Below are 56,508 nucleotides of genomic sequence, written 5' to 3' on the forward strand. Positions count from 1 at the left end.
CTATCGTACGGACCACAAAGACTTATCAGCAAACGATTGTCAGGAAATTCAACGTGAATTCTAGTGACTGCGTCACCGGCTATCGGGCGTTGCGAGGATTTTGTTCCCAAAAAGGACTCCCTAGGACTGTGTTCCATTCAATGTTGCCAACTTGCGGCCTAGGGTGCAAGGGGTCAGAAACAAGTTTCACGATTCTGATACAAAAACGGCCACCGTGTTTACACGATGGCCATTAAATTCGCTAAACGATTTATCTAAATTGGGTCGGAGCGACCACCATTATGGCCCGCAGCCTCGCCAACCGGCAATACGCCCGAGCAAACGCGTGCGCCGGTACGTGGTTCCAATCGCGCAACCGCGTACCCTTCGATTCCGTCATCGGCGATCCAAGTGTCGCACCCATCTGGATCTACATAGACACCCCATTTAACTTTACTTGCAAGGGAACCGGAATCAATAAAGCGGTCGACCGATTGATCAGTCTTTGGCGTACAAGCCGAAACGGCGACAGCTACTGCCGCAACAAGAGTAAAACCTTTAAGTGCCATCAGATTAATACCCCCCGATGTTTCGGTGACAGAAAATTTCCACCCTGCGATTTTGTTGCATCCCTGCGGATGTATTATTTGCCGCACGCGGATATTGTTCACCAAGTGCTCGAATGGCCGTTACCTTTGCACCAGCCGCTTGGGCAACCTCAGCAACAGTTTTCGCCCGCCAGCCAGAAAGTTTGATGTTGGACTCATAAGATCCGCGCGAGTCTGTGTAACCGTTGATTGCGTATGAATACACGCCCTCTTGTTTGAAAAACTTGGTCAAACGCTCGCGCTGACCTGGGCGCAAATTACCACTCGCGGTTGTGAATAGATTATCGGAAGGCTCACTAAAACAAACGGCAGTTTCGCCACAAATTGGCTTTCCGTCGCGGTCTGTCCGGTTCCAAGCATAGCCTTCCCAGCCGTCATCGATCATCCAAACCTGACAACCATCCGGCGTAACACCCAACGCAGGCTTATAGCGATCCGTTTTGATCGTGTTTTGAGCCGACGCGCCATTAGGTACGGTAACGCTCACTCCGAAAATCGCAATCCCGACGACCACTACGCGCAAAGCGCTTATAAAAATTCTACTTATCATTCCCGTCCCTTTTTGTGAAACGCAGCACAGAAGAATACTGTGATACCACTTTAGGTGCTTATAAAACCTAAAGGAACTTTATCAATATTTAGGTTTTTTGAAAGCAGACAATGGGAATACTGTGGAGACACAAGAAACAGTTGCGAGCAAATTCCAAGACTAGCCCTGTCCGAGAAACGGTTTCCGCTATTCCTCTCAACCCAACGTTGAAAGCACGGCAACGCCGCCCTAGTCGAGCAATTTTCCGCCGAGGGAGTTGCGCTCTGTGTTGATGATTCTCACCCGCGCGATATCCCCACGTTTGGCGTTCGGAGCCGTCACGTGAACGGCATGCAAATACTCGGATTTTCCAACCATTTGCCCCTCCATACGCCCTTCCCGTTCAAACAAAACGCTGACGTCCCGCCCGACCATCTCATCCTGAATCGCGTATTGTTGCGAACTCAACAACGCTTGCAAACGTTGCAAACGATCATTGGCTTCAGCGACGTCAACAAGGGGGCGTTCCGCCGCTGGCGTTCCGGGCCGCGAGGAGTATTTGAACGAATAGGCTTGGCCATAACGCACTTGCCGTACAAGCTCCATCGTTGCCTCAAAATCGGCTTCGGTCTCCTCAGGGAAGCCCACGATAAAATCACCCGAAAGAAGAATATCCGGACGCGCCGCCCGAATGCGTTCGATCACCTTAAGGTAACTCTCGGCCGTGTGATTGCGATTCATCCGTTTGAGGATTTTGTCACTGCCACTTTGCACAGGAAGATGCAGATACGGCATCAGTTTTTCGCATTCGCCGTGGGCGGCAATCAGGGCATCCGTCATGTCGTTTGGGTGGCTCGTGGTGAAGCGAATACGCTCCAAACCATCGACATCGTTCAACGCCCAAATCAGCTTATCGAGCGTCGTGTCACCATCCGGCCCAATGCCATGATAAGCATTCACATTTTGCCCCAATAGGGTGATTTCACGCACCCCACGTTCGACCAAATCACGCGCTTCCGTCAGGATACGATCCACAGGGCGGCTCACTTCTGCGCCGCGTGTATAAGGCACTACGCAAAATGCGCAGAACTTGTCACAGCCCTCTTGGACGGTCAGAAACGCCGTAGGACCACGTGCTGCTTTCGGGCGATTGGGCAGTTTCTCGAATTTATCTTCTTCGGGAAAATCCGTATCAAGCGCGCGCTTGCCTTGGCGAATAAGCGCCTCCATTTCGGGCAGGCGGTGATAGCTTTGTGGTCCAACAACAAGATCCACAGCTGGCTGACGACGGACGATTTCTGCGCCCTCGGCCTGCGCCACACATCCAGCAACCGCGATTTTGAGGTTCGGATTGTTTTCCTTATGAACCTTCAAGCGCCCAAGTTCCGAATAGACCTTCTCGGCAGCTTTTTCGCGAATGTGACAGGTGTTGAGCATAATCATATCGGCAGAGGCCGCATCATCGGTCGTTTCATAGCCAACGCCACTCAAACTCTCCGCCATGCGCTCACTGTCATAGACGTTCATCTGGCAACCATATGTTTTGATAAACAGCTTCTTTGGAACAGACATAACAGGCCTCATGGATTCATCGGGGAGTAACTCTGTGTCCCTACACAACTATGAGCGCACCTGCAACGCTTGCAATAACAAGAGAATTCGCAGAAATTGAGGAAAACAATACGGGCAGCGTCATGCAATATTCTAACCTTCAGGAATTCCTACAAAATAATGGCGATGCTTTGACCAAAGGGCCGATCGCAATTCTTCTTATGGAAGACCTTGTTGAAGTTGATACGACGATTCGCCATCACCTTGCCCTTGGTTTTAAAACGGTCTTGCTGTTCGCGCCTCGCGGATTGGAACTTCCCGTCGAATTCAAAGAAAAAGTCCATTGCATCACCGCCAATTTGTTCGAAAAAAACGCAACCCAGACAATTGTAAATCGCGTCAATGACGCGGCCATCGGGCAATGGATTTACTACTGCTATAACGCTGAGTACCTCTTTTTTCCCTTTTCAGAAAACCGCACGATTGGCGAAATGCTCGCCTATCATACAGAAGAGCGGCGCGATTCCATGCTGACCTATGTTGTCGATTTATACGCCCTTGATTTGGAAAAATTCCCCAATGCCGTCACCCTCGAAGGGGCGCATATCGATAAATCGGGCTATTACGCCCTCGCCCGTGCGGACGCCGCCACTCACAACCACCCAAAAGAACGCCAACTCGATTTCTTTGGCGGCTTAAGATGGCGGTTCGAAGAACACATTCCCGTGAAAAACCGCAAAATAGACCGAATTTCAATCTTTCGGGCAAAAGCAGGACTCAAACTCCGCGAGGATCACACCTTCTCTGATGAAGAATACAACACCTATGCTTGCCCATGGCATCACAATCTTACGGCGGCTGTTTGCAGTTTTCGGGTCGCGAAGGCGTTGAAACTCAACCCTGGCTCATCAATCGAAATTGACACCTTTAAATGGCACAATTCCATACCCTTTAAATGGCATGGCCAACAACTTATGGATCTAGGCCTGATGGAACCCGGTCAGTGGTTCTAGCAACCGCTATTTTCTGCGCAACCGAATAACCACATCAACTTTGGAGATTTCGGCCCCCGCTGGCGCATCGGGAATTTGCGCCAAAACCAGTTGCTCTTTGGGGGCATCCGTCAAAATAGCTTCATCTTCCCAGAAGAAATGCGGGTGATCACTCATGTTGGTGTCAAAATAGCTTTTTGAACCATCCACGATGATTTCGCGTAACAGCCCCGCTTCACAAAACGCTTTCAACGTATTGTAGACCGTCGCAAGAGACACTTTTTCGCCCGCCTCACTCGCGGATTCATACAGGCTCTCTGCGGTTACATGGCGATCATTGCCATCGCCAACCAAGAGTTCTGCCAACGAGAGGCGCTGGCGCGTTGGACGCAAGCCAGCACAGGACAACCACAAAGAACTTATCTCTTTTGAGTCCGGTGTAAGAAGAGGTGCCGCGGTTTCCATAGGTGCCTTTGACTAAGTTCCCCACCATATAAGGGGTTTTTACAGTAATTTTCAAACAGGTTTTTTTTATGCGGACATAAACACGTATATTGTGCGAACCCTTGCCAGCCTAAGTAGCGGGATGGTAAAGAAGAAGTGTACAATTGGCACACAATATATGGGGGCAAGGCCGAATGGCTAATTTTCCGAGCAGCTTCGACAAAGAAGATCTTATAAAATGCGCAGAGGGCGAGCTTTTTGGCCCCGGTAACGCACAATTACCAATGCCGCCAATGTTGATGATGGATCGCATCACAGACATCAGCGCGGACGGCGGACTTCACGGCAAAGGCCATGTGGTTGCCGAATTCGACATCACGCCCGACCTTTGGTTCTTTGAGTGCCACTTCCCTGGCAACCCGATTATGCCCGGATGCCTCGGCCTTGATGGCCTCTGGCAGCTCACAGGGTTTAACCTTGGATGGCGTGGAATGACAGGCCAAGGCATGGCATTGGGTGTAGGTGAAGTAAAGCTAACCGGCAAAGTAACCCCCACCCGCAAATTGCTCACATATAAAGTTGATTTTACCAAGGTTATCGACCGCGCTAAGATCAAAGTTGCCTTGGCTGACGGCGTTCTCTTTGCCGATGGCGAACAAGTTTACGAAGTTAAAAACATGAAGGTTGGTTTGGCTCCGGCCGAATAAGCTTAACAAACCGAACCTTACGAAAGGACACCCATGCGTAGAGTCGTTGTCACAGGGATGGGCATTATTTCCCCCATCGGAAATTCTGTTGCTGAAGTTGAAGCCTCCCTTCGGGCGGGCAAATCGGGTATTATTCGCGAAGAAACCTATGCCGAAAATGGCTTTCGCAGCCAAGTTGCGGGCATTCCGCAAATTGACCTCGCTGAATCCATCGACAAACGCCAGTTGCGGTTCATGGGACCGGGTGCTGCCTATAACTACCTCGCGATGGAACAAGCCATCGCCGACGCGGGCCTAGAGCCAACCGACGTTTCTAACGAGCGCACAGGCCTCGTTATGGGCTCTGGTGGTCCGTCCACGTCAAACTTCTTCTCGGCCTTCACGACCGTCAAAGAAAAAGGCGCGCCCAAGCGTATGGGGCCCTTCATGGTCACCCGCTGCATGAGTTCGACCAACTCTGCCTGCCTTGCGACTCCGTTTAAAATCAAGGGCGTGAACTACTCCATTACGTCCGCCTGCTCCACATCTGCGCATTGTATCGGCAACGGCGTTGAGCAAATTCAACTTGGCAAACAAGACATCGTCTTTGCCGGTGGTGGCGAAGAAGTCGACTGGACTTTGAGCTGTCTGTTTGACGCGATGGGCGCCATGTCGAGCAAATATAACGACACCCCAACAACGGCCTCTCGCCCGTTTGACGCCACACGCGACGGTTTTGTCATCGGCGGCGGCGGCGGCGTTGTCGTCCTCGAAGAGCTTGAACACGCCAAAGCCCGCGGCGCGAAAATCTACGCAGAAGTCACAGGTTATGGCGCAACATCCGACGGCCACGACATGGTGGCTCCGTCTGGTGAAGGCGGCGAACGTTCGATGAAACTGGCGCTCGGCACCCTCGAGAAGGGCCGTTCCGTGGATTACATCAACGCCCACGGCACCTCCACACCTGCGGGCGACGTGACCGAAGTAAACGCGGTGCGCCGTGTATTTGGCGAGGGTTCCACCCCACCAATGGCTTCAACCAAATCGCTCACCGGCCACTCGCTCGGCGCAACTGGCGTGCATGAGGCAATCTACTCGCTGATCATGCAACAAAAGGGTTTCATCGCGGCTTCGGCAAACATCACCGAACTTGACCCCGCAATCAACGAGGGCGAAATCGTCCAAACTCTGCGCGAGAACGTCGAAATCGATACCTTCCTTTCCAACAGCTTTGGATTTGGGGGCACAAACGCCACCCTCGTCATGAGCAAATACCACGGGTAATTGCCACATGGCGAATTTGATGAACGGAAAACGTGGCCTCGTCATGGGGGTCGCCAACGAACGGTCGATTGCTTGGGGCATTGCAAAAGCTTTGTCCGAAGAAGGCGCTGAACTGGCTTTCACCTACCAAGGTGAAGCTTTCGGCAAGCGGGTACTTCCCCTCGCCCAAACCCTCGGCAGCGACTTCATGGTGGATGTTGATGTAACCGACGATGCCTCGCTTGATAGCGCCTTTGCCGAACTCGAAGCAAAATGGGGCAAGATCGATTTCATCGTCCATGCCATTGCCTTCTCGGATAAAAATGAGCTCACGGGACGCTTCGTAAATACCAGCCGCGAGAACTTCAAAAAGACTCTCGACATCAGCTGTTATTCCCTCATCGAAGTGGCCCGCCGCGCAGCCCCTTTGATGACCGACGGCGGCACGATCCTCACCCTGACCTACCAAGGGTCAAATCGCGTCACGCCGTTCTACAATGTGATGGGCGTTGCCAAAGCCGCGCTCGAAGCGGCGGTGCGCTATCTTGCCAACGATCTTGGACCCGACGGAATCCGCGTCAACGCGATTTCTCCCGGTCCAATGAAAACGCTCGCGGGTGCCGCCATTGGCGGCGCGCGCGCGACCTTCCGTCAAACCGAAGCCAACGCCCCAATGCGCGCGAATGCAACTTTGGAGTCCATCGGCGCGACGGCGGTCTATCTGGCATCTGATGGGGGCGCCTGCACAACGGGCGAAATAATTCGGGTCGATGGTGGCTACCATGTGCTCGGCATGCCGCAGCCAGATAATCTTTAAAAAGTTTAAAAAAGCACCCCTTTGAGTGTTTAAAAACTTTAAAAATTGCGCCGCTGAGATCCTCAGCGGCGCTTTTTGTTTACGCAATCGAAACCAGTTCAATCGCGAAGGTAAGGTCCTTACCGGCCAGTGGATGGTTCGCATCCAAAACCACAGAATCGTCACCAACTTCTGCAATCGTCACCATGACAATCCCGCCTTCAGGCGTTTGCATTTGCAATGCCGTTCCAATTTCCATCGGAACATCATCAGGGAATTGATCACGCGGCACAGGTTGGCGTGCGTTGTCTTGCAAGGGGCCATAAGCCTCTTCTGCAACAGCCTTAATTGTCTTTTTGTCGCCTACGTTCATACCGGGCAATTCTTTGTCGAGACCAACAATCACCTCGCCACTTCCGACCGTAAACTCAAGGGGACCGCGCCCCTCCGAAGTATCAAAAACACTCCCGTCGTCCAGCGTACCCGTGTAGTGAAGTGCGATTTTATCGCCCTTTTCAACTATTTTCATCTCGTGCCCTTTCAATATCCATCAGTGCGCGGCTCTAACCGCTATCTGAAAAACGGGCACTCTAGGGATTATGTGCCAACTGTAAACCCTCAGTCTTTTATGAAATTTCGCTTTCCGCGCCTAGGCCCCCGTGCCAAACTCCGGCAAAAGGGAGGGCACCATGACCATCACAACTTGCATCTTTGACGCCTACGGAACACTTTTTGACGTGGCTGCCGCTGCGCGCGAGGCCGCAGCAGAGCCCGGTCGCGAAGACTTCGCCAAGCTTTGGCCCAGGGTCGCAAGCGATTGGCGTCTGAAACAGTTGCAATACACATGGTTACGGGCGGTTGCCGATGCGCATGACGACTTTTGGGAGGTCACCCAGAACGGCCTAGATTGGGCCCTCGAAAACAGCGCCATTGACGATCCAGACCTGCGCGAACGCCTCCTGCAACTCTACTGGGAGCTCTCGGCTTACCCCGAAGTCCCCACTATGCTTGCCGCCCTCAAGACGGCGGGATTAAACACCGCCATTCTCTCAAACGGGTCTCCCGAAATGCTTTCAGGAGCGGTGAACTCCGCGGGGTTGGCGGAACTCTTGGACGACAACCTAACGGTCGAATCCGTCGGCGTATTTAAGCCCCATAAGTCGGTTTATGATCTTGTCGGCAAGCGGTTTGGCTGCGCGAATGAAGACGTTTTATTTGTGTCTTCAAACGGTTGGGACGCCGCGGCTGCCACCGGATATGGCTTTCAAACTGTTTGGGTGAACCGCGCAAACGAGCCAATGGATCGCCTTCCTTGGACGCCTAAAAACACTCTTTCCGACCTCAAAAATATCCCTGAATTGGCAAAATCTCTATGAATCACACCTACAAAAGCGTTGATGGCCTCACGCTAAATTATATGGACCAAGGCGCTGGTCTTCCCGTCATCTGCCTGCCTGGCCTGACAAGAAATGCACAAGATTTCGACTATCTGGTTCCGCATTTCCCGAACATTCGCATCATTCGCCCTGACTATCGTGGTCGGGGAAAATCAGACTGGGCCGATCCGACCACATACACGGTTCCCGTCGAGGCAGGGGATATTCTGGCCTTGATGGACTACCTTGATCTCGAAAAAGCCGCGCTTTTAGGGACCTCCAGAGGGGGCCTCATCGCAATGGGTCTTGCCCGTGCCGCCAAGAACCGCTTGCTTGGGGTTTGCCTAAACGACATCGGCCCCGTGATTGAACAAACGGGACTCGATGATATCGCACAGTATTTGGGACGCCCTCCCGCGCAGAAAAACTACCAAGACGCTGCGGTAGCTAGGGCGAACTATCTCACGGGATTTCGTAATGTCCCGATGTCGCGCTGGCAGGAAGAAGTGCAGAACCAATTCTCGCAAATAGATGACGGCCTCGCGCTGCGATATGACCCCCGATTGAGGGATACCGTGCTGGCCACATTTAATGCCCCTGCGCCCGATTTATGGCCCTATTTCGACGCATTGGATGGCCTTCCAACCGCCCTTTTACGTGGCGAGACTTCCGACCTATTATCGCGGGAAACAGCCGAGGAAATGCTGAGACGTCGCCCCGATATGTTTTTCACGCAAGTCGCGGACCGAGGCCATATTCCATTTCTGGATGAGCCTGAGAGCTTGGAATTGATCCGTTCGTGGTTGGGAAAAATGCAGTGAACTTTGACCGAATCCAAGCCGCTGCAATCCGCTTAAGCGGGCGTGCGCGCGTCACACCGCTCCTCTCCTCTCCCTTTCTGGATAAGATCGCCGGACGACAGGTTTGGGTGAAAGCAGAATGTCTCCAGCACACGGGTTCGTTTAAATTCCGAGGCGGCTGGGCCGCAGTTTCCGCCCTGAGTGCTGAGGAGAAATCGCGCGGAATTTTGGCCTACTCAAGTGGCAACCACGCCCAAGGCGTTGCCTATGCGGCGCAAGAACACGGCGTCGCTGCGACCATTTTAATGCCTTCGGATGCGCCCGAAATTAAAATTCAAAACACGCGGGCATTGGGAGCAGAAGTCATATTGTACGACCGTTCCACCCAAGACCGCGACGCCCTTGGAGAGGCGCTCAGACGCGAGAAAAACCTGTCGCTCATCAAGCCATTCGATGATCCCGAGGTTATCGCAGGCCAAGGGACTGTCGGCCTTGAAATCGCACAACAGGCGCAGGTTGAGGGCATTCTGGAGGCTGATGTTTTGGTCTGCTGCGGCGGCGGTGGTTTAACGTCTGGTGTGGCCCTCGCCCTTGAAAAGACGGCGCCCCTTTTCACCGTGAGACCCGTGGAGCCAGAGGGGTTTGACGATGTGACCCGCTCGCTGGAGATGGGCGTACACCAGACGAACAAAACGGCGTCAGGCTCAATCTGCGACGCAATCTTAACTCCGTCTCCAGGTCAAATCACGTTTCCAATTCTCAAACGACTTTGCGGGCCGGGAATTGTTGTTACCGAACTAGAAGTTTTACAGGCGATGGCACTAGCCTTTCAGCGCCTTCGTATTGTCATTGAACCAGGTGGCGCGGTATCGCTTGCGGCGGCGCTTTTCCATGGAAACGAGCTTTCAGGCGCGCATGTCATTTGCATCGCAACTGGCGGAAACACCGACCCCGCGACTTTCAAAGCTGCCCTCCAAACGCTAGATTGAACCTTCGCGTTTTCAACGAAATGGCATCAATCATGGCGAACCTATCGACTCCTCCCCGATCAACGCTTCATTCCGAATTCGGAAATCCCGATGGCTCGCCCGTCGTGCTCATCCATGGGCTGGGAATGGAGCGGAGCGTCTGGCTGGACGCCATAAACGCCTTAAACAGTCGACAAGATTGCCGCATCATCACTTATGATCTGAGCGGGCATGGGGCAAGTGATGCCCCCAGTGGCCGTGGCTCCATGGGTGCGCTCATTCGCTACGCGGAGCAACTCATGGAGGGGCTAATGCTGCGCGATGCCGTGGTCGTTGGGGTTGGTTTGGGTGGTATGATTGCCCAAGGCTTGGCAGTCAAACGGCTAGACCTCGTGCGTGGCCTTGTCCTTCTAAACTCTGCCGCCAAACTCGGTACCAAAGCCCATTGGGATGCCCAGATTGTTCTCTTAAAACATGGAGGTATACCCAAAATCAGCCAGTCCCTGTGGGAAGGTTGGCTTAGCAAACAGGCTCGCACAACAACCACATATGCGCCGTGGCGGCACATGCTCGATTCCACTAGCCTTGCAGGCTACATCGCAGGAGTCGAAGCGCTTTCTGGTACCGATTTCTATACGCCGATATCCGGCTTAAGCCTGCCGACCCTCGGTATTTCCGCCTATAACGACTTACTTTTCCCGCCAGACCTCATGCGGGAAACGGTGGATATCATTAAGGGCTCAGAGTTCCAAATCATGCCACGTGCTGGGCACCTCGCTATGGTCGAAGCCCCTGAGGATTTTGCGACACGATTGGACACTTTCTTGACGCGCATCGGGCACCGCGTCACTGTTTTGAATTAGGAGAATGCTAAGTCCGCCGATGTAAAACCACTATTTTGCGCGCAACCGGCTGTAGAAAGATGTGTCTATGACCAGGCGTCCACCGTTCAACTCCATCCCGCTAACCCTCGGGATTGATGGGGGGTATTTTCAGAGTTGCCCGAAACTCTCTGAGTAAACGCCTAACTAGGCTTTGCGCTGAAAGGCGATCATTGTGAGGGCAAGCAGAGAAGATCCCAGCATGAGCAACAACGAAACCGCGTTTAGGACGGGCGTAGACCCTTCCCTGAGGCGGTCAAACATGGTGATGGTCAACGGCGAGTCCGAGCCGACGAGCATCAGAGTCGTGTTGAAGTTTTCAAAACTCATTAAGGATGCAACGAGGAGCGCTCCTAAGATTGCGGGGCGCAAATAAGGCAAAGTTATCGTTCTTACCGCCGTCATCCGAGCAGCCCCGAGACTAAGTGCTGCCTCCTCAAGGCTGTGGTCAAACTTCTTGAGTCGTGCTGAAATGACAAGCGTCGCGATCGTTGTAATAAAGGAAAACTGGCCGAGTATCACCAAAGCAAGACCGGGCCGCAACGCCTCAATGTCCATACCCAAGTTGTCTTCAATTCCGTTCGCCAAAGTTGATGAAAACACCAGAATCGAGATACCCAAGACAATCCCGGGTATCACCAGTGGTAAAAGCATCAAGATATAGAGAGCGCTTTTGAAGCGAAACTCATAGCGGTTAAAAAGGAACGCATTACACGTGCCAACGAAAACCGACAAAACCGAAACGCAAACCGCGACAAACGCGGACGTGCCGATGGACGTCAGGATACTGCTTTCATAAAAAACGCCACGGTTGGGCAATTCAGTTCCGAAGAACCAGTCCAACGTGAACCCCTTCCACGGCAACGACGGAAACAAGCTGTCGTTGAAGGCAAAAACGGATACGACCACAAGCGGCAGCGAAAGATAGATGAAGAACAACGCAACATAAGCGCCATAGGTGATTGAAAACGCGCGGGATTGTTTGATTGTTGGTATCATGCGCCTACCCCATCGTCTTTTCGAGTGTTTGACCGGAAAGCTTGAGTGCGCCCCAAACTATGAGCGAAGACAGGCCAAGAAGCAGGAAGCCAAAGGCCGCCCCAAGTTCCCAATTAAATCGTACAATGAACTGATCATAGATCATTTCCGTAAACCAAAGACTGTCCTTACCACCCAACATTATCGGGGTGAGATAATTGCCCAGCGACAGCATAAAGACAACAATTGAACCCGAAACAATACCGGGTACAGCGTGGGGAATGATGATTTCACGCAGAACAGTTAAGCCATTGCCGCCAAGGTCGTATCCCGCTTCGATCATGCTGTCGTCGAGGCTCTCAAGGGTTGTCACAAGCGGTACAACCATGAACAGCATCGACGTATAAACCAGCCCGACCATCATGGCCGCATCGTTATAAAGAAACTCAACAGGGCCGTCGACAATCCCCGACCATTGCAAGAATTGAGAGAAAATCCCCGTTTCCCGCAGCAGGATCATCCAGCCAAAAGTCCGCACCAATTCCGAGACCCAGAACGGCACAAGACACATGAGAAACAATACCGATTGAAGGCGCCCTCGCGCGATTTTCGCGATGTAATAGGACACCGGAAAGGCGATGAACAACGTTAGGATTGTCGCGAAAATTGACATGAACGCGGTGCGCAAAAAAGTGCGAATATAAAGCGGCTCTGTGAAGAAAGTCAGGTAGTTGGCAGGACCCGTTTCATATTGCCGAACGCCCACTTTTTCCTGCAGCGACAAGATAAACATATCGATATGCGGGATGATGATCAAAAGGGAAAGCCAAAGCAAAAGCGGGCTTGCCAGAAGGATAAATCCAAGTTTCGCGCGGGCTCCCATCAAGCAACCCCAAAGCAAAGAGATTGTGCCGCGCCCCAGCCAATGTGCAGTGTATTTCCGCGTGATAGATCCGCGAACTCCCCTGATTGTGGCAGCGCAACGTCGATTGTTCCCCCTGTCGGAACGGCCAGCAAAACGCGACTGTTTGCGCCGTTGAACAGCACGTTTTCAACCGTGCCAACAGCGCTATTATCCTGCCCCGCAACACCAGCAGCGGCACGAGCGATCCTTATGGCCTCGGGGCGCAAGAATATTTGGGCCATGTCGCCCTTGGCGAGCGGAACTTGCGACACACCTCGCAGCGAAAGACCAGCGCTTGTGCGCACGCTAATTGCGCGCCCGTCCACGCTTTCAACAAGGCCTTCCCAACGATTTGAATCGCCCACAAACCCAGCAACAAATGGCGTTTTCGGCGCATAGTAAAGGTTAGACGCGGTATCGAGTTGTTCGAATCTCCCTGCGTTCATCACGGCGACTTGGTCGCTCATCACAAGGGCTTCGGATTGGTCATGCGTAATATAAACGAAGGTCGTATCAAAAGCCGCCTGCAAGGATTTCAACTCAACTTTCATGTGCTCACGCAGCTTCAAATCCAGCGCCCCAAGGGGTTCGTCAAGCAAAAGAACGTCAGGTTCAAGAACCATACACCGTGCAATTGCGACGCGTTGTTTTTGACCACCAGAAAGTTGATCCACTTGGCGTTTCCCAATTCCGGGAAGCCCGATGCGCTCCAACGCATCACCAACTTTGGCCTCGATTTCGCGCTTCTTTAAGCCCTGACGACGCAAACCATACCCGATATTTTCTTCGATGTTCATCATCGGAAACAGAGCGAGATGCTGAAAGACCATATTGACCGGACGCCGATTGGGCGGAGTCTCAAGAACCGAATGACCTTTGATCTGAATGTCGCCAGACGTGGGATCAAGGAAGCCCGCGATCATCCGCATGATCGTGGTTTTTCCACATCCCGACGGCCCGAGAATTGAAAAAAACGATCCCCTAGGTACGGAAAAGGTCACATCATCCACAGCAAGAGTTTCCGCAAAACGCTTCGTGAGGTTGATGCAGTCGAGGTCATTTACAGTCGTCATTTAGAACATCCAAAATAATAGAAAAAGGCGCGCGAGTTTCCCCGCGCGCCTTTATGTGGTTTGATTAATTCGCGGCTTTGATACGATCCAAGGCTGCGCCTTCGATGTCTTCAAGGCCTGCTGGTACAGTTGGGTACCAATTGATGTTGTCGATAGCTTCAGGTGGGAAAGACGCTTGGAACTGCGCTTTCAGTTCCTCGTCGGCAAAGCCATCGGCACCCACGGACGCCGTGAAGTTGCCAGCAGACGCCGTGATCATAGCAGCGATTTCTGGCTGCATAACAAAGTTGATCCACTTGTAAGCCGCGTCTTCCGCTTTGGTTTTCCGTGGAAGCGCAAAAGTGTCGATCCAGCCAAGTGCACCGGACGCGGGTGCGATAAACGTGATCTCTGGATTTTCGGAGTTAAGCTTCCATCCGCCCGTATCCCACGCCATGGATGCCGTCACTTCGCCAGACCGCAAAAGGCCCATCAACTCGTCGCCACCGCTCCAATAGGCTTTTACGTTCGCCTTACAAGAGACGAGTTTTTCTTCAACCGCAGTGATGATTTTTTCATATGCTGCGGGGTCGGAATAAGCTGCGAAAGGATCCATGCCCATCGAGAAGGCGAACCCAATCAAAGTGGGGCGTTTCAGACGGTAGGAAACTTTGCCAGCAACGTCATCTGCGCAAAGGTCCGTGTAATCTTTGACATTTGGCGCCATCGCCGTGTTCACAACAAGGCCCGATGTGCCCCAAATATGTGGCAGGCCATAAACGTCAGACCCAAGCGTTGTGTTGCCTTTTGTGGCTTCAAGCATGGACGTGATAAAGAGGCTGGTATCGATTTTGGAAAGGTCGATCGGCTTGTAAATGTCGAACTCTTCCTGTGCACCGGCAATACGGTCTTGGGAGGGTTGAGCCAAATCGAAACCACCGCCATCAGTTGCGCGCAACTTGGCAATCATTTCTTCGTTGTTGGATTTTGTAACTTCAACTTCGATGCCTGTCTCGGCCGTAAATTTCTCGATCACTTCCTCAGGAGCATAACCACCCCAAGTGAGCAAACGCAAAGTTTCAGCGGAGGCACCAGTCGCCGCAGCAGAGGCAACGAGGGCAATCGCAGTGATCCCAGTTTTAATCGTCATAGTCTCTCTCCTTGTCGGTGAGCCCTTTTTGAGCTCTCATTGTTGTTCCCGAAGCCTAATTTGTTTTTTACCACTTAGTAAAGAACAGAATACGACAGGCGAACGCCTTCCGAAAAATAGTTTTCAGAATTAGGCCTTCCATAGCCGCTGCGGGTAACAAAATTATGTCACGACGATCGGAGGAGATACGTCTTACCAATGCATCGCGCCCGAGCGCCTGAGCCGAGCTTAAATCGTGCAAGATTTGGTGAATTATGGGTGTCCAGAAGACCAAGATCGAGTCGCTTGATGTTGAGATGTGCCAAAAGCCTCATGCCCTGCCAGAGCATCAAATTGTGAACCGGAATGTGTGCCTCAACCTCGCGCCACCCGAGGTAATAAGTCGCGGTACCTCCGTGTCGCAGGAAAACCATCGCGGCGTTGATCTTGCCGCAACTACGGCTCACAAGGATATGTGTCTTCTCGGGATAATGCTCCGCCCAACGACGCAAGAAACGCGGGGGAAGGTTGCGATACCCTCGCCGTTTTTGCTGTTTGGCATCTCGCGCCAGAAGCATCTCAATAAGGGCCGGTGTAGGCGCAATCGGTTCGACGCTTAAATCCATACCTTCGGATTGCACCAAACGATTGCGCCATTTCCCGTGCATAAAGGCGCGTTGCGCGGTGTCGTCTTCCATGAGGGAAATCTCCGCAACTGTCGCCCCAGACATCATCGGGATGCCAACAAGAGGGGCCAACCCATTTGGTGTCGCCATCATAATACTGGCACGAGACATGGGGATCGTCTTATATAGGGCAGCACTACTTGCAACATCACGGTCGACCCCGTCGGGCCAAATTGGGCCGCGCGACAAAAGTGCCAATCGCCGCCCCCCAAATGCGCTGCGCACCAAAACTTGTGCATAGCCCTGCTCGCTCTCTTGCGTCAGGCGCGCCCGCATAACTTCCAGTCCGAATGAGCCACAGATTTCTCCGTACTCATAGGATTGCTGAAGCGATGCCAATGACGCGCAAGCGGCTTCCCCCCACTCATCTTCTTCAATATTGGCCCAGACAGCATCCATACTCCTGTTAACCGTTTGATTACTTAAAACGTAGTTAATGCGCGTATGAAAATCCGTACCAAGCGCCCAAAACCTGAATTCATTCTTGGCGTCAGCGCCTCGCCGCCGCGCCTAACCCGCGAGGCAATTCGGTTTCTGGTATTGCGGGTTGGTATACCTTTGATCGCAGCGTTGATTTCGATAGATCTGCTGGTTTGGTTGATTTAGCGGCTTTGCGGGCAAACCAACCACGTGCTATGAGAGCCCAACTTAATTTCAGGACCTAAAATGCAACCCTACCTTCAACGCCTTACGGTCGTATTCCTCCTCACCCTAGTAATTTTCACCACCGTGCCTTCGATTGATCTATGGGTAGCTGGGCTTTTTTATAATTCTGAAACTGGAGTTTTTCCGGCGGCCCAATCGCCCTTTGCCTTGGGCGTGCGAAGTGTCATGATGAACGCAATGTTGTTGTTCCCTGTGGTGGCCCTGATCTTTCTCCTCCTCAACCTTTGGAAGCGGAATCTCTTGGGGGTTACACCGCTCATGTGGGGTAAAATCCTTGCCCTATTCCTCTTGGGACCGGGCCTTTTGGTCAATGGCATTCTTAAATCGTATTGGGGTCGAGCCCGCCCCGCCTATATCACCGAATTCGGAGGCGACGCGGCATTTACCCCGCCTTTCCAAATCACCGATCAATGCGCCCGGAACTGCTCATTCGTTTCTGGCGAAGCGTCAGGTGCCGTCGCCGTGGCAATCGGAATTTTCGTGCTAACCTCCGCGAGCAGCAATCCCGTAACCGCGCGAAACTTACGCAGATTTGCGATATTTTTTGCCATCGTCGGGTCAGGGATGCGCGTTGCGATGGGGCGGCATTTCCTCTCGGACACAATCTTCGCCGTCCTGTTTGTCCTACTCATATCCTACGGGTTAGACGTCCTAATTGCCCGCAAAAAGCTGCTTACTCTGGCGAAATAACACCCTTTTTCAGCACGATATTCCCGTAGAGACGCAGTTCCCCCGTTTGAATAATAGCGTAGGTTTGCTTGGTGCGCTCGTAAAACGCAAAGCGCTCAAGCGTTTGAATTTGCGCCGGATTATCCGCGGTTTCATTTATAATATCTTGGAATTCCGCAACAATTGGTGGGACATCATCAGGGGCCCCAACAACTTGCATAGTTATTGCTGGGTCGGTGACGAAACTGTCCAAAGGCATCACGCTCAACACAGCCCGCAACGCTTCGGTGGCTGAAATTCCATCAAGGCGCACAAGGCGGTCGGTGCATGAATCCCCGGGGAAATTTGCATCCGCAATTACGATTTCATCTCCGTGCCCCATTGTTGCCAGTGTATAAAGAATGTCTGGTGAAAGCAGGGGGTTAAGGTTGCGAAGCATGGAATACCCTTTTCAGAAAAATTGAAGGCAGAGTATCAGTCCTAGCCGCGCAATCCAGTCAAATCCCACCCCGTGCCCCAAACTCACAATCTTCCAGTGCGCCGCACATTGACTAAAGCTGTATGCTGGATACTATTTGGAACAAAAAATAACATTCCTTACAAAACGGATCAAATATGAACCAGTCGACTTATCGCCCCCTACCTCCGCGCCTGTCGCGGTTTGACTGGAATGACCTAAAATACTTTCTCGCAGTTGCGCGCACGGGTACTATTCGTGGTGCGGCGATCAAGTTGGTTACGAACCATGCCACCGTTTCGCGGCGTATTACTGCCCTCGAAGACGCAACGCGCGCGCGATTATTTGACCGCGCGAAGTCTGGCCTTGCATTAACCCAGCTCGGCGAAGATCTCTTTCCCATAGCAGAGCGCATTGAGGATGAAATCGCTTCAGCTGCCCGTCTGATCGCAGGGCGCGACTCCCTCCCCTCGGGCGCGATTTACGTTTCGATGCCGCCCTTCCTTGCATTTTCGTCCGTGACGGGAGACCTTGCCCTCTTTGGCAAATTACACCCCGAAATAGACGTGCATTTAGGATTCACAAATACTGTTGTTCGGCTCGACCATCGAGAAGCAGATATCTCAATTCGCTACGCCCAAACCGTCGAAGACGATGTTTATGGGCGCAAATTGGTGGACTGCCGCAAGGCTGTGTACTGCACGCCAGAATACGCCGCCCAAATTCAAAACAGCGCAGGTGCAGGACTTCATTTTATTGGCTGGAATGAACCCGAAGAAGCAACCTCCGCGAGCTGGATTCGCAAAAGTGATTACCCAAAGGCAAGCCTTCGGTTTCGATGCTTTGAAGTAGCTCCACAGGTCGCCATGGCTCTTGAAGGAGTTGGAATGACCATGCTTCCGTGCTTCGTAGGCGACCGAATTCAAGGCCTCGTTCGCCCGCCCTACCAAGGAACAATTGCCGACAGAAAACTCTGGCTTCTCCTCCATGGCGACCTTCGCAAAACGGCGCGTATACGCTTGTTGCTCGACTTCCTACAGGAACGTATCTGTAGTCGCCGCGCGGAGTTTGCTGGTGAGTTGGTTACTTTGTCAGAATGAGTTTGTTGGCTCGAGTAATGCGCAAAGAGTAGATTTGTCCATCTAGGATGATGCGCGCCTGCCCGTTGTCCAAGGTCAAGCGGCGCGCGTCGTACGCGGGGATTTCGCGCTCAATAACATCGATCTGCGGGATTCGCTCGGCACTCACTACAATGTTCATTTTGCACTCCCTTTCGCGGTTATCTGATCATATACCTGATCTATTTACTCAAGTAAATACGCTTCCTACTGGAATATCAGTGATTTGGTTCAAAAATTCACAATGTGGAACAAACTTCCAGAGAATGCCCTTGCAAACACCCCCCTAACCCGCTTTGGTACACCCAGTCAGAGGCCATATAAACAAGGCGCTCTCCCCCTTTAAACCCAATGCAAGGACACACAATAATGACCGAAAATTCAACCAAACTCCGTTCGCAACAATGGTTCGACAACCCAGACAACCCTGGAATGACGGCCCTATATATTGAGCGGTATTTGAATTTCGGCATCACCCGCGAAGAGTTGCAATCCGGCAAGCCGATCATTGGCATCGCTCAAACAGGCAGCGATTTGTCCCCATGTAATCGCCACCACATTGAGCTTGCGAAACGGACGCGCGATGGGATCATTGCGGCGGGCGGGATTTGTTTTGAATTCCCTGTGCATCCAATTCAGGAAACAGGCCGCCGACCCACGGCAGCCTTGGATCGCAACCTTGCCTATCTTGGATTGGTCGAAGTTTTGCACGGCTACCCGCTCGACGGCGTCGTTTTGACCATTGGCTGTGATAAAACCACCCCTGCCCTCCTTATGGCCGCCGCGACTGTCGATATTCCCGCCATCGCGCTTTCCGTTGGCCCCATGCTCAATGGCTGGCACAAAGGCAAACGCGCGGGTTCTGGCACGGTGATTTGGGACGCGCGCCAAGAGTTGGCGACGGGTGCAATCGACTATCCGGAGTTCATGGATATCGCTTCTGCCGCTGCCCCCTCGGTGGGGTATTGCAACACAATGGGCACCGCGAGTACAATGAACTCCCTCGCCGAGGCCCTTGGCATGCAACTTCCGGGTGGCGCAACAATCCCTGCGCCGTATCGCGAGCGCGGCCAGATCAGCTATGAAACTGGCAAACGCATCGTCGCGATGGTCAACGAAGACCTCAAGCCCAGCGATATTATGACGCGCGAGTCTTTTGAAAATGCAATTGTTGTGAATTCAGCAATCGGCGGCAGTACAAACGCCCCAATTCACCTCATCGCAGTCGCCGCGCACCTTGGGATTGATCTCACGAACGCCGATTGGCAAAAACATGGGCACAGCACACCGCTGTTGTGCAACGTACAGCCCGCTGGTGAATATCTGGGCGAGGATTTTCACCGCGCAGGCGGCATTCCGGGCGTGTTTGCCGAGTTGATCGGCGCGGGTGCTCTGCCTCATCCCAACGCGCTTTGCGTGACAGGAACAAGCATGGGCGAGGCCTATGCGGGCGCAAGTGTTAGCAATGCTGACGTGATTTACCCCTATGCGGCTCCGCTCAAACCGGCCGCAGGATTTATTGAACTTACCGGTAATCTTTTCGACAGCGCCATAATGAAAACAAGCGTGATTTCAGAACATTTCCGAGCGCGGTATCTCTCGAACCCCGACGATATGAACGCCTTTGAAGGACGCGCCATCGTGTTTGACGGCCCCGAAGATTACCACGCGCGCCTTGACGATCCATCGCTCAATATCGACGATAGCTGCATCCTTGTGATGCGCGGCGCGGGCCCAATCGGCCATCCCGGCGGCGCGGAAGTTGTAAACATGCAACCGCCGACCGAGTTGATCAGACAGGGAATTTCCGAACTGCCCTGTATCGGTGACGGGCGTCAATCGGGCACCTCTGGCTCTCCGTCGATCCTGAATGCATCCCCCGAGGCCGCAGCCATGGGCGGTTTGGCCCTAGTGGTCACGGGCGACAATATTCGCGTCGATCTGAACAAAGGTTCCGCAGACATCCTGATCAGCAAAGATGAGCTGGCAAAACGCCGTGCCGACCTCGAAGCAGCGGGGGGCTACCCTTACCCCGCGCACCAAACACCGTGGCAAGAAATCCAACGCGGTATGATCGAACAATTCGACAAGGGTATGGTGCTTAAACCTGCGGTGAAATACCAAAAAGTTGTGAGCAAACACAGAGTTCCACGCGACAACCACTAAGTCGACTTTAAACGAAAAACGCCCCGAAGAGATAATCTGCGGGGCGTTTTATTAGAGATTCAGAATGGCTTACAGCTCTTCAACGACCTGTTTTTGCGCGCCCAGACCATCAATTCCCAGCTCAACAGTATCGCCAATTTTCAGGTAACGTGGCGGCTTCTTGCCCATCCCAACACCCGGAGGGGTACCCGTACAAATCAAGTCGCCCTCTTCGAGCATCATAAAGCTGCTCATATAGGAAACGATTGTTTTCACGTCGAAAATCATCTTCGCTGTGGTTCCGGTTTGCATACGCTCCCCATTTACATCAAGCCACATTCCAAGATTTTGAACATCCGCAAAGTCGTCTGGCGTCACAAGCCACGGGCCGGTCGGACAGAAGTTTAGAAAGCTCTTGCCTTTCATCCACTGGCCACCACGTTCGGCCTGCCATGCGCGCTCGGACACGTCATTAACTACGGTAAAACCTGCGACATGATCCATTGCTTCGTCTGGTCCAACGCCAAAGGCCGTTTTGCCGATCACGATCCCAAGTTCAACTTCCCAATCGAGTTTCGTCATATGCGCCGCGTAGAACAGCGGCGCATTGGGACCGCAAAAGGAACTGGAGGATTTGTTAAACAGAATAGGTTCGTCTGGAACAGCTAGTCCCGACTCTGCCGCATGATCCGAGTAGTTCAAACCAACACAATAGATATTCTTAGGTTGGCTGATGGGCGTGCCGATACGTGGATCGCCAGCATACTCGGGGAATTCGCCGAGGTCCAAACCGTCGAAAACGCTGGTCAAATCGGCGAGGGTCGTGGGGCCAAAGTCGGCAACAACGCTCGACACGTCGCGCTCAACGCCATCAGCATCCAGAACACAGGGTGTTTCAGCGCCCTCTTTGCCCATACGAAGAAATTTCATGCTTGTATCCTTTTGCAATTTGGCGCGCATCGCACCGTAAACTGAACTCATCCGAACATGTCATACCGTTCGGCCCACTGGAAGGGCTTGCTTCCTCCGCCAAAACTAATATGCTAGTCTGCAAGATGCTTCAACCCGCTTTTGGAAGAACAACGAATGGCTCTGTCAAATACTACCCGTCGCGCGCAATCCGCGACCGAAGCCCTGCATGACATTCTGTTTCATCAGATCGTTTCTTTGGAATTGGAACCCGGCAAGAAAATCTCCGAAAGCGAAATTGCGAGCCAATACGACGTAAGCCGCCAACCCGTGCGCGATGCTTTTTATCGGTTATCCCAACAAGGGCTTCTTCGTATTCGTCCGCAAAAAGCAACCGTTGTCACTCATATATCGATCCCAGATCTGCGCCGCGCACGGTTCATTCGCGTGGCCCTCGAAAAGGAAATCGTTCGGGAGGCCGCCAAGAATATGACGCCAACCGCCATCGGCACGCTTAAGGATTTGATCGAAGCACAGGCCGTAGTTTTGGACCAAGGCTCCATTATCGCCTTTTATGAATTGGATGAACTCTTTCACCAAGAACTTTGCAGAATTGCAGGCCAACCGAAGGTCTGGCACCTTATTTGCGACACAAAAGCCCCAGCGGATCGCGTGCGGTTTCTAAGCCTCGCCTTTGACAGCCGAACGGCCCTTCAAGACCACAAGGACATCCTTTCCTCCCTTGTTTCTGGCGACGTGCTCTCTGCTTCGGATCAAGTTGAAATCCATCTCTCGCGTGTCTTAACAGCCTTACCGAGAATCCAAGCCAACCACCCAGATCGCTTCAAGGAAACAACCTGATATGACGCAGAAAAACTTTATGGCCATTGGCGAAGCGATGATCGAATTGGCCGTCGTTGGACCAGACACCTATCGCCGCGGATTTGCGGGCGATACTTTCAACACCGCGTGGTATTTGGCCAAGACGGTGCCAGAAGCGTGGAAAACGTCCTATTTCACGGGCGTAGGTTCAGATTCTGCCAGTCAGGAAATGCGGGCTTTTGGAGCCGCCGCAAATATCGACATGTCCTTCGCGCGGGACGTTGCGGGCAAAACCGTCGGCCTCTATATGATCCACTTGGACAACGGCGAGCGCAGCTTCTCTTACTGGCGTTCGGATTCCGCGGCCCGTCAAATGGCTGGCGACCAAAACACCCTGCGCACCGCATTTGCATCGGCGGATGTATTGTTTTTCTCTGGCATCACAATGGCTGTTATCCTGCCGGAGCACCGTGATACTTTTCTTTCTGAATTGGCCTATGCACGCAAAGCTGGAAAAACAATTGTCTATGATCCAAACCAACGTTTGCGCCTTTGGACAGATCAGGCTGAAATGGTGGCCGTCAATACAAAGGCCGCCCAAGTCTCGGACATTGTGTTGCCGTCCTTTGACGAAGAACAGCTATTTAACGGCGATGAAACTCCCGAAGCGACCATCGCGCGGTACCAATCGCTCGGCGTGAAAACCGTTGTTGTCAAAAACGGTGCGGCTTCGGTTATCGCCCAAACTCTGGGCGGGACACCCCTCACAATCGCGCCAAACATCATCGACAATGTCGTGGACTCAACCGCCGCTGGCGACAGTTTCAACGCAGGTTTCTGTGCCTCTTACTTCACGGGCGGCACCCTGAGCGACGCGATCAAAGCCGGCGCTAGCCTTGCCGGACAAGTGGTACAAGCGCACGGAGCCCTCGTCGCGCTTACGGAATAAATCTTCTGGTTTTCGGGCCGATACCGGAGGATTTATGGCCGCACCAATGCGCATTTTGCCCAAAGGTGCGGCCAATCAATTTAGGCGAACTTAACCCACGCAGAATCCCGCGCCGAGGAGCGCACGCAGGCGTCGATGAATTGCACACCCTTTAGACCGTCCTGAACGGTTGGATAAACAACTTCGCTCGGCACGTCTTTTCCGGCCCGCTTTGCTAGTATCGCTTCTGCAGCCTCGGAGTAAATCGTGGCGAACCCCTCAAGATACCCTTCCGGATGCCCTGCGGGAATACGACTAACCCGTGCGGCGGCCGCGCCCGTTCCGGCCCCTCCGCGTGTCAGCAACCTCTTGGCTTCACCAAATGGGGTATACCAAAGATAGTTTGGATCCTCTTGGGCCCATTCAAGCCCGCCTTTCTCACCATAAATTCTAAGGCGAAGTCCGTTTTCATTGCCGACGGCAACCTGTGAACACCACAGCATCCCCCGCGCACCGCCTTCATAGCGCAGCATCACATGCGCGTTGTCGTCCACTTGGCGCCCCGATACAAAAGCCTGCAAATCGGCACAAAGCGTTTCAACCTCAAGACCGGATACAAAGCTCGCGAGGTTAAACGCATGCGTTCCAATGTCGCCCGTTGATCCGCCCGCGCCAGACTTGGTCGGATCAGTGCGCCACGCTGCTTGTTTGTTGTCGGGATCGGCGGCCTCTGCCAACCAATCCTGCGCATACTCAACCTGCACCAAACGTATTTTTCCTAATACGCCACTCGCGATCATTTCGCGTGCTTGGCGGATCATCGGATAGCCCGTGTAGTTATGCGTGAGCACAAACAATGCGTCCGAAGCTTCGGCAGATTTCACCAGCTTTTTTGCATCCGTCAAAGTATGCGTAAGGGGCTTGTCGCAAATAACATGGATACCCCGCTTCAGGAATTCACGCGCCGCATCCATGTGAACATGATTGGGCGTAACGATCGCGACCGCTTCAATCCCATTCTTGAGGCGCGCCTCGCGGATCGCCATTTCCTTATAGCTGGAATAAATCCGATCTTCGGCCAACCCCAACGCACGGCCAGATTCCAGAGCGCGTTCTGGGGTGCTCGAAAGCGCCCCAGCGATTAGGTTGAATTTGCCATCAATACGCGCGGCAATCCGATGAACTCCGCCGATAAATGCGTCTTTACCGCCGCCGACCATACCTAAGCGTATGGGTCCCTCTAGGGCTTCGTTACGTCCTGTGATCGCCATTTCTATGCCTCCAAGCCAAGCATTTTGCGATTGGCGGCGTCATCGGTGCCACCATCTGCAAAGTCGTCAAAAGCCCGCTCCGTTACACGAATAATATGGTCTTTGACAAATTGCGCCCCTTCGCGCGCGCCATCTTCGGGATGTTTAAGCGCGCATTCCCATTCGACAACGGCCCAGCCATCAAAATTATTCGCAGCCATTTTTGAGAAGATGGCACCGAAATCGACTTGGCCATCACCCAAGCTGCGGAAGCGCCCAGCGCGATCAACCCAGCTTTGATACCCGCCGTAAACGCCTTGGCGACCCGTCGGATTAAACTCGGCATCCTTAACATGGAACATTTTGATACGGTCTTTGTAGATGTCGATATTATCAATGTAATCAAGGCACTGCAAAACATAGTGGCTGGGATCATATAGCATATTACAACGCGCGTGATTGTTGACGCGCTCAAGGAACATCTCAAACGTCACGCCGTCATGGAGATCCTCACCCGGGTGGATTTCATAACAAACATCCACACCACAATCTTCTGCGTGGTCAAGAATCGGCAGCCAACGCTTCGCCAATTCGTCAAATGCCGCCTCAACAAGTCCGGCTGGGCGCTGTGGCCAAGGGTAAACATACGGCCAAGCGAGGGCACCAGAAAATGTCCCATGTTTGGTAAGCCCAAGGTTTTTGCTCGCCGTCAAACCCATTTTCACTTGATTGACCGCCCACTCTTGCCGCGCTTTGGGATTGTCCCGCACGGTGGGGGCAGCAAAGCCGTCAAACGCGATATCATATGCCGGATGGACAGCAACCAGTTGTCCTTGCAAATGCGTCGAAAGCTCTGTGATTTCAACACCGTTTGCGAGCGCTTGCCCTGCGAGTTCGTCGCAATAATCTTTAGATGTTGCTGCTTTTTCTAGGTCGATGAAACGCGCGTCCCAGCTGGGAACTTGCACGCCCTTATAACCGCAATCCGCCGCCCATTTGGTGATACCGTCCCAAGAATTGAACGGTGCCTCGTCGCCCGCGAATTGCGCAAGAAAGAGGGCTGGCCCTTTTAATGTTTTCATTATTTCCTCCAAAATGAACCTTCCCCGAAATCCCAAAAATGCGGGGTTGGCACAACGTAATCGATTACAATCGAAAAAATCAAGCTATGTAAACGGTTACGGTCAGATTTTTGGAGAAAAGATTCGGCAGCTGCAAAACCAAAAGTCTTGCATCGCGTGGGTTTTGAATACTGAAACTAGCTTCGGGGCATTGCCGCAGTTAAAGCTCTAGACTGTAGTATTGATCAACCATCCACCTGGACCTGCAACATAATTTGGCAGCGTCGCAATCATCGCTTCCCGCACCAAGAAACACGCCATAAAACTTAAGGCGACTTGATCAAATGTAATGGCCGTAAAAAAAGACATGTTGTTCTCGCAGTTAAGCTCAAAGGGGCGTGCAAATGCACTATTCCCTAAAATGCGCTTGAGATTGCGGCGCCAACATGGCGAAATACAGAATTCATTAAGACATCTCTTAACTGGATCGACCAGACTATTAGTCTCCAGTCGTGGACTATGCTTTTGGTAAAAACCTACCCGTACTTTCGCGACTTATTAATTCGACTGGCACTGTGTGTCTAAAATAGGGGTCGATATTTGAGGGGTCACGAAGACGTGAAAGCAACGTGGTGGCGGCGACCCGCCCGATTTGACCCCGATCTTGGCGAATTGTCGTTAGGGACGGGTGGTAATATGCTGCGAGGCCCACGTCATCAAATCCAATAACAGACACGTCTTCGGGAATGCGTATTCCCTCGGACAAACATCTCTTCATGAAGCCAATGGCCATAAGGTCCGACGCACAGAAAATCGCGCTCGGCTTATCCTCAAGGGCCATATACATGTCCGCCGCCTGCGCACCCGTCACAAGGCGAAAATCGCCGGGAAAAACCCACTCGTCGCGCACTTCCATACCCAATTTCTTTGCTTCTGTAAGAAACGAATCACGCCTCATGGGAGTCAAAACATTTTCGGCGGGTCCACAAACGTGACCAACAGTTTTATGTCCAAGGCTCGCAAAATGTTCCGCAGCCATGCGCGCGCCTGCCGGATTATCGCTGCGAATCGATGGAATACCTTCCGATTCACCCCACTCGCAAGCATATATAACCAGATGCTCGGCTTCGGTGCCGCGCAACGATGTGATCGCCTCAAGCGGGATGTAGCCGTCCAGCAAAATGATGCCATCCGCCTGCCCGTCCCGAAACACGTCAACCAGACTAAAATTGGGTTTGCTTTTGTTTTCGGTATCAGCCACCAGTAGTGAGTAACCTGCCCGCGAGAAAACCTGTTCAATTCCAGAAATTATTTGCGAAAAGAAAGGGTTAGATAGATTTGGAATCAAGACGAGAATGGCACTCGTCTTCTGGGTTCGTAGATTTCTTGCCGCGCGATTGACACGATATCCGGTGACCTTTACGGCTTCTAAAACCGAACGTCGCGTCGCTTCAGAAACCACAGACGGGTTGCTCAATGTGCGACTTACGGTGGCCGTCGAAACCCCCGCAACACGTGCAACATCTTGTATTCTCGCCCTGTTCGAATTCATGCGGTGGTCCCCAAAAATGATTTCTCTGTCTACTCTGTGGAAAAGATTAATCCAAGGGCTTGACAGAATCGCGCGTTCGTTGAAATCTACCTGTAATCGATTACAGAACCTATTTCACGCTGCGGCACGATATTGTAATCGATTGCAAAAGGCGCTCAGGGAGGCGCCGGACACAATTGGGAGGATAACATGAAATTACGTAATGCACTTATTGCGACCACCGCGCTCTGCGCAGCGTCGACAGCCTATGCGACCGATTTGGAAGTCACACACTGGTGGACATCCGGCGGCGAGGCAGCTGCGGTTGCTGAGTTCGCAAACGCATTTAACGCAACTGAGGGCAACACTTGGGTAGACGGCGCCATTGCGGGCGGCGGCGGCGTTGCGCGCGGCGTCATCGTGAGCCGTATTCTTGGCGGCGATCCAATGCACGCCACACAGTTGAACCACGGTCGTCAGGCAGAAGAGCTCGTAGAAGCTGGCCTCATGCTCGACCTTACAGACATTGCGACCGAAGAAGGCTGGCGCGACATCGTGAACCCAGTATCGCTGCTGGACAGCTGTACACTTGATGGGAAAATCTACTGTGTGCCTGTAAACATTCACTCTTGGCAGTGGATTTGGCTTTCACACAAAGCATACGCCGACGCCGGTGTTCCTGTTCCTGCGAATTGGGATGAGTTTGTGGCTTCCGCTCCTGCTCTGCGGGATGCTGACAAAGTACCACTTGCGATGGGTCAGCAGTCTTGGCAGTCCTCCGGTGCTTTCGGCGTGATGAGTGTTGCGCTTGGTGGTGTCGATCTTTGGACCAAAGTGAACGTCGACAAAGATGCTGAAGCTGCGTCTTCTCCTGAAATGCTCGCTGTTTTTAAAGCAGCAGCAAGCGCACGTGAACTCGCGGTTGGCTCCAACGTATCCGATTGGAACCTTGCAACGGCAATGGTTATCAACGGTGAAGCTGGCGGCCAAATCATGGGTGATTGGGCACAGGGCGAATTCGCTGTTGCAGAGCAAGTTGCGGGAGTTGATTACACATGCCTCCCAGGTTTGGGCGTAAATGAAATCATCTCGACTGCGGGCGATGCGTTCTACTTCCCAAAACAGGATGATCCAGAAATTGAAGCGGCACAAAAAGAGTTGGCCAGCTTGCTTCTTTCCAAAGAAGTTCAAGTAAACTTCAACCTGAAAAAAGGCTCGCTTCCCGTTCGGGGCGACATCGATCTTTCTGCGGCAAACGACTGTATGAAAAAGGGCCTCGAAATCCTTGCTTCGGGCAACATCATGCCCAGCGGCGACCAAGTTCTTTCCGCAGATACATCCGGCCAAATCGAAGATCTTATGGTTGAATTCTGGAATGACCTGTCGATCACAGCAGAAGACGCCCACACGCGTTATGCTGCGATCATTGCAAACGCGGACTGATCCTCCCCGATTGTGACATGCCCCCGAACACATGTCGTTCGGGGGCATTTTTTTCATTCCAAACGAGGTGCCACCCTTTGAAATGAGGGCGTACCTTCCTGAAAGAGAGTCCTTCCAATGGCGGATGCAAAGAGGCCCAACCAGCTTTTTCGCAACCTAAACGCCAAAGTCGCCGCGCTTCCAATGATCGCGACTGCCTTGGTAATTTTTGTAGGTTGCACAGTGTGGACTGTTGTCCACTCCTTCACGAAATCCAAATTGTTACCCAAACTAGATTTTGTTGGTCTTGACCAATACGATCGCCTTTGGTCGACAAATAAATGGCTGATTTCGATCGAAAATCTCGCGATTTTTGGGTTCTGCTCCTTGGTGCTTTCGATATCAATCGGCTTCTTTTTGGCAACCTTGCTTGACCAAAAAATTCGGTTTGAGAATACGATCCGCACCATCATCCTTTACCCGTTCGCCCTGTCCTTCGTCGTAACGGGCCTTGCGTGGCAGTGGATTTTAAATCCAGACTTTGGCATCCAGAATGTCGTGCGCTCAATGGGGTGGGAAAGCTTCAATTTTGATCCGTTGTATAATCAGGACATCGTTATTTATGGCATACTCATCGCGGCGATGTGGCAAGGGACCGGTTTGATCATGGTGCTCATGCTCGCGGGCCTACGCGGAATCGACCAAGACATCTGGAAAGCGTCCCGTGTGGACGGTATCCCACGTTGGAAAACCTACATCTTTATTGTGATCCCAATGATGAAACCTGTCTTTATCACAGCGCTCGTTCTCATCGCTTCGGGAATTGTGAAGGTCTATGATCTCGTCGTCGCCCAAACAAACGGTGGGCCAGGGATTGCTTCTGAAGTGCCGGCAAAATACGTCATCGAAAGCATGTTCAAAAACCAAAACCTCGGACAGGCCTTCGCCGCGTCAACCATGATGCTCGTGACGGTTCTGATCATTCTTGTCCCCTACGCATATCTAGAATTCGGAGGGAAACGCCGTGAAAAATAATCTTACCGGACCCCAAGGTCCCAAACCCAAAAAGCGTATGAGCCCCAACAACATCATGCTCTATGGTACGCTTCTTTTGGTGACGATGTACTACCTCCTGCCCCTCTATGTGATGGTTACGACCTCCCTTAAGGGCATGCCGGAAATCCGACTGGGCAATATCTTTGACCTCCCCGTCGAGGTCACGTTTGAACCATGGGTGAAAGCGTGGAGCACGGCCTGTACGGGTTTGAACTGCGACGGGTTAAGTCGCGGATTTATGAACTCGGTCCGCATCCTTATCCCCTCGGCAATTCTGTCGATTTTGATTGCCTCTGTGAACGGATATGCGCTGGCGAATTGGAAGTTCAAAGGCTCGGAAGTTTTCTTTACCATCCTCATCTTCGGGGCCTTTATCCCTTACCAAGTGATGCTCTATCCCATCGTTCTTATCCTGAAGAACCTCGGTCTTATGGGGTCACTTTGGGGGCTTGTTTTGGTGCACACCATTTTCGGGATGCCGATCCTGACGCTCTTGTTCCGCAACTATTTCACAAGCTTGCCCGACGAACTCTTTAAGGCGGCCCGTGTAGATGGCGCTGGCTTCTGGGGTATCTACTTTCGCGTGATGCTGCCCATGAGCCTGCCCATTTTTGTTGTGGCAATGATCATTCAGGTCACGGGTATCTGGAACGACTTCCTCTTTGGGGTCATTTATACCAAACCGGCAATTTATCCAATGACGGTTCAGCTTAATAACATCGTGAACTCCGTCCAAGGTGTGAAGGAATATAACGTCAATATGGCGGCAACCCTTCTGACCGGTCTCGTTCCTCTCATTCTCTATTTTGCTTCTGGCAAGCTCTTCGTACGCGGCATCGCTGCTGGTGCGGTGAAAGGCTAAATCATGACAAGCGTATCTATCAAAAACCTCGACCTAAACTTTGGTGCCGTTAAAGTTCTCAAAGACCTGAATTTGGATATTCCAGAGGGCGAATTTCTTGTTCTCCTTGGATCGTCGGGCTGTGGAAAATCCACATTGCTCAACTGTATTGCGGGCCTTTTGGATGTCTCGGGAGGGCAAATTCATATCAATGGTGAAAACGTCACTTGGGCCCAACCCAATGAGCGCGGCATCGGCATGGTGTTTCAATCCTATGCGCTTTACCCACAGATGACAGTCGAAGGAAACCTCTCATTTGGCCTTAAAAACGCCAAGGTTCCCAAGGCCGAAATCGCAAAACGGGTCGCGCACGCCGCAGAAGTTTTGCAAATCGAACCCCTGCTCAAACGTAAACCCGCGGCCCTTTCTGGTGGGCAACGTCAACGTGTTGCCATTGGTCGCGCCCTCGTGCGCGACGTGGATGTCTTCCTGTTTGACGAGCCGCTGTCAAACCTCGATGCACAACTTCGCGCCGATCTGCGGGTCGAAATCAAACGCCTGCACCACCAACTCAAAAATACCATGATCTACGTGACCCACGATCAGGTCGAGGCCATGACCCTCGCGGATCGCATTGCCATCATGAAAGGCGGATTAATCTACCAACTCGACAGTCCCGACGTGATCTACAACAAGCCCTGCAACAAATATGTCGCAGAGTTTATCGGCTCCCCCTCCATGAACTTCTTTGAAGGCGAAATCACGACCGACGGTGCCCCGATGTTCGTGACGGCTGGCCACTCGATCCCGATCTCAAATTACGAGTTCATCTCCAAACCCGCCGCTGGCAAAGGCTGGATGGGCATTCGCCCCGAACACATTGTGACCGGAGAGGCCGCTAACGCTGCGGATTTTGCCTTAGACACCACCGTTGAACTCGTTGAACCCATGGGAAGCGACACCATTGTCTGGTGTGAAATCATGGGGGTGCGCATTCGTCTTCGCATGGATGGGCAATCAAAAGTTCGCGACGATGATAAAATCCGCATTGGCTTTGACGCGGCCCGCCTCTCTCTCTTTGAAAAAACCACTGAAAACAGGATTTAATACCTATGACCGCTTCTTTTCAGCTCTATAGCGCCCGCAACTTCACCCCGTGGGACGACGTTTTCGCAACGATCTCGTCGCTCGGATATACGGGTGTCGAGGGCTATGGTGCCCTTTACGTTGACACCGCCAAAGTACGGGCCGCAATGGATGCCACGGGCCTTTCCATGCCCACCGCCCATGTTGGCATTACCGACACCGAGAACAATCTTGAAGATGTTGTGGCCACGGCAAAAGCCCTCGGGATCACGTCAATTTTCGGCCCCCACATCGCCGAGGAAGATCGCCCGACAGACAAGGCAGGCTGGAAAGCTTTCGCAGCCCGTCTTCAAGCGATCAGCAATGCACTCGCCGCACACGGCATTTCCTACGGCTGGCACAACCACGACTTTGAATTTGTCGCTTGTGATGACGGCTCCATTCCAATGGAAATCATGCTTGAAGCCGCGCCCGGATTGACCTGGGAAGTCGACATCGCGTGGATCGTGCGCGGCGGTGGTGATCCCATTGCATGGATCGAGAAGTACGGCGACCGCATCACCGCCGTCCACGTCAAAGACATCGCCCCCGTTGGCGAGAACGCAGACGAGGATGGTTGGGCAGACGTCGGTGAAGGCACCATGGATTGGGCAGGCATCCTTGCGGCCGTCCGCAGCAAGACACCCGCGAAACACTTCGTTATGGAGCACGACAATCCAAGCGATATCAATCGCTTCGCGACGCGTTCCATCAACAACTACAAAAACCTTTAAGGTAATAAAATGACCAAAAAACTTGGAATCGGTATTATTGGCGCGGGGAATATCTCCGCGGCCTACCTGCGTCTTGCTCCGATGTTTAAAGGCATCGAAATGCGGGCCGTTGCAGATTTGAACATGGAAGCCGCCCAAAGCCGCGCCACGGAATTCGGCGTCCGCGCTGAGACCGTTGAGGGCTTACTGGCTTCTGGTGACATAGATATCGTCGTCAACCTGACAATCCCTGCGGCGCATTTTGCGGTGTCCAAAAGCATTCTCAACGCGGGTAAACACGTCTACTCGGAAAAACCTTTCGTGCTCACCCTCCAAGAGGGCGCGGAAATTGCGGCCTTGGCGGCGGAAAAGGGTCTGCGCGTCGGCTCTGCTCCGGATACGTTTATGGGCTCCTCGCACCAACATGTGCGCGCAATGATTGACGACGGCACATTGGGGAAAATCACCTCTGGGACGGCCTTTGTTATGGGGCATGGCATGGAGCATTGGCATCCAAATCCAGATTTCTTTTATCAGCCGGGTGCCGGACCCGTGCTCGATATTGGCCCCTATTATGTGACCAACCTCGTACAGCTCCTTGGCCCAGTGGCTCGTGTTGCGGCACTGACCTCAACGCCTTCATCCGAGCGCCTGATTACATCCGAGCCACGCAATGGCGAAACGATTCCAGTGGGTACACCAACAACCATCCACGCTCTGCTTGAGTTCAAATCCGGTGCCGTAATTTCGATGGTCACCAGCTGGGACGTTTGGCAACACGACCATTCCAACATGGAACTCTATGGCCAAGACGGCACCGTCCACGTGCCCGACCCCAATTTCTTTGGTGGGGATATTCGCATCACCAAACGGGAGGATTTTGTGGAATTGCCCGATGGCTGGGATCACCCCTTCTCGGTTCCAAACGACGGCGAACACGCAAACTATCGCGCGGCGGGTCTGTCCGATATGGCCATCGCAATTTCCGAGGGTCGGCCACATCGCTGCTCCTCCGAGCTTGCCCTCCATGTCGTCGAAGTTATGACGAGCATTCTGGCCGCAGGCGAAGCGCGTAGTTTTGTCGAAATGACAACAACCTGCGATCGCCCTGCCCCCGTTGGCCCAGAAGAAGCCCGCGCGCTTCTCTCCTAAAACAAAGAGGGCGCCGTACAACATGTACGCGGCGCCCTTTTCACGTTCTAAACGCGGCCAGAATCCAACTGCCAAACAAACCCCGACGTCCCCACCTCAGGGTAGTAATCGCGCACCAGTGGATCATGCCCGGGGATAACCCGCGTTTTTTCGCCCGCCGCCAAGGCCGTGATCTTGTCAAAGCCCATCACCATATCCTCGACGTCCACGACAATCGGAAACGGCTTGCGGTTTAAAAAATTCTCGTAGTAATGCGTGGCATCCGATGCCAAACACAACGGGCCGTTCTCGGTCTCGACCCGAACCGCTTGTAAGCCCCGCGAATGGCCACCGATCCGGTGCACCGTGACCCCCGGCGCAACCTCTCCATCACCTTTATGAAACACAACGCGCCCCGAAAAAACGTGGCGCACCATGTCGCAAACATGCTCGGCGGTATAGGGCATTTGCAACGTGGGATCACACATACATGGCCCCGTAGCAAAGCCCATTTCAATCTCTTGCAGGTGGAATTGCGCGTTCGGATATCGATCTAGCCCCCCCGCATGGTCATAATGAAGATGGGTGATGATGACCGTGTCGATACTCTCTGCGGAAACATTCAGCGCCGCAAGCGCAAGCGCAGGATCGCGCAGGATCGGACGGTCGCGGCGCTTTCCCTCGGCCTCATCATACCCCGTATCGACCAAAATATTGCGCACACCGTCCGTCAATAACCACACGAAATAGTCCATCCCATGTTGCGCATTAGGATGATCGTCGAAAATAAAACTATCCGCGCGTGTTCGCGTGTTCCGCTCAGCGTATTTTATTGCGAAGACATTCCACTTGGTGCTCATTTCGGCCTCATTTCCCGCTTTCAAACTTTAAAAAGTTCCACATTTTTCAGTTTACCCAATTGATAATCTTGTGCAATCGCATTAATGAGTTTAATAATGTATTTATTATCAAATCCGTAAAACGGGTAAACACCTAAAACCCAAAGGACGAACATGGCGCATATTCCAACAATTTCTCTGATTAAAGGCGATGGTATTGGCGTGGACGTCGCGGAATCGGCTTTTGCGGTTATGGATACTGCGCTCCTTCGTTGCGGAGCGGTTGCGCCCAAGGTGCAAGAAATTGCGGCTGGTGCAGGATACTTTGCGCAAACTGGTTTGGACATCGAACCGGGTGGCGAAGAAAAAGCCGGCGAGGCCGACGCAATTTTTCTTGGCGCCATTGGTCTTCCCTCCATCCGCCAAGAAGACGGAACAGAGGTTTCGCCGCACTTACGTTTGCGGGACCGGTATCAGCTTTATGCGGGTGTGCGCCCGATTAAGGCCTATCCGAACGCCCCCCAGCGCCTCGCAGACCCCCGCGCAGCGGGTATCGATATGATCATTCTGCGCGAAAGCACGGAAGGGTTGTTTTACTCCGCTGCCGTCCACAAACGGGCCGAAATCATCCCAAACGTCGAAGTGCGCGACATCATGCGGATCACACGGGCAACGACGGAAAAGCTGCATGAATTTGGATTCAAGCTGGCTGAAAAGCGGCGAGCGCGTGGAAAATCGGGAAATCTAACCTGCGTGGATAAGGCGAACGTCTTCACCAGCCAAGCATTTTTCCGTCAGATTTTCGATGAAACCAAGGTTCGCTATCCAGATGTGAATGTCTCCTACAACTATGTTGACGCGATGGCGCTTGACCTTGTGCGCCAACCTTGGAACTTTGACGTCATGGTGATGGAAAACATGTTTGGCGATATTCTGAGCGACCTCGCTGGTGGCCTTGTTGGCGGCATGGGCATGGCGTCTTGTGGGGAAATCGGCGAGACTATTGGCTTGTTCCAACCCGCGCACGGCTCGGCACCCGACATCATGGGTCAAGATAAAGCAAACCCTCTTGCAGCGATCCTGTCGGCGGGCCTCATGCTGGACTATATCGCGACCAAAACCCAAACCGAAAACTATGAAGCGGCAGGCGCCTTGATCGACGCCGCCGTGGACGTGGGCTTTGCCCAAAACCGCCTGCGCCCGATGGAATTTGGTGGCGACATGGGCACCATCGCGGTCACTGAGGAGCTTATCAAAATTATCGGTGAATTTCCCAAATGACAAATCTGTGCGTCGGGGTTGTGGGCCTCGGATATTTTAGCCAGTTTCACCTAGATGCATGGCGCGACATCCCCTCCACGACCCTCGCGGGCGTCTTTGATCTCGACCCCGCTCGAATTCAAGAAGTTGCCGCAAAGTACGGCGTTTCTGGCGCTCGATCAGCTGCGGAATTGGCAGATCAAGACCTCGATATCGTCGATCTGGTTGCGCCACCTCCGGCACACAAAGCGCTGGTTGAGCAATTCGCAAAATCTGGCCGCATCCTGATTTGCCAGAAGCCCTTTTGCACGTCATATAAAGAGGCAAAGGCCATGTGCGAATTTGCGAAAGCCCGCGATTGCACTCTGATTATCCACGAGAATTTCCGTTTTCAACCATGGCACCGCGCGATCAAGACGGCCTTGGATACGGGGCTCCTTGGTGAAATTTATCAGGCGCGCTTTGCCCTTCGGCCCGGTGATGGACGTGGGCCTGATGCCTATCTTTCCCGTCAGCCAGCGTTTCAGAGTATGCCGCGATTGCTCATCCATGAAACAGGTGTGCATTTTGTCGACCTGTTTCAGTATTTCTTTGGCCCGATCTCCTCGATTTATGCAGATTTAGTGCGGCTGAATCCCGCGATAAAGGGCGAAGATGCAGGCATTTTAATCGCCCACCACGAAAACGGAACTCGCGCAGTTTTTGACGGAAATCGCCTCATGGATCACGCAACGGATTCACCAAGGCGTACCATGGGAGAAATGGAGATCGAGGGCGAAAAAGGAACCCTGCGCCTTTCGGGTATGGGGGAAATTTCTTTTCGTGCTTTTGGCGAGAACGAGGCCGTTAATATTGCCGTCACCGCCCCTGTTGACGAAGCACGTTTTGGCGGCGGGTGCGTTCAGGCCCTCTGTGAGCACATCGTAGAAGCCCGCGCGGGTCGCGTTCCTTTCGAGAATACCGCCGAAGACTATTTAAGCGTCATACTTGCGACACAAGCGGCCTATAGGTCCGCCGAAACAGGTCAGAAACAATCCCTTTAGGAGGCTTATATGTTTGCCGTAACCGTATCTTTTACCGTCGCCGACGAGTTCGTAAATGACTTCGCCGCGCTCATCGAACACAACGCCGCAGCGTCTGTAAGGGACGAGGTAGCTTGCCAGCACTTTGACGTCTGCACAGACCCGTCAAATACGTCCCTCTTCTTCCTGTATGAAGTTTATGATGATGCCGCGGGTTTTGACGTGCACCTCGCCAGCGCACATTTCAAGGCCTTCAGCCAAGCCAGCTCGCATATGGTTGTGGCCAAAAACATTACCACTTTCCAAAAAGTAACGGCGGCCCAAGTTTAGCGGACCGCCGTAAAACAATAGCGTTTTGGATTAAGCTTCGGCTTTCTCATGGGGATGTTTTCCCAGAATAATCATCCCAAGCAGATCTTCATCGGTTACGCTATCCACATCCACGGTGCCAACAAGTTTCCCGTGCTGCATAACGCTTGCACGATCACAAAGTTGCATTACATCGTGGATGTCGTGGCTAATCAGAAAAATCCCGATGCCTTCGGACTTGAGCTGTTGGATAAGCTCGGCAACCATTTTGGTTTCTTGTGGTCCAAGAGCAGCAGTTGGCTCATCCATAATTAGGATACGCGCGTTGAAATACACAGCGCGCGCGATCGCAACAGACTGGCGTTGCCCACCTGAGAGCGCGGACACAGGGCTGTCGAACTTGGCGAAGTTTGGATTCAAGCGCGACATGATCTTGCGAGTCTCGGCTTCCATATGGTCATCGTCGACCGTGCCGAAAGCAGTGACCAATTCACGGCCCAAGAACAAGTTGGACGCCGCATCGAGATTATCCGCCAGCGCGAGCGTTTGGTAGATCGTTTCGATGTTATAGTGGCGCGCATCGCGAGGATTGTTGATCGTCGCCTTTTTGCCCTCGACCCAAATTTCTCCCGAATTGGCGTGATATGCGCCCGAAAGGATTTTGATCAAGGTCGACTTACCCGCGCCGTTGTGCCCCAATAGGCCCACAACTTCGCCTGGGTAGAGATCAACCGAAACATCATCAACTGCTTTGACACCGCCAAAGGAAATCGAGATGTTCTTCATCTCTACGAGAGGTGCTTTATCTGTCATTTTCTGGTTCCTCCCTTAAACGCCGACTTTACGACGATATACGATGTCCACATACACAGCTAACACGAGAACAAAGCCTACGACCATGTTTTGCAACGGTGCATCGACGCCAACGGATGCCATGCCCGATTGCAATGTCTGCATGATTGCGGCCCCAATGACGGCGCCGTAAATCGTTCCGAAACCACCCGCGAGTGCTGTGCCGCCAATAACGGCCGCCGCGATAACGCGCAATTCGTCCAGCGTTCCAAGCCCGACATCAACCGATCCAAGCCGCGCCGAAGCAACCACCGCAGACAAGCCAGTCAGCGCGCCCATGAGCGCAAAAACTTTGACTGTCAGCATGCGTGTGTTGATCCCAGAAAGCTCTGCTGCCTCAGGATTACCACCGGTTGCATAGACATAGCGACCAAAGCGTGTGCGTTTTGAAATAAATGTCATGCCGACCGTTACCAACAAAAGGATGACGACTGGAATTGCGACACCGTGGTTGAGCGACAATGTATCCGTCAACACCAGCCCACGTTGTTCAGCGACCCGTTCCCGCGCACCCCCAGCGATTTCATAAGAGTTCAGTGCCCAGACAAAACCCAAAGTTAGCCCCACCGCGATTGCAATAAGTGTCCCTTCGGCCCATGCTGGCTTGACTACAAATCCATGGTTCGATTTGCGACGGCGGCTCATTAGGATCATGGCAACCGCAACGAAAGACGCGAAAAGACCGAAGCCCCAACTTAGCTTCTCGCCCAATGTCCCATCCGCACCCCCGCCAAGAAGCTTGAATGTAGGGTCAAGTGGCGCAACAGTTTGCCCCTGCGTAACCCACCACATCGCACCGCGAAAAATGAGCAAACCACCAAGTGTGACGATAAAGGCGGGTACGGTCAGATAACCAACGACCCAGCCTTGGATGCCGCCAATAACCAGCCCCATAAGAACCGCAGCAACAACCGCAATCACCCAAATGGACCCATTCCCAAGGCCTAAATACTCGGGCAACACGTGCACTTGAAGGGCGGCAACGGTCATACCGATAAAGCCAAGCATCGAACCGACCGAAAGGTCGATATTGCGCGTCACGATTACGAAAACCATACCGGTGGCCATGATGGCGACCGACGACGTTTGGACTGAAATATTGAACAAGTTGCGCGGCGTTAAAAACCGTCCGCCGGTCCACAAATCAAACACCACCCATAGAACGACAAGCGCACCAATCATCCCTAGCAGGCGAGGATCGAGTCCCACGTTGTTCACGAATTTTTTCGCTGAATCTTTCATATATTGCGCCTCTCCCGAGCGACAAACGACCCATCTATCGCAAAATGTTGTGTATCCCGTGCATGGGACCACAATATCAGATAAATGCGATGTTAGGAAAATTTTTAAATGTTCCCCCAGCCAGAACGACTGGGGGAACGGATTATCTTAGTTACAGGCTGCGAGTTCAGAACCGGCGCAGAGAGCTTCTTTAGAAATCCAACCAGCGTCCAAAACGACACTGATGTTGTCAGCAGTCACAGGCACTGGAGCAAGGAATTTTGCTTTCAGTGTCGTGCCGGATGGCGAAGTCCAATCCGCGGAACCATCGATCATCGCCATATTGTCTTCTGCAAGAGCAACAGCGATTTCACCCGCAGCTTTACCAAGCTCACGTGCATCTTTCCAAACGGAAACTGTTTGAGTGCCCATCGCAACGCGGTTCAGAGCAGCGTGGTCGCCGTCTTGGCCGGACACGGGAAGACCTTCCATGCCTTGTGCCGTCAAAGCAGCAACAACACCGCCAGCGGTACCGTCGTTAGAAGCAATAACAGCGTCAACTTTGTTGTCGTTTGCTGTTAGGATTTGCTCCATGTTGCGTTGTGCGTTTGCAGGAACCCAGCCATCGGTGTAAGCTTCACCAACGATTGTGATGTCGCCAGCGTCGACTGCAGCTTGGATGATCTCTTGCTGGCCGCCACGAAGGAAGTCTGCGTTCGGATCAGTTGGCGAACCTTTGATCATAACGTAGTTGCCTTTTGGCATAGCTTCGAGAACAGCGCGTGCTTGCATGCGACCAACTTCGACGTTGTCGAATGTAAGATAGAAGGCGCGGTCGTCTTCGATCAGACGGTCATAAGCTACAACAGGGATACCCTCGTCAGAAGCTGCTTGAACTGCTGGGCCAACCGCTGAAGCGTCTTGAGCCAAGATGATCAATGCGTTTGCGCCTTGAGCGATCAAGTTTTCAATGTCCGAAAGCTGTTTTGCAGAAGAAGCTTGTGCGTCTGCGGAGATATAAGTCGCGCCAGCAGCTTCAAGAGCAGCTTTAATCGCAGCTTCGTCAGTTTTCCAACGTTCTTCTTGGAAATTAGACCAGCTCACACCAACAACAACGCCATCGGCCAGTGCTGTGGTGCCCATTGCTACAACCATAGCTGCAGCGGCAAATCCAGTAAGTTTTTTCATTAGATCCTCCCAAAAGATTTTTTTGTCCCCGCAAATCACTAGAATCGCGGTGATCGTTATAGTGTTAGCACTATTAAATTCAGAGGTCTAATTAAATACGCGACTTTCGAATAATTCTGGTTCATACTGCGGGCTGCACCCTTAAATTATTGGTGCTATATATCGCAGACTGCGGGAGCATTGCGCCCTCGAAATCTACATATTAACTGGGAGGGGCGAGTTCTTGGCAAAATCGGACAAAACTTCATCGGCAACAGACCAAAGAGAATCAGGCAGGTTGCAAGTCATTTCCGCTATTCGAAAAGCCGAAGAAATTGCCCGCATCGATATCGCCAAAATCACCGACTTCAGCCCCGCGACGGTCACGTCAATCACGAGCGAGTTGTTAAGTGCGGGCCTTATCGAAGAAGTTGCTGTCGATGAAGCCACGCGCGATACCAAACGGGGGCGCCCCCGGGTCGCCCTTAAAATCCGTGGCGCCGCCCATTGGGTTGCCGGCATCAAAGTCTCGAACAAAACAGCGACCGTGGCGCTCATGGATTTTGAGGGGCATACCTTTGCCGAGTTCGAGACCCCCCTACCCAAAAGCCAGCTTTCCGGTGAGGATATGGTCGATTTCATCCTCCATTCCTTGGAAACAGCAACATCTGAGGCAGGAATTTCGATTTCTGACCTATCTGGGCTGGGTGTCGGGGTTGCGGGCATTATTGATGCGTTGCGGGGTTTTGTTTACTGGTCGCCCTCCATGACCGAGCGCAATGTGGATTTGCGAGACATGTTGGAAAACGTCATCCCCCTGCCCGTGTTTATCGACAATGATGCCAACCTCGTGGCCAAAGCTGAGCAGCTTTTTGGCATGGGAAAATCCCACCGCGATTTCATCGTGGTCACCATTGAACATGGGGTTGGGATGGGGATCGTTATTGACGGCCAAATCTATCGCGGAACGCGTGGCTGCGGTGCGGAATTTGGCCACACAAAAGTGCACCTAAACGGAGCACTTTGCCGCTGTGGGCAACGCGGCTGCCTCGAAGCCTATGTGGCCGATTACGCCGTTTTGCGCGAGGCAAGCATCGTCGCATCCTCCATGGGTGACGAAACATCGGAAAAGAAACTCGAAGAGCTTTTCAATGCGGCAAAGGCCGGTGATCCCCTCGCCAAATCAATTTTCCAACGGGCGGGAACAATGTTTGCCATGGGCCTTGCAAATATCGTCAATATTTTTGACCCCGAGCTTATTATTCTCTCTGGCGAACGGATGCAATTTGACTATCTTTATGCGGATGAAGTTCTTGAAGTGATGAAAAAATCGGTGGTCCAGATCGACGCACCACTGCCGCAAGTTAAAATCCATAAATGGGGCGATTTAATGTGGGCCAAGGGCGCTGCCGCTTATGCCATGGAAGGCGTCACGGAACATGCAATTCGGAAAATTTCGCAAGATGCACAAAGCTAAAATCCTCGTCGTGGTTGCTGCAAGTCTCAGCACATCCGCGTTTGCCGCTCCTGAATTTACACGCCTTCCCGCGCCGCCTCATCAGTATGTTGGTGGGTGGGAACATTATGTCGGTGGCGGCCTCGCCGCGTTTGATTGCAACAATGACGCGCTGCCCGAACTTTATGCCGCTGGTGGCGAAGCTCCTGCCGCCCTGCTCCTCAATACCACCGCCCAAATCGGCGACACGCCGTCATTTTCCGACAACACCCCAGACAACCTCGCAATAACGGGTGTAACAGGCGCCTATCCGATTGATATCGACAGCGACGGACATATCGATTTGGCGATCTTGCGTGTCGGGGAAAACCGTTTTCTACGCGGGTTGGGCGACTGTGCATTCACGCCGTTCACCAGCCTTGATTACATCCCAGACACCGCTTGGACCACGGCGTTTTCGGCCACATGGGAAGGCACAAACGCACTGCCAACAATGGCCTTTGGAAACTACGTCGATCGCGACAATCCCGACGGGCCCTTCGGGACCTGCGATGAAAATACGCTTTTGCGGCCAAAGGACGGCACTTACTCCGCCCCCACGCCACTCGCCCCCGGTTTTTGCGCCCTTTCCATCTTGTTTTCCGATTGGTCACGCAGCGGTCAGGCCGATTTGAGAGTTTCAAACGACCGGCATTATTATGTCAAAGGTGGCTCTGAGCAAATGTGGGAAATGGCCCCCGAACCAAGGCTTTATACTCAAGCGGACGGCTGGAAAGACTACATGATTTGGGGCATGGGAATCGCAAGCCGCGACCTGACTGGCGATGGGTATTCCGAGGTCTACCTCACCTCCATGGGCGATCAAAAATTACAAAGCCCCACAGGCGATGGCACCCCAAATTTCATCGACTACACCTATGAGCGCGGAACCACCGCCCATCGTCCCTTCACGGGTGAAGATGGCCGCCCCAGCACAGGCTGGCACGTCGCTTTTGGCGATATCGAAAACAACGGACGCGACGATATATTTATAGCCAAAGGCAATGTTGAACGCATGGCTGGCGCGGCCATGGAAGACCCGAACAACCTCCTAATCCAAGATGAGAATGGCAATTTCTCGGAGCAAGGCGACGTTGCAGGCATCGCAAGCCACGTACGCAGTCGCGGCGCGGCGCTGGTCGATTTCAATGGCGACGGGCTGCTTGATTTGGCGGTCAATAACCGCAAGGCCGACATTGAGTTGTATCAGAATACATCTACGGACACTGGAAATTGGGTGAGCCTAAAAATTCAACAGGCGGGCGTAAATCGGGATGCCATCGGCGCTTTTGTTGAGGTAAAAACGGATGCAGGCGTTCAAACGCGTGAAATCACCATCGGTGGCGGACATGCTGGTGGCGAATTGGGACCGTTGCATTTTGGGCTTGGGATGGCCGAAACTGCAACCGTTCGTGTGATCTGGCCAGATCACACGACATCCGAGTGGTACGATTTCACACCGAACCAGCCCTTTGTTTTTCAGCGCGATGAGGGTCTTAAACCGCTTTAATCAAGCGGCAATCCACTGGGAACACGCTGGGGAATCCCCAAACGCCCTTGTCCCATTTTTGTGTCGTCGAGGGTTGCAAGAAACGCCATGAGCGCATCAACATCGCTATCGGTTAAACCGTGATTTGGAGCCAATTCGGACACCGCGGCGATATCTGATACTTCCTTTTCGTCCGCTTGAATACGCCAGTCCTCAACTTCCGAAAAAGCTGGGAGCCTTGCGAGGGCTGGGTCGTAGTTTTCCAACGACGCGACAGGCGACAAATGGTGCTCAACGACATCGCGCAAATCCGAATAGGCCCCCGCGTGCCCGTAAGGCCCCGTGACGGAAAGATTCCGTAAACTTGGGGTGCGAAAGGCATAGGCATCTTGGGATTTCCCCGTCACCCCCATGCGCCCCGTATCCCTTACATGGTTCTCAAATGGTGCTGCTTTTCCGGGTCCGAGTTGCGGCATGGCAATGGCATGAAACGCGTGATCTGTTTGGAACTGGCCACTGTGGCACGTGCCGCATTGCGCCTCCCCATAAAAAAGCTCCATCCCCAAAAGGGCCGCGCCCTCTAGCGCCCCTTCACCGCGCAAATGACGATCAAAAAGACTGTCATCGGCGCGCCATTCAAAGGCAATAAAATCGGCAATCACATTCGCAATGTGTTGGAACGTGATGGGCGTCTCGCTACCGATTTGGGCGTCAAACATTGCGCGATATTCGGGGATATTCTCAACCCGCGCAGCGATGATATCCCACGCACCACCTTCTTGGCTGCTTTGGCCCATACGGACCGCTTTTGAAACGTCATTTTCCGAGTAGTGACCCGCCATTTCGTCGGCAGATAGGACGGGAAACATCGCCTGCGCCGCAAGGGGCGACTTAAATCCCGTGACCATTTCAACACCAAGCGGTGTGCGCATGGCGCTTGGCTTATCCGGGCTCGCCTCAATACGTCCGTCGTGGAACATCACGGTAAATTCAGTGGCACCGAGATTCCACAGCGCCGGAGCATTGCGCGGAATGCGCGCTTCGGGTGGGTTTTTCGGATCATGGATGCGCTTCATTCCAAGCCCAATGCCACCTTCGCCGATCCCCAGAGAAACCCCATCCGCCGTTCCCAAACTTGGGTGATGGCACGTCGCGCAGGCGATATTTTTGTTCCCGCTCAGGATTGGATCATAAAATAGGAACTGGCCAAGCTGTACATTCGCGGCCTCAAGATCAGGAAAAACCGCGTTGGCTGTTGGCAGTGTTGACGCCACATCGGCGAGTGCTGTTGTTCCCAAAAATGCGAAAACAAAACATATGGGTTTCATATGGGTTTCCTATGGATATCAACCACCAGTTTTTGGAAATAGGAACTGTCGGGCGTTGCAATCGGCTGATCGAAACCCGACTGATTAACGGCGTTCGGAAAATGCTGCGCCTCAAGACAAACGCCCGAATACGGGCCTATTTTCTGGCCATTTTGCCCAGTCATTTCGTTGACGTAGTGACCCGTATAAAGCTGCAGTCCCGGCTCTTGGGTCGTCAGTTCAAGGCGAAGGCCATTAGGAGCCGCAAGTGTCACCGAGGGGTTTTCATCCCCGAGAACCAAGTTGATATCCATCCCTTGCTTTGCTGAATCCACTGAAGAAATCAAACCGCCCGCCTGAAAATCATAGCGGGTATCCGTGACGGGCAGCACCTCCCCAGTAGGGATATTCTCTGAATCCGTAGGTGTATATTTTGCGGCATCAACCGTGAGGTGATGGCCCCGAATATCGCCCTGCCCCATCAAATTATAGTAGCTGTGCTGTGCGAGGTTAATCGGTGTCGGGCGGTCTGGGGTTCCCGTCATCTCATAAGTCAAAGCCGAGCCTTGCAGCGAAATCGCATAGGTAAAATCCACCGCCGCAGGAAAGCCTTCTTCCCCGTCTGGCGAGTGATAGGTAAACAACACACGGTTCTGGACGGTATCGATTTCTGCCGTGAACAGACGTTTCGCGAGGCCAACATGCCCCCCGTGCAGCATATTTTGCCCCTCGTTCTGGCTGCATTGAAAGGCCTTGCCTTGCAACTCAAAACGCCCCCCCGCAACCCGATTTGCAACACGTCCCGCGATGGCCCCGAAGTAATAAGGATTTTGCAAATAGGTTTCAGGGTTTTCATGTCCCAAAACGACAGGGATTTCTTGGCCTAAGTGGGACACGCGCCAATCGCGTGTAACGGCGCCCACCGTCAGGAATTTCACCTCAGAGGCACCATCAACAAGGGTGATTTCATCGATGCCCACGCCATTCTCTGCGCGGGCAACTGTTTTACGTGTGATCATGGAGCCTCCGAAAATTCATCATCCCATGCTTCCCTTTAAACAAAGCGGTTTACAACGTTTTCGAGGTATTCTTGTTTGCCGGATTTTGCCTTTGGGTTCACATCCGCCGCTTCGACATATTTTTGGATGTCTTCGAGGGAGTATTCGCCCTTGAGCATTTTTTGGGCTTCTTCGCCTTCCCAACCGGCATAACGGTCAGCAAGCTCTTTATCCAAAGTACCATCCTCAATAATCGCCGCCGCAGCTTTAAGGCCCCGAGCACAGATATCCATACCGCCAATGTGACCATGCAGAAGGTCCGCAGGATCAATGGATTGACGACGCACTTTGGCATCAAAGTTTGTGCCGCCCGTTTTCAGGCCACCATCTTTGAGGATGTGGTAATACGCCAGCGCAACTTCTGGAACGTTATTTGGGAACTGATCCGTGTCCCAGCCAGATTGGTAATCGTTGCGGTTCATGTCGATGGACCCAAGGATACCAAGCGACGTCGCCGTTGCAATTTCATGCTCAAAGCTGTGGCCTGCAAGGATCGCATGGCCCTGCTCAAGATTTAGCTTCACTTCGTTTTCAAGACCGTGGCGTTTCAGAAAACCATAAACCGTCGCCGCGTCGTAATCGTATTGATGCTTGGAAGGCTCTTGTGGTTTTGGTTCCACGAGGATTGCGCCTTTGAAGCCAATCTTGTGCTTGTACTCGACAACCATGTTGAGCATCCGGCCCATTTGCGCATCTTCTTTGCCAAGGTCCGTATTCAAAAGGGTTTCATAGCCTTCACGACCGCCCCAAAGAACATAGTTCTCGCCACCAAGACGCATTGTGGCGTCCATACAGGTTTTGATCGTAGCCGCAGAAAAGGCAAACACATCAGGATCAGGGTTGGTCGAGGCACCAGACATAAAGCGTGCTTGGCTAAACAAGTTCGCGGTCCCCCAAAGGAGCTTCACGCCAGTCTCGGCTTGTTTTTGCTCAAAAATATCAACGATTGCGTTTAAGTTCGCCGTGTTTTCGGCAAAGTTTGCGCCTTCTGGACGCACATCCGCATCGTGGAAACAATAGTAGGGGGTGCCAAGAGCTGTGAATAATTCAAACGCAATGTCGGCCTTTTTCTTGGCAAGGTCCATGTTGTCTTGCGGATACCATGGGCGGTCGAATGTGCGGCCACCAAAGGGGTCGCCACCTTCCCAAGCAAACGAGTGCCAATAGGCCGTCGCAAAGCGTAGGTGCTCTTCCATACGTTTGCCCAAAAGGATCTCATCTGGGTTGTAATGACGGAAGGCAAACGGGTTTGTGCTGTCGGGGCCTTCGTATTTAATTTTGTCTACGGGGAAAAAACCAGTGCTCATTTTTTAATCGCCTTTATTGCTGGATAGAGCGCGCGATATTCTTCGTAGGCCTCTGAATAGGCGTCGGAAAATTCACTGCGCGGGGATACGGTTTTGGCCACTTTAGGGCCGGTCATTACATCTTTGGGATCAGCGCCAGTGACGCCGACAATCGCGAGGCGGGCCGCGCCAAGTGCGGCACCAAAATCGCCAGCTTCGGGAAGGTCGATAGGCATATCAAGCAGGGTTGCCAACATCTCGACCCAATATTCCGACGCCGCGCCACCACCAATCGCAAGCACCCGTTTCAAGTCGGTGCCCGTTGATTTCAACGCTTCAAGATTGTCACGAAGGGCAAATCCAACGCCCTCCATAACCGCCTGGGTGAGTTCCGCGTGGCCGGTACCAACATCCATCCCAATAAGGGACGCGCGGATTTTGCTGTCGTTATGGGGTGTGCGTTCGCCAGAAAGATACGGCAAGAACCGAATGTCGCTGGGGCCGGAGATTGTGGGTCCCAAAAGGCCGGACAGTTCAGCAGGAGACGGGCCAAGATTTTTTGACAGCCAGTTCATGCAATCCGTGGCTGCGAGGATGACCCCCATTTGGTACCAAGTATTTGGAATAGCGTGGCAAAATGTATGCACGGCGCTTTCGGGTTTCGGGGAAAAGCTTTCCTTTGCGGCAAGAATAACGCCAGAGGTTCCCAGCGAAACAAAGCCGTCGCCTTCGGAAAAGCACCCAACACCACAGGCCGCCACAGCATTGTCACCGCCGCCGCCAACAACCGTTACAGGGCCTTCTATGCCCCAATCGCTTGCGAGAGAAGAACGCAACACACCTGCAGCTTCACTTCCTTCCACAAGGTCGGGCATCTGGTCCCGCCGCATGCCGGATTTCTCAAGGAGTTCCGCGGACCATGCGCGTTTTCCAACGTCCAGCCAGCTGGTGCCCGCAGCGTCCGACATATCGCCAAAATATTCGCCCGTGAGCCAATAACGCAGATAGTCCTTCGGAAGGAGCACCTTGTGAATTTGGGCGAAAATCTCGGGCTCGTGCTTTGCAACCCACGCCACTTTTGGCGCCGTAAAGCCAGGGAACACAATATTCCCCGAAAGAGCACGGAACCCATCGGTTCCGTCCATTTTGGCGGCCTCTTGAGCACTTCGCGTGTCGTTCCACAGCATGCAGGGGCGCAAAACATCGCCGTTTTTGTCCACCAGTGTCGCGCCATGCATGTGGCCCGAAATTCCAATGCCTTTAATTGCTGTGACAGCCGCCGGATTTGCCGCGCGTAATGCAATGAGCGTTTTCTGACAGGCCGCAATCCAAGCCGCAGGGTCCTGTTCACTCCACCCAGAATGTGGATGCGACACCTCATAGTGCGCCTCCTCTGAGCCGAGGATTTCCCCACCCTCGGAAACCAAAATCGTCCGAAGCCCGGACGTGCCGAGGTCAAACCCAAGATACATGACATTCCTCCCACAAGCGCGACCCAACCGAGTCGGCTCTTTATTTTAATGATTAAAATATATTCACATCTAGACGGGCTTTGTCAACGGGCAGCACGCTTTCCATGGGCAAAATTTGAGTAGAAAAAACAATAAAGGGCCCGCTGTTTTCCAGCGAGCCCTCTATTCACTTAGCTTTTGTTACAGTTAACGAAAGCGCAATTCCGTTTGCGCATCAAAGAACATTGCGCTCGTTTCATCAATTTTCAAGCCCACGGTCGCACCAGAACGAGCGGGCTCCTCCTCGTGAGATTCGACAATGAGGCGGCTACCATCCTTGGCCGTAAGGTACACATACGACACGCCGCCTAGGGATTCGGTAATATCTACGGTATGTGTGTCCCCTGCAGGATCGACCACAATATGGTTGGGACGCACGCCAACAATCACCGCAGTTTCGGCCGCTGGGAGCGCAACCGATGTGGACACGGTTAATCCAATCCCTGGAACAAAAGCACCGCCGCCCGAAACCGTGCCATCAAAGAAGTTCATCGCGGGGCTGCCAATAAAGCCGGCAACGAATTTATTATCTGGGTTGCGATACAACTCTAGCGGCGCCCCAACCTGTTCGATCCGCCCAGCGCGCAGCACAACAATTTTATCGGCAAGCGTCATCGCTTCTACCTGATCGTGGGTCACATAGATCATGGTCGCGCCGATTTCCTTGTGCAAACGCGCGATTTCCACCCGCATTTCCACCCGAAGCTCTGCGTCCAGATTTGAGAGCGGTTCGTCAAAGAGGAAAACTTCAGGTCCCCGAACAATTGCGCGGCCAATCGCAACCCGTTGACGCTGCCCACCGGAAAGTGCTTTTGGTTTGCGGCCAAGGTAGTCGTCGAGTTTGAGGATTTTAGAAGCAGCCGAGACTTTTTCTTTGATCTCCGCCTTTGGGTGGCCCGTCATCTTAAGCCCAAAACCCATATTTTCTTCGACGGTCATATGCGGGTAAAGTGCGTATGTTTGGAAAACCATCGCGACACCGCGCTCGGCGGGGTCTCGATTTGTAACATCCTGCGCGCCGATACTAATTGCGCCACTTGTGGTTTCTTCCAAACCCGCAACCATGCGCAACAACGTGGATTTCCCACAACCAGACGGCCCAACAAATACACAGAATTCGCCATCTTCAATTTGAAGGTCAACGCCGTGGACCACCTGAACATCGCCATACCGTTTGATAATATCTTTAAGGATTACGCCTGACATTTAGAATATCCTGTTTTTTGAGATTGAGTTTTTTGATCAGGGAAGTGCCAGTTCCGCATGACCTCTTGAATTTGCTTCGTGGTTTCCTGCATTTTCGGTACGAGTTTTTCGAGTTCGGAAAGGCTACTACGGTGTGTAGAACTGGTTATGGACAGGCCGCCAAGCACGCGCCCACCTTCAGTAAGAATGGGAAGTGCGACGCAGATAATGTTCGGTTCGTGCTCCTCGTCATCAAACGCGTAGCCTCGTTGCCGAATGACTACGAGATCTTCACGCAAAGCAGCGTCGTCGCATCGGGTCTTTGGAGTGAAACGGTGGTAAGATTGCTGAAGGAGCAGCGCCACCAGGTCTTTCTCCGGAAGGAACGCCAACATAGCTTTGCCAACCCCCGTGCAATAGGCAGGGCCTACTTTCCCTGCCATCGAGTACATTTGGATCGGGTCGCGTGCATTGCGTTTGTCCACATAAAGCACCTGCGCATGGTCGAGTTGCGCTAGGTGAACAGTTTCTCCAACCGACCGCGACAGCGCATCAATGAACGGACGCGCCAGTGGTGCGAGCGAACTTTGTGCCCAAGCCGCGTGTGCGAGCCCCAAAAGCCGCACCCCTAACGCATAGGTTTGTGCTTCCGGATCAAACGAAAGCATCCTTTGGCTCGTGAGGGTTTGGATGAGTCGGTAGAGTGTCGCCTTAGGGTAGGGGCTGGCGTTCAGCAATTCCGAAAATCGTATGGGCCGCCCAAAATGCGCAACCATATCAAGCACTTCCAGCGCTTTTCCAACGGTTCCGTCTCCGCTTCCCTGTCCTGCCATTCGTTCTTCCTCCCAAGTTTCCCCAAGGTTCTACCTTAAGAAACTGTTGACAACCCTACCTGATTCGCCTCATGGTTTCAATATGTGGAATTAAGTTTCACATAGTGGAACTAAAATGAACTTTGGGAGGACACAATGAGTTCAATTATTAAAGCGACCCTCGCGGCGCTCCTTACGACTGCAGCTATTGCAGGCCCTGCATCGGCGGAACTTACCGGCGACCTAAGAATTTTCTTGGACACATCCAACCCTGCGCCGCGCGCAACGATGGAAGGCATGATTGCCGATTTCCAAGCCTTGAACCCAGACCTCACGATCGAAACAACGATTATCGATCGCGAAGCCTATAAAACACAAATTCGCAACTTCTTGACAGCCGACGCCCCTGACGTCGCAACATGGTATGCTGGCAATCGGATGCTGCCCTATGTGAACGCGGGCCTTTTTGACGACGTTTCCGACCTTTGGGACGATGAAATGTCCGCCGACCTTGCGTCGACAAAACCGTCGATGACCATCGAAGGCAAGCAATACGGCGTTCCCTACACATACTACCAATGGGGCGTTTACTATCGCAAAGACATCTTCGACAAATTCGGACTTTCCGAACCCAAAACATGGGAAGAAGAGCTAGCGAACTGCCAAACCCTTCTCGACAATGGCATCAAGTGCTACACAATCGGCACAAAATACCTTTGGACCGCTGGAGGCTGGTTTGATTATCTCTCGCTGCGGACCCACGGCTATGATTTCCACATGGACCTCACCGCTGGCAAAATCAGCTGGGAAGATGATCGCGTAAAAGAGATCTTCGCTCACTGGCGCGAATTGATCGACATGGGTGCCTTCGTTGACAACCACACATCCTACAGCTGGCAAGAAGCCCTGCCCTTCATGGTCAAAGGCGAAGCTGCTTCCTACTTGATGGGTAACTTTGCGGTTGCGCAATTGCGCGAAGCTGGCCTGACGGACGATCAGTTGGACTTCTACCAGTTCCCATTGATCACAGAAGGCGTTCCAATGGCGGAAGACGCGCCAACCGATACGTTCCACATCCCGTCGCAAGCCAAGAACAAAGAAAACGCCCGTGCGTTCCTTCAGTATGTTGCTTCTGCTGACGTGCAAACAGCGATCAATGCTGGCGACAAGCTCGGCCAACTTCCTGTGAACAAAAACAGCTCGGTTGACGATGACAAATTCCTTCAAGAAGGTTTTGTCGTTCTCTCCAACTCCGCTGGTCTTGCTCAATTCTTTGACCGCGACGCTCCTGCGGAAATGGCCAAAGCTGGGATGGAAGGTTTCCAAGAATTCATGGTGAAGCCAGAGAATCTTGACGAAATTCTTGCCCGTCTCGAGAAAACACGCGGCCAAGTTTACGAATAAAATATCGCGGAAGGGGCGGGCCAAATACGCTCGCCCCTTTTCCCCTTTCCCCTCCTTGGAAAACGAAAGCGCGTCATGACGGATTCAGCCCTCGCAGATGTAGCCGCACTAGGTCCAAAAAAACCTTGGTGGCGCAGAAATCAACAAAAAGTCACCCCCTGGCTTTTCCTCGCTCCCGGCATTCTCTTCTTTCTCGTTTACGTGATTGTTCCGATTTTCCAATCGTTCCAGATTTCCTTTTTGGATTGGGACGGCTTGGGCCAGAAAGAATTCATCGGCATGGGCAACTATGTCGAGTTGATGGACGATGAGGCCTTTTACACGTCCCTAAAAAACAACATCATCTGGCTGACGCTCTATCTTTTGGCTGTTCCGGCGGGCTTGTTTATCGCCCTTTTCCTAAACCAAACCGTCACCGGAATTCGCCTGTATAAATCGCTTTTCTTCTTTCCTTTCGTCATCTCGCAAGTTGTCGTGGGCCTAGTTTTTAGCTGGTTCTACGACCCGACGTTTGGCTTGATGAACGAATTCATTGGCCTCTTTGGCCTTGGCCCCATTGCGGTTCTTGGCGACGAACGTTTTGTGACTTACGGGATTATTGCCGCGGGACTTTGGCCCCAGACAGCCTATTGTATGATCCTATATCTGACCGGCCTCAATGCGGTTGACCCGGAACAGATCGAAGCTGCCCGTTTGGACGGTGCCAAGGGCATCAAAATGCTCTGGTACGTGGTGCTTCCACAACTGCGCCCAGCGACGTTTATTGCCTTTGTGGTTACGATCATTGGTGCGCTGCGAAGCTTTGACCTTATCTCGATCATGACCCAAGGCGGCCCTTGGGGCTCCTCGCGAGTATTGTCGTTCTATATGTATGAAAAATCTCTGTCGGAATATGGCTTCAGAATGGGATACGGCGCCGCGATTGCTGTGATCTTGTTCCTGATCATGATGGTGTTCATTACGATCTTCCTTGTAAAAATGTACCGCGACGAGAAAGGGTAAACCGATGTTCCCCACCCCCATTGATAAAACCTCGCGGGCTTGGCAGCTTACCTACCAAACCATGCTCCCTTTGGCCCTCATCATGTGGCTTCTGCCCTTGATTGCGGTTGCCATTTTCTCGGTCAAACCCGCCGCCGATTTCGCGAGCGGCAATTATTGGGGCATGCCCAGTAGCTTTGACTTTCTCGCCAACTACACCCGTGTTTTTGCCGAAAGCCCAATGCCGCGCTACATTCTCAACTCGTTTTTCATCACAGTTCCAACTGTGATCGGCGCAGTTGCCTTGTCTTGCATGACGGGTTTTGCCCTCGGTGTGTATAAATTCAAAGGCAATATTTGGATCTTTTTTCTCTTTGTCGCCGGGAATTTTGTGCCATTCCAAATCTTGATGGTTCCGGTGCGTGACATGACCATTAGTTTGGGTCTTTATGATACCAAAACGGGTCTTGTGATGTTTCACATCGCGTTTCAAACTGGGTTTTGCACCCTGTTCATGCGCAATTTCATCAAGGCCCTGCCGCATGAATTGATCGAAGCTGCCCGCGTCGAGGGCGTCGCGGAATGGCGCATCTTCTGGTACGTTGTGCTGCCCCTCATGAAGCCCGCAATCGCGGCGCTTTCGGTGTTGATTTTCACCTTCATCTGGAACGACTTTTTCTGGGCAGTCGTCTTGACCCAAGGCCCCGATTCACAGCCCGTGACGGCGGGCATCACAAGCTTCAACGCGCAATTCGGGACCGCCTATCACATGCTCTCCGCAGGCTCGATCATCGCGGCGCTTCCTCCAGTTGCCATGTTCTTTTTGATGCAAAAGCACTTCATTGCTGGTCTTACTTTGGGTGCCGTAAAATGACTTCGACTTGGCGACTGGATTCACCGACCCAAACTTTGGTTTTGGCCTCTGAGGGCAAGCTTCCAAGCGTCATATACTGGGGGGCACTGCTCCCGAGTTCGGAAGACCTCTCAGCACTTTATGCCATGAGTAAATTGGACGTCACAGGCGGGATGCTCGATACGGTTCCCCCTTTGACAATCTGCCCCGTAGCGGGAGACAGTTTCCCCGGCCACGCAGGGCTTTCCTTGCGCGACGCTCAAGGCAAACGCCTGTTGCTGGACTTTGCGCAGGTTGACGTCTCTCAAGTTGCTTCCCTCCTGAAAATCAACGCCCATGACGCGATCTCTGGCGTCACATATACCGCCAGTTTTGCAGCAGATAGCGGAACGGGGGTTATTACTGCGCGGGCCGCTATCGCCTCTGAACACCCAGTAATCATTGAGCATTTTAGCGCGCCAGTTCTTCCAGCGCCCCAACAAGCCGATGAGATGATCGATTTCTCTGGCAAGTGGATTGGCGAATTTCAAGCGGTCACAACCCCATGGCAAGCAGGCATCCGGTTGCGCAATACGCCAACAGGCCGAAGCGGCCACGAGCAATTTCCGGGGCTTTACCTTCCCGAAACGGGCGTTAAAAACACGCACGGATCGGCCTACGCCCTGCATTATGGCTGGGCCGGTGGCAACTGTATGATTGCCGAGGAACTGCCGGACGGCCGCCGCCAAGTTCAGTTCGGACCTGCCACCGGATCTATAACCACTGCCGTCACATCCTTTGAAACCGCGCCCCTCTATTTGGCATATTCAAACGCTGGCATGAACGGCTGCGCGATTTCTTTTCAGCGCCATGCGCGCGACCGGATTATCACATGGCCCCGCCGCAATCGCCCCGTGCATTACAACTGTTGGGAAGCGATTTATTTTGACCATGATCTCGCCACCCTTTCCGAAATTGCCACCCGCGCCGCTGCCCTTGGGGCCGAGCGTTTCGTGTTGGACGATGGTTGGTTTGGCACGCGGGATGACGACACTTCTTCGCTGGGTGACTGGGTTTTGGATCGGCGCAAATGGCCTGATGGCCTGACGCCCCTTATCACACATGTGAAATCGTTGGGCATGGGTTTTGGCCTTTGGTTTGAGCCAGAAATGGTCAATCCGGACAGCGACCTCTATCGTTCCCATCCTGAATGGGCCCTTGGTCGCGCGGACCAGACTTTGGGACGCCAGCAAATGGTGCTCGATATGGCGCGTGCCGATGTGCGCGGCTATCTCTATGATTTGATCGCCGATGTTCTAGCGCACCTCGAAATTGAATACATAAAATGGGATCACAACCGCGTTTTGCCCGCCAATGATGTCGCCCAAACTGAGGGTGTCTATGCTCTCATGGATCGTCTTCGCGCCAACTTCCCCGATGTTGAAATCGAGAGTTGCTCGTCTGGTGGCGGACGTATGGACTATGGCATTTTGGAACGCACGCAGCGTGTTTGGCTATCCGATAGTAACGACGCAATTGAGCGCCAGCGTATTCAACATAACGCCGCACTTTTCCTACCTGCAAGCGTAACGGGCAGCCACGTTGGCCCGCGTCATTGCCACACATCTGGACGCACGCTAAATATGAGTCTGCGCGCGTGGACCGCCGCCCAACGCCATCTCGGCTTTGAAATGGACCCCCGTGAATTGAATGACGCCGAGGCCGAGACCCTGACGAAAGTTACTCACTGGTGGAAATCCAATCGCGGCTGGATGCTCGAAGGTGATATTCATCGCCTAGATGCGCCCGATCCCGAAATCACTGCCGAAATACAAATCGCCCGCGATGGGCAGGATTTTGTATGCTTCATTGCCAAAACCGCGAATTTCAAACAGGTCTTGCCGCGCCCCATTCGCCTTACAGGGTTAGTGCCAAATGCCACTTATGAGGTGTCCCTCATTAACGCCGCAGACCCGAGCTCTGCTTCGCCACCTTCACGCGGGGACTGCGCCCTAAACGCGGGAGATGTCACCCTTTCAGGCACCGCATTGATGCAATTGGGGTTGACCCTCCCCTGTAGTTTCCCCGCAACAATTTTCGTGGTTCAAGGCAAACGCCTCGACCTCATTAAACTATAAATTATACGATTGGACCCGACTATGAGCGACACAGCAATTTATCCCGACCTCAAGGGCCAATCCGTTTTCATCACCGGAGGCGGTTCAGGTATTGGCGCGTCATTGACCGAAGGTTTTCTGCGCCAAGGTGCCCAAGTCGCATTTGTTCAACGCTCCGATTCCACCGCATTTTGTGACGAAATGGAAAAGGAAACGGGATCACGCCCCCTTTTCATTTCATGTGATGTTACGGATATTCCAGCCCTCAAAGGTGCACTCGATACAGCCTCAAAAGCGCATGGAGCCGTAACCGTATTGGTCAACAACGCGGCCAACGACCAACGCCACGAAACCCTCGAAGTGACCGAGGAATTTTGGGATTGGTCTCAAGCCATCAACCTCAAATCCTATTTCTTCGCGTGCCAAGCAGCCTTTGAAGGTATGCGGGATGCGGGCGGCGGCAGCATTATCAATTTCACCTCCATTTCCTACATGATGGGCGGCGCGGGCTACCCCGCATATACGACCGCCAACTCAGGCATCAATGGACTGACCCGCAGCCTTGCACGCGAGTTTGGCCCCGACAAAGTGCGGGTAAATGCCCTCGCTCCGGGATGGGTTCTGACACAAAAACAGATCGACATGTGGGTCACGCCAGAGGGCTTGGCTGGGCACCTCGACAAACAGTGCCTCAACGAATCCCTTGCCCCCGAAGACATCGTGGGGGGCGTCCTGTTCCTCGCCTCAAAATCAAGCAAGATGATGACCGGACAAGCCCTCGTCATTGACGGCGGCGTTGTGGTGACAGGATAATGGCGCGCGCGATTAGTCCAGATTGGATTGCAGTTGATTGGGGCACGTCCAATCTGCGGGCTTGGGCCATGTCGCACACGGG

Annotated in this window: 58 protein-coding genes (2 of these 58 running past the window's edge); 30 read left to right on the forward strand and 28 right to left on the reverse strand. The window is 52.9% G+C overall.

Annotated elements, in window-relative coordinates:
* The 4 genes from AB9F29_RS06680 to miaB form a co-directional block, all read right to left on the reverse strand.
* Positions 1-137, reverse strand: partial view of a PhoH family protein gene (locus tag AB9F29_RS06680; protein WP_082802165.1) — the 5' portion only. Its footprint begins 910 nt before the window's first position; 137 of the gene's 1,047 nt are visible here — the first part of the coding sequence; the start codon lies at positions 135-137; its stop codon lies beyond the left edge, outside the window.
* 117 nt (positions 138-254) lie between these two features.
* Positions 255-548: a hypothetical protein gene (locus tag AB9F29_RS06685; RefSeq protein ID WP_039001551.1), complete on the reverse strand. Its 294-nt coding sequence runs from the start codon at positions 546-548 to the stop codon at positions 255-257.
* Between the two features lie 4 nt (positions 549-552).
* Complete coding sequence (locus tag AB9F29_RS06690; protein WP_335585301.1) at positions 553-1,137, reverse strand: OmpA family protein; 585 nt, start codon at positions 1,135-1,137, stop codon at positions 553-555.
* A 228-nt stretch (positions 1,138-1,365) separates the two neighbouring features.
* Positions 1,366-2,688, reverse strand: a complete 1,323-nt coding sequence (miaB, locus tag AB9F29_RS06695) for a tRNA (N6-isopentenyl adenosine(37)-C2)-methylthiotransferase MiaB (RefSeq protein WP_369755038.1) — start codon at positions 2,686-2,688, stop codon at positions 1,366-1,368.
* Between the two features lie 122 nt (positions 2,689-2,810).
* Here miaB and AB9F29_RS06700 point away from each other — a divergent pair, with 122 nt between their 5' ends.
* The gene (locus AB9F29_RS06700; RefSeq protein WP_369755039.1) at positions 2,811-3,680 is read left to right on the forward strand and encodes a hypothetical protein; all 870 of its coding nucleotides are present in this window, start codon (positions 2,811-2,813) and stop codon (positions 3,678-3,680) included.
* Positions 3,681-3,686: 6 nt separating this feature from the next.
* Here the strand turns inward: AB9F29_RS06700 and irr are convergent, their stop codons facing one another.
* Positions 3,687-4,124, reverse strand: a complete 438-nt coding sequence (irr, locus tag AB9F29_RS06705; protein WP_052274647.1) for a Fur family transcriptional regulator Irr — start codon at positions 4,122-4,124, stop codon at positions 3,687-3,689.
* Positions 4,125-4,297: 173 nt separating this feature from the next.
* On the opposite strand from irr, the gene fabA reads away from it, so the two are divergent.
* The 3 genes from fabA to AB9F29_RS06720 are packed head-to-tail and all read left to right on the forward strand — an operon-like array spanning position 4,298 to position 6,869.
* Complete coding sequence (fabA, locus tag AB9F29_RS06710; protein ID WP_369755040.1) at positions 4,298-4,810, forward strand: bifunctional 3-hydroxydecanoyl-ACP dehydratase/trans-2-decenoyl-ACP isomerase; 513 nt, start codon at positions 4,298-4,300, stop codon at positions 4,808-4,810.
* A gap of 33 nt (positions 4,811-4,843) precedes the next feature.
* Entirely contained in the window at positions 4,844-6,073 is a 1,230-nt protein-coding gene (fabB, locus tag AB9F29_RS06715) for a beta-ketoacyl-ACP synthase I (protein WP_039000744.1), read from the forward strand.
* 7 nt (positions 6,074-6,080) lie between these two features.
* A complete protein-coding gene (locus AB9F29_RS06720; RefSeq protein ID WP_039000743.1) occupies positions 6,081-6,869 on the forward strand; it encodes an enoyl-ACP reductase in 789 nt (262 codons plus the stop codon).
* Between the two features lie 79 nt (positions 6,870-6,948).
* Here AB9F29_RS06720 and AB9F29_RS06725 read toward each other — a convergent pair whose 3' ends face one another.
* Positions 6,949-7,377, reverse strand: a complete 429-nt coding sequence (locus tag AB9F29_RS06725) for a peptidylprolyl isomerase (RefSeq protein WP_039000742.1) — start codon at positions 7,375-7,377, stop codon at positions 6,949-6,951.
* Between the two features lie 160 nt (positions 7,378-7,537).
* Here AB9F29_RS06725 and AB9F29_RS06730 point away from each other — a divergent pair, with 160 nt between their 5' ends.
* The 4 genes from AB9F29_RS06730 to AB9F29_RS06745 are packed head-to-tail and all read left to right on the forward strand — an operon-like array spanning position 7,538 to position 10,855.
* Positions 7,538-8,224 (forward strand): haloacid dehalogenase type II, encoded by a 687-nt coding sequence (locus tag AB9F29_RS06730; protein WP_369755041.1) that lies wholly within the window; start codon positions 7,538-7,540, stop codon positions 8,222-8,224.
* A complete protein-coding gene (locus AB9F29_RS06735; protein ID WP_369755042.1) occupies positions 8,221-9,045 on the forward strand; it encodes an alpha/beta fold hydrolase in 825 nt (274 codons plus the stop codon). Before AB9F29_RS06730 ends, AB9F29_RS06735 begins: the two co-directional genes overlap by 4 nt.
* Positions 9,042-10,013 (forward strand): threonine/serine dehydratase, encoded by a 972-nt coding sequence (locus AB9F29_RS06740; protein WP_369755043.1) that lies wholly within the window; start codon positions 9,042-9,044, stop codon positions 10,011-10,013. Before AB9F29_RS06735 ends, AB9F29_RS06740 begins: the two co-directional genes overlap by 4 nt.
* A gap of 32 nt (positions 10,014-10,045) precedes the next feature.
* Entirely contained in the window at positions 10,046-10,855 is an 810-nt protein-coding gene (locus AB9F29_RS06745) for an alpha/beta fold hydrolase (RefSeq protein WP_369755044.1), read from the forward strand.
* Positions 10,856-11,020: 165 nt separating this feature from the next.
* On the opposite strand, the gene AB9F29_RS06750 is transcribed toward AB9F29_RS06745, so the two are convergent.
* From AB9F29_RS06750 to AB9F29_RS06770, 5 genes are all read right to left on the reverse strand, one after another.
* Positions 11,021-11,872, reverse strand: coding sequence for an ABC transporter permease (locus tag AB9F29_RS06750; RefSeq protein WP_369755045.1), 852 nt, complete (start codon positions 11,870-11,872; stop codon positions 11,021-11,023).
* A 4-nt stretch (positions 11,873-11,876) separates the two neighbouring features.
* A complete protein-coding gene (locus tag AB9F29_RS06755; RefSeq protein ID WP_039000733.1) occupies positions 11,877-12,734 on the reverse strand; it encodes an ABC transporter permease in 858 nt (285 codons plus the stop codon).
* Positions 12,734-13,828 carry an ABC transporter ATP-binding protein gene (locus AB9F29_RS06760; RefSeq protein WP_369755046.1) on the reverse strand — a complete coding sequence of 365 codons (1,095 nt, stop codon included), beginning with the start codon at positions 13,826-13,828 and terminating at the stop codon, positions 12,734-12,736. Before AB9F29_RS06760 ends, AB9F29_RS06755 begins: the two co-directional genes overlap by 1 nt.
* Before the next feature lie 64 nt (positions 13,829-13,892).
* Positions 13,893-14,957: an extracellular solute-binding protein gene (locus AB9F29_RS06765; RefSeq protein ID WP_335585292.1), complete on the reverse strand. Its 1,065-nt coding sequence runs from the start codon at positions 14,955-14,957 to the stop codon at positions 13,893-13,895.
* Positions 14,958-15,124: 167 nt separating this feature from the next.
* A complete protein-coding gene (locus tag AB9F29_RS06770) occupies positions 15,125-16,021 on the reverse strand; it encodes a GNAT family N-acetyltransferase (RefSeq protein ID WP_369755047.1) in 897 nt (298 codons plus the stop codon).
* Positions 16,022-16,288: 267 nt separating this feature from the next.
* Between AB9F29_RS06770 and AB9F29_RS06775 the strand changes: the two genes are divergently transcribed.
* Entirely contained in the window at positions 16,289-16,978 is a 690-nt protein-coding gene (locus tag AB9F29_RS06775) for a phosphatase PAP2 family protein (RefSeq protein ID WP_335585289.1), read from the forward strand.
* Here the strand turns inward: AB9F29_RS06775 and AB9F29_RS06780 are convergent.
* The gene (locus AB9F29_RS06780) at positions 16,962-17,396 is read right to left on the reverse strand and encodes an RbsD/FucU family protein (RefSeq protein ID WP_335585288.1); all 435 of its coding nucleotides are present in this window, start codon (positions 17,394-17,396) and stop codon (positions 16,962-16,964) included. The genes AB9F29_RS06775 and AB9F29_RS06780 overlap by 17 nt on opposite strands.
* A 176-nt stretch (positions 17,397-17,572) precedes the next feature.
* Between AB9F29_RS06780 and AB9F29_RS06785 the strand changes: the two genes are divergently transcribed.
* Positions 17,573-18,514 (forward strand): LysR family transcriptional regulator, encoded by a 942-nt coding sequence (locus tag AB9F29_RS06785; protein ID WP_369755048.1) that lies wholly within the window; start codon positions 17,573-17,575, stop codon positions 18,512-18,514.
* Here AB9F29_RS06785 and hemP read toward each other — a convergent pair.
* Entirely contained in the window at positions 18,498-18,674 is a 177-nt protein-coding gene (gene hemP, locus AB9F29_RS06790; RefSeq protein WP_335585286.1) for a hemin uptake protein HemP, read from the reverse strand. The two genes, AB9F29_RS06785 and hemP, sit on opposite strands and share 17 nt — an antisense overlap.
* Positions 18,675-18,901: 227 nt before the next feature.
* Here hemP and AB9F29_RS06795 point away from each other — a divergent pair, with 227 nt between their 5' ends.
* The gene (locus AB9F29_RS06795) at positions 18,902-20,698 is read left to right on the forward strand and encodes an IlvD/Edd family dehydratase (protein ID WP_369755049.1); all 1,797 of its coding nucleotides are present in this window, start codon (positions 18,902-18,904) and stop codon (positions 20,696-20,698) included.
* A gap of 69 nt (positions 20,699-20,767) precedes the next feature.
* Here AB9F29_RS06795 and AB9F29_RS06800 read toward each other — a convergent pair whose 3' ends face one another.
* A complete protein-coding gene (locus AB9F29_RS06800) occupies positions 20,768-21,607 on the reverse strand; it encodes a fumarylacetoacetate hydrolase family protein (RefSeq protein ID WP_369755050.1) in 840 nt (279 codons plus the stop codon).
* A 156-nt stretch (positions 21,608-21,763) separates the two neighbouring features.
* On the opposite strand from AB9F29_RS06800, the gene AB9F29_RS06805 reads away from it, so the two are divergent.
* Together AB9F29_RS06805 and AB9F29_RS06810 are read left to right on the forward strand one after the other, a co-directional pair.
* On the forward strand, positions 21,764-22,447 hold the full coding sequence (locus AB9F29_RS06805) for a GntR family transcriptional regulator (protein ID WP_335585283.1): 684 nt from the start codon (positions 21,764-21,766) through the stop codon (positions 22,445-22,447).
* Between the two features lies 1 nt (position 22,448).
* Positions 22,449-23,357: a sugar kinase gene (locus AB9F29_RS06810; RefSeq protein WP_369755051.1), complete on the forward strand. Its 909-nt coding sequence runs from the start codon at positions 22,449-22,451 to the stop codon at positions 23,355-23,357.
* A gap of 80 nt (positions 23,358-23,437) precedes the next feature.
* On the opposite strand, the gene AB9F29_RS06815 is transcribed toward AB9F29_RS06810, so the two are convergent.
* From AB9F29_RS06815 to AB9F29_RS06830, 4 genes are all read right to left on the reverse strand, one after another.
* Complete coding sequence (locus AB9F29_RS06815) at positions 23,438-24,607, reverse strand: Gfo/Idh/MocA family protein (RefSeq protein WP_369755052.1); 1,170 nt, start codon at positions 24,605-24,607, stop codon at positions 23,438-23,440.
* Between the two features lie 2 nt (positions 24,608-24,609).
* Entirely contained in the window at positions 24,610-25,668 is a 1,059-nt protein-coding gene (locus tag AB9F29_RS06820) for a sugar phosphate isomerase/epimerase family protein (RefSeq protein ID WP_369755053.1), read from the reverse strand.
* 207 nt (positions 25,669-25,875) lie between these two features.
* Entirely contained in the window at positions 25,876-26,016 is a 141-nt protein-coding gene (locus tag AB9F29_RS06825; RefSeq protein WP_335585279.1) for a hypothetical protein, read from the reverse strand.
* 148 nt (positions 26,017-26,164) lie between these two features.
* The gene (locus AB9F29_RS06830; RefSeq protein ID WP_369755054.1) at positions 26,165-27,199 is read right to left on the reverse strand and encodes a LacI family DNA-binding transcriptional regulator; all 1,035 of its coding nucleotides are present in this window, start codon (positions 27,197-27,199) and stop codon (positions 26,165-26,167) included.
* A 189-nt stretch (positions 27,200-27,388) separates the two neighbouring features.
* On the opposite strand from AB9F29_RS06830, the gene AB9F29_RS06835 reads away from it, so the two are divergent.
* The 6 genes from AB9F29_RS06835 to AB9F29_RS06860 all read left to right on the forward strand — a co-directional run bounded on the left by AB9F29_RS06835 (position 27,389) and on the right by AB9F29_RS06860 (position 33,487).
* Positions 27,389-28,621, forward strand: coding sequence for an ABC transporter substrate-binding protein (locus tag AB9F29_RS06835; protein ID WP_335585277.1), 1,233 nt, complete (start codon positions 27,389-27,391; stop codon positions 28,619-28,621).
* Between the two features lie 117 nt (positions 28,622-28,738).
* Complete coding sequence (locus tag AB9F29_RS06840) at positions 28,739-29,635, forward strand: sugar ABC transporter permease (protein WP_335585276.1); 897 nt, start codon at positions 28,739-28,741, stop codon at positions 29,633-29,635.
* Between the two features lie 37 nt (positions 29,636-29,672).
* A complete protein-coding gene (locus AB9F29_RS06845) occupies positions 29,673-30,518 on the forward strand; it encodes a carbohydrate ABC transporter permease (protein ID WP_082802395.1) in 846 nt (281 codons plus the stop codon).
* 3 nt (positions 30,519-30,521) lie between these two features.
* A complete protein-coding gene (locus AB9F29_RS06850; protein WP_369755055.1) occupies positions 30,522-31,604 on the forward strand; it encodes an ABC transporter ATP-binding protein in 1,083 nt (360 codons plus the stop codon).
* 5 nt (positions 31,605-31,609) lie between these two features.
* Positions 31,610-32,356: a sugar phosphate isomerase/epimerase family protein gene (locus AB9F29_RS06855; RefSeq protein WP_369755056.1), complete on the forward strand. Its 747-nt coding sequence runs from the start codon at positions 31,610-31,612 to the stop codon at positions 32,354-32,356.
* A gap of 9 nt (positions 32,357-32,365) precedes the next feature.
* Positions 32,366-33,487, forward strand: coding sequence for a Gfo/Idh/MocA family protein (locus AB9F29_RS06860; protein WP_369755057.1), 1,122 nt, complete (start codon positions 32,366-32,368; stop codon positions 33,485-33,487).
* Between the two features lie 47 nt (positions 33,488-33,534).
* Here the strand turns inward: AB9F29_RS06860 and AB9F29_RS06865 are convergent, their stop codons facing one another.
* Complete coding sequence (locus AB9F29_RS06865) at positions 33,535-34,326, reverse strand: N-acyl homoserine lactonase family protein (RefSeq protein ID WP_369755058.1); 792 nt, start codon at positions 34,324-34,326, stop codon at positions 33,535-33,537.
* Positions 34,327-34,479: 153 nt separating this feature from the next.
* On the opposite strand from AB9F29_RS06865, the gene AB9F29_RS06870 reads away from it, so the two are divergent.
* From AB9F29_RS06870 to AB9F29_RS06880, 3 genes are read left to right on the forward strand one after another with little or no spacing between them, the layout of a single operon-like run.
* Positions 34,480-35,586: an isocitrate/isopropylmalate dehydrogenase family protein gene (locus tag AB9F29_RS06870; RefSeq protein WP_369755059.1), complete on the forward strand. Its 1,107-nt coding sequence runs from the start codon at positions 34,480-34,482 to the stop codon at positions 35,584-35,586.
* Positions 35,583-36,608 carry a Gfo/Idh/MocA family protein gene (locus tag AB9F29_RS06875; protein WP_369755060.1) on the forward strand — a complete coding sequence of 342 codons (1,026 nt, stop codon included), beginning with the start codon at positions 35,583-35,585 and terminating at the stop codon, positions 36,606-36,608. The genes AB9F29_RS06870 and AB9F29_RS06875 overlap by 4 nt, the downstream gene beginning before the upstream one ends.
* 9 nt (positions 36,609-36,617) lie before the next feature.
* Positions 36,618-36,917, forward strand: coding sequence for a putative quinol monooxygenase (locus AB9F29_RS06880; RefSeq protein WP_369755061.1), 300 nt, complete (start codon positions 36,618-36,620; stop codon positions 36,915-36,917).
* 30 nt (positions 36,918-36,947) lie between these two features.
* Here AB9F29_RS06880 and AB9F29_RS06885 read toward each other — a convergent pair whose 3' ends face one another.
* The 3 genes from AB9F29_RS06885 to xylF form a co-directional block, all read right to left on the reverse strand.
* Positions 36,948-37,709, reverse strand: a complete 762-nt coding sequence (locus AB9F29_RS06885; protein WP_369755062.1) for an ATP-binding cassette domain-containing protein — start codon at positions 37,707-37,709, stop codon at positions 36,948-36,950.
* A gap of 15 nt (positions 37,710-37,724) precedes the next feature.
* Positions 37,725-38,990: a sugar ABC transporter permease gene (locus AB9F29_RS06890; RefSeq protein WP_039000703.1), complete on the reverse strand. Its 1,266-nt coding sequence runs from the start codon at positions 38,988-38,990 to the stop codon at positions 37,725-37,727.
* Between the two features lie 147 nt (positions 38,991-39,137).
* A complete protein-coding gene (xylF, locus tag AB9F29_RS06895) occupies positions 39,138-40,157 on the reverse strand; it encodes a D-xylose ABC transporter substrate-binding protein (RefSeq protein ID WP_335585268.1) in 1,020 nt (339 codons plus the stop codon).
* Between the two features lie 223 nt (positions 40,158-40,380).
* Here xylF and AB9F29_RS06900 point away from each other — a divergent pair, with 223 nt between their 5' ends.
* Together AB9F29_RS06900 and AB9F29_RS06905 are read left to right on the forward strand one after the other, a co-directional pair.
* Positions 40,381-41,613, forward strand: a complete 1,233-nt coding sequence (locus AB9F29_RS06900) for an ROK family protein (protein ID WP_039000701.1) — start codon at positions 40,381-40,383, stop codon at positions 41,611-41,613.
* Positions 41,576-43,141 (forward strand): CRTAC1 family protein, encoded by a 1,566-nt coding sequence (locus AB9F29_RS06905; protein WP_369755063.1) that lies wholly within the window; start codon positions 41,576-41,578, stop codon positions 43,139-43,141. The genes AB9F29_RS06900 and AB9F29_RS06905 overlap by 38 nt, the downstream gene beginning before the upstream one ends.
* Here AB9F29_RS06905 and AB9F29_RS06910 read toward each other — a convergent pair.
* From AB9F29_RS06910 to AB9F29_RS06935, 6 genes are all read right to left on the reverse strand, one after another.
* Complete coding sequence (locus AB9F29_RS06910; protein ID WP_369755064.1) at positions 43,138-44,448, reverse strand: cytochrome-c peroxidase; 1,311 nt, start codon at positions 44,446-44,448, stop codon at positions 43,138-43,140. The genes AB9F29_RS06905 and AB9F29_RS06910 overlap by 4 nt on opposite strands.
* A complete protein-coding gene (locus AB9F29_RS06915) occupies positions 44,445-45,446 on the reverse strand; it encodes an aldose epimerase family protein (protein WP_369755065.1) in 1,002 nt (333 codons plus the stop codon). Before AB9F29_RS06915 ends, AB9F29_RS06910 begins: the two co-directional genes overlap by 4 nt.
* Before the next feature lie 35 nt (positions 45,447-45,481).
* Positions 45,482-46,792: a xylose isomerase gene (gene xylA / locus AB9F29_RS06920; RefSeq protein ID WP_335585263.1), complete on the reverse strand. Its 1,311-nt coding sequence runs from the start codon at positions 46,790-46,792 to the stop codon at positions 45,482-45,484.
* Positions 46,789-48,243 carry a xylulokinase gene (xylB, locus tag AB9F29_RS06925; RefSeq protein ID WP_369755067.1) on the reverse strand — a complete coding sequence of 485 codons (1,455 nt, stop codon included), beginning with the start codon at positions 48,241-48,243 and terminating at the stop codon, positions 46,789-46,791. Before xylB ends, xylA begins: the two co-directional genes overlap by 4 nt.
* Before the next feature lie 186 nt (positions 48,244-48,429).
* A complete protein-coding gene (locus AB9F29_RS06930; protein ID WP_335585261.1) occupies positions 48,430-49,488 on the reverse strand; it encodes a sn-glycerol-3-phosphate ABC transporter ATP-binding protein UgpC in 1,059 nt (352 codons plus the stop codon).
* Positions 49,476-50,300: an IclR family transcriptional regulator gene (locus AB9F29_RS06935; protein ID WP_369755068.1), complete on the reverse strand. Its 825-nt coding sequence runs from the start codon at positions 50,298-50,300 to the stop codon at positions 49,476-49,478. Before AB9F29_RS06935 ends, AB9F29_RS06930 begins: the two co-directional genes overlap by 13 nt.
* 135 nt (positions 50,301-50,435) lie before the next feature.
* Here AB9F29_RS06935 and AB9F29_RS06940 point away from each other — a divergent pair, with 135 nt between their 5' ends.
* The 6 genes from AB9F29_RS06940 to AB9F29_RS06965 form a co-directional block, all read left to right on the forward strand.
* Positions 50,436-51,683 carry an ABC transporter substrate-binding protein gene (locus AB9F29_RS06940; RefSeq protein WP_369755069.1) on the forward strand — a complete coding sequence of 416 codons (1,248 nt, stop codon included), beginning with the start codon at positions 50,436-50,438 and terminating at the stop codon, positions 51,681-51,683.
* A 75-nt stretch (positions 51,684-51,758) separates the two neighbouring features.
* A complete protein-coding gene (locus AB9F29_RS06945; protein ID WP_335585258.1) occupies positions 51,759-52,685 on the forward strand; it encodes a sugar ABC transporter permease in 927 nt (308 codons plus the stop codon).
* Positions 52,686-52,689: 4 nt separating this feature from the next.
* The gene (locus AB9F29_RS06950; RefSeq protein ID WP_039000692.1) at positions 52,690-53,538 is read left to right on the forward strand and encodes a carbohydrate ABC transporter permease; all 849 of its coding nucleotides are present in this window, start codon (positions 52,690-52,692) and stop codon (positions 53,536-53,538) included.
* Positions 53,535-55,634, forward strand: a complete 2,100-nt coding sequence (locus tag AB9F29_RS06955; protein WP_369755070.1) for an alpha-galactosidase — start codon at positions 53,535-53,537, stop codon at positions 55,632-55,634. Before AB9F29_RS06950 ends, AB9F29_RS06955 begins: the two co-directional genes overlap by 4 nt.
* A gap of 21 nt (positions 55,635-55,655) precedes the next feature.
* Positions 55,656-56,426 (forward strand): SDR family oxidoreductase, encoded by a 771-nt coding sequence (locus AB9F29_RS06960; RefSeq protein ID WP_335585256.1) that lies wholly within the window; start codon positions 55,656-55,658, stop codon positions 56,424-56,426.
* Positions 56,426-56,508, forward strand: the beginning of a protein-coding gene (locus tag AB9F29_RS06965; protein WP_369755071.1) for a 2-dehydro-3-deoxygalactonokinase. Its footprint extends 829 nt past the window's final position; only the first 83 of its 912 coding nucleotides appear in the window; the start codon lies at positions 56,426-56,428; its stop codon lies beyond the right edge, outside the window. The genes AB9F29_RS06960 and AB9F29_RS06965 overlap by 1 nt, the downstream gene beginning before the upstream one ends.

This window comes from Falsihalocynthiibacter sp. S25ZX9 (assembly GCF_041205405.1).
Taxonomy (GTDB): Bacteria; Pseudomonadota; Alphaproteobacteria; order Rhodobacterales; family Rhodobacteraceae; genus Falsihalocynthiibacter; species Falsihalocynthiibacter arcticus.

Coding starts and splice junctions, on each gene's coding strand:
- AB9F29_RS06685 (WP_039001551.1), bottom strand. CDS start 548: ATGGCACTTAAAGGTTTTACTCTTGTTGCGGCAGTAGCTGTCGCCGTT.
- AB9F29_RS06690 (WP_335585301.1), bottom strand. CDS start 1,137: ATGATAAGTAGAATTTTTATAAGCGCTTTGCGCGTAGTGGTCGTCGGG.
- miaB (WP_369755038.1), bottom strand. CDS start 2,688: ATGTCTGTTCCAAAGAAGCTGTTTATCAAAACATATGGTTGCCAGATG.
- AB9F29_RS06700 (WP_369755039.1), top strand. CDS start 2,811: ATGCAATATTCTAACCTTCAGGAATTCCTACAAAATAATGGCGATGCT.
- irr (WP_052274647.1), bottom strand. CDS start 4,124: ATGGAAACCGCGGCACCTCTTCTTACACCGGACTCAAAAGAGATAAGT.
- fabA (WP_369755040.1), top strand. CDS start 4,298: ATGGCTAATTTTCCGAGCAGCTTCGACAAAGAAGATCTTATAAAATGC.
- fabB (WP_039000744.1), top strand. CDS start 4,844: ATGCGTAGAGTCGTTGTCACAGGGATGGGCATTATTTCCCCCATCGGA.
- AB9F29_RS06720 (WP_039000743.1), top strand. CDS start 6,081: ATGGCGAATTTGATGAACGGAAAACGTGGCCTCGTCATGGGGGTCGCC.
- AB9F29_RS06725 (WP_039000742.1), bottom strand. CDS start 7,377: ATGAAAATAGTTGAAAAGGGCGATAAAATCGCACTTCACTACACGGGT.
- AB9F29_RS06730 (WP_369755041.1), top strand. CDS start 7,538: ATGACCATCACAACTTGCATCTTTGACGCCTACGGAACACTTTTTGAC.
- AB9F29_RS06735 (WP_369755042.1), top strand. CDS start 8,221: ATGAATCACACCTACAAAAGCGTTGATGGCCTCACGCTAAATTATATG.
- AB9F29_RS06745 (WP_369755044.1), top strand. CDS start 10,046: ATGGCGAACCTATCGACTCCTCCCCGATCAACGCTTCATTCCGAATTC.
- AB9F29_RS06750 (WP_369755045.1), bottom strand. CDS start 11,872: ATGATACCAACAATCAAACAATCCCGCGCGTTTTCAATCACCTATGGC.
- AB9F29_RS06755 (WP_039000733.1), bottom strand. CDS start 12,734: ATGGGAGCCCGCGCGAAACTTGGATTTATCCTTCTGGCAAGCCCGCTT.
- AB9F29_RS06760 (WP_369755046.1), bottom strand. CDS start 13,828: ATGACGACTGTAAATGACCTCGACTGCATCAACCTCACGAAGCGTTTT.
- AB9F29_RS06765 (WP_335585292.1), bottom strand. CDS start 14,957: ATGACGATTAAAACTGGGATCACTGCGATTGCCCTCGTTGCCTCTGCT.
- AB9F29_RS06770 (WP_369755047.1), bottom strand. CDS start 16,021: ATGGATGCTGTCTGGGCCAATATTGAAGAAGATGAGTGGGGGGAAGCC.
- AB9F29_RS06775 (WP_335585289.1), top strand. CDS start 16,289: ATGCAACCCTACCTTCAACGCCTTACGGTCGTATTCCTCCTCACCCTA.
- AB9F29_RS06780 (WP_335585288.1), bottom strand. CDS start 17,396: ATGCTTCGCAACCTTAACCCCCTGCTTTCACCAGACATTCTTTATACA.
- AB9F29_RS06785 (WP_369755048.1), top strand. CDS start 17,573: ATGAACCAGTCGACTTATCGCCCCCTACCTCCGCGCCTGTCGCGGTTT.
- hemP (WP_335585286.1), bottom strand. CDS start 18,674: ATGAACATTGTAGTGAGTGCCGAGCGAATCCCGCAGATCGATGTTATT.
- AB9F29_RS06795 (WP_369755049.1), top strand. CDS start 18,902: ATGACCGAAAATTCAACCAAACTCCGTTCGCAACAATGGTTCGACAAC.
- AB9F29_RS06800 (WP_369755050.1), bottom strand. CDS start 21,607: ATGAAATTTCTTCGTATGGGCAAAGAGGGCGCTGAAACACCCTGTGTT.
- AB9F29_RS06805 (WP_335585283.1), top strand. CDS start 21,764: ATGGCTCTGTCAAATACTACCCGTCGCGCGCAATCCGCGACCGAAGCC.
- AB9F29_RS06810 (WP_369755051.1), top strand. CDS start 22,449: ATGACGCAGAAAAACTTTATGGCCATTGGCGAAGCGATGATCGAATTG.
- AB9F29_RS06815 (WP_369755052.1), bottom strand. CDS start 24,607: ATGGCGATCACAGGACGTAACGAAGCCCTAGAGGGACCCATACGCTTA.
- AB9F29_RS06820 (WP_369755053.1), bottom strand. CDS start 25,668: ATGAAAACATTAAAAGGGCCAGCCCTCTTTCTTGCGCAATTCGCGGGC.
- AB9F29_RS06825 (WP_335585279.1), bottom strand. CDS start 26,016: ATGTCTTTTTTTACGGCCATTACATTTGATCAAGTCGCCTTAAGTTTT.
- AB9F29_RS06830 (WP_369755054.1), bottom strand. CDS start 27,199: ATGAATTCGAACAGGGCGAGAATACAAGATGTTGCACGTGTTGCGGGG.
- AB9F29_RS06835 (WP_335585277.1), top strand. CDS start 27,389: ATGAAATTACGTAATGCACTTATTGCGACCACCGCGCTCTGCGCAGCG.
- AB9F29_RS06840 (WP_335585276.1), top strand. CDS start 28,739: ATGGCGGATGCAAAGAGGCCCAACCAGCTTTTTCGCAACCTAAACGCC.
- AB9F29_RS06845 (WP_082802395.1), top strand. CDS start 29,673: ATGAGCCCCAACAACATCATGCTCTATGGTACGCTTCTTTTGGTGACG.
- AB9F29_RS06850 (WP_369755055.1), top strand. CDS start 30,522: ATGACAAGCGTATCTATCAAAAACCTCGACCTAAACTTTGGTGCCGTT.
- AB9F29_RS06855 (WP_369755056.1), top strand. CDS start 31,610: ATGACCGCTTCTTTTCAGCTCTATAGCGCCCGCAACTTCACCCCGTGG.
- AB9F29_RS06860 (WP_369755057.1), top strand. CDS start 32,366: ATGACCAAAAAACTTGGAATCGGTATTATTGGCGCGGGGAATATCTCC.
- AB9F29_RS06865 (WP_369755058.1), bottom strand. CDS start 34,326: ATGAGCACCAAGTGGAATGTCTTCGCAATAAAATACGCTGAGCGGAAC.
- AB9F29_RS06870 (WP_369755059.1), top strand. CDS start 34,480: ATGGCGCATATTCCAACAATTTCTCTGATTAAAGGCGATGGTATTGGC.
- AB9F29_RS06875 (WP_369755060.1), top strand. CDS start 35,583: ATGACAAATCTGTGCGTCGGGGTTGTGGGCCTCGGATATTTTAGCCAG.
- AB9F29_RS06880 (WP_369755061.1), top strand. CDS start 36,618: ATGTTTGCCGTAACCGTATCTTTTACCGTCGCCGACGAGTTCGTAAAT.
- AB9F29_RS06885 (WP_369755062.1), bottom strand. CDS start 37,709: ATGACAGATAAAGCACCTCTCGTAGAGATGAAGAACATCTCGATTTCC.
- AB9F29_RS06890 (WP_039000703.1), bottom strand. CDS start 38,990: ATGAAAGATTCAGCGAAAAAATTCGTGAACAACGTGGGACTCGATCCT.
- xylF (WP_335585268.1), bottom strand. CDS start 40,157: ATGAAAAAACTTACTGGATTTGCCGCTGCAGCTATGGTTGTAGCAATG.
- AB9F29_RS06905 (WP_369755063.1), top strand. CDS start 41,576: ATGCAATTCGGAAAATTTCGCAAGATGCACAAAGCTAAAATCCTCGTC.
- AB9F29_RS06910 (WP_369755064.1), bottom strand. CDS start 44,448: ATGAAACCCATATGTTTTGTTTTCGCATTTTTGGGAACAACAGCACTC.
- AB9F29_RS06915 (WP_369755065.1), bottom strand. CDS start 45,446: ATGATCACACGTAAAACAGTTGCCCGCGCAGAGAATGGCGTGGGCATC.
- xylA (WP_335585263.1), bottom strand. CDS start 46,792: ATGAGCACTGGTTTTTTCCCCGTAGACAAAATTAAATACGAAGGCCCC.
- xylB (WP_369755067.1), bottom strand. CDS start 48,243: ATGTATCTTGGGTTTGACCTCGGCACGTCCGGGCTTCGGACGATTTTG.
- AB9F29_RS06930 (WP_335585261.1), bottom strand. CDS start 49,488: ATGTCAGGCGTAATCCTTAAAGATATTATCAAACGGTATGGCGATGTT.
- AB9F29_RS06935 (WP_369755068.1), bottom strand. CDS start 50,300: ATGGCAGGACAGGGAAGCGGAGACGGAACCGTTGGAAAAGCGCTGGAA.
- AB9F29_RS06940 (WP_369755069.1), top strand. CDS start 50,436: ATGAGTTCAATTATTAAAGCGACCCTCGCGGCGCTCCTTACGACTGCA.
- AB9F29_RS06945 (WP_335585258.1), top strand. CDS start 51,759: ATGACGGATTCAGCCCTCGCAGATGTAGCCGCACTAGGTCCAAAAAAA.
- AB9F29_RS06950 (WP_039000692.1), top strand. CDS start 52,690: ATGTTCCCCACCCCCATTGATAAAACCTCGCGGGCTTGGCAGCTTACC.
- AB9F29_RS06955 (WP_369755070.1), top strand. CDS start 53,535: ATGACTTCGACTTGGCGACTGGATTCACCGACCCAAACTTTGGTTTTG.
- AB9F29_RS06960 (WP_335585256.1), top strand. CDS start 55,656: ATGAGCGACACAGCAATTTATCCCGACCTCAAGGGCCAATCCGTTTTC.